The sequence below is a fragment of the Stenotrophomonas sp. CFBP 13725 genome, from assembly GCF_014841935.1.
Lineage (GTDB): Bacteria > Pseudomonadota > Gammaproteobacteria > Xanthomonadales > Xanthomonadaceae > Stenotrophomonas.
Window position 1 is genome coordinate 57,672 of sequence record NZ_JACYUV010000009.1, and the last position, 57,671, is coordinate 115,342.

Annotated in this window: 35 protein-coding genes and 1 pseudogene (1 of these 36 only partly in view); 16 read left to right on the forward strand and 20 right to left on the reverse strand. The window is 66.2% G+C overall.

The window, feature by feature from the left end; translation table 11 throughout:
• On the reverse strand, positions 1-520 hold the 5' portion of the coding sequence (locus tag IFT65_RS14615; protein WP_192082035.1) for a trypsin-like serine protease. The gene continues 290 nt to the left of window position 1, outside the view; 520 of the gene's 810 nt are visible here — the first part of the coding sequence; its start codon is at positions 518-520; its stop codon lies beyond the left edge, outside the window.
• Between the two features lie 531 nt (positions 521-1,051).
• The gene (locus tag IFT65_RS14620) at positions 1,052-1,963 is read right to left on the reverse strand and encodes a type II CAAX endopeptidase family protein (protein WP_192082036.1); all 912 of its coding nucleotides are present in this window, start codon (positions 1,961-1,963) and stop codon (positions 1,052-1,054) included.
• A gap of 214 nt (positions 1,964-2,177) precedes the next feature.
• Between IFT65_RS14620 and IFT65_RS18750 the strand changes: the two are divergent.
• Positions 2,178-2,396, forward strand: a pseudogene (locus tag IFT65_RS18750) (IS30 family transposase); the annotation flags it as partial.
• Between the two features lie 363 nt (positions 2,397-2,759).
• On the opposite strand, the gene IFT65_RS14630 reads toward IFT65_RS18750, so the two are convergent.
• The 4 genes from IFT65_RS14630 to IFT65_RS18920 all read right to left on the reverse strand — a co-directional run bounded on the left by IFT65_RS14630 (position 2,760) and on the right by IFT65_RS18920 (position 5,333).
• Positions 2,760-3,245, reverse strand: a complete 486-nt coding sequence (locus tag IFT65_RS14630; RefSeq protein WP_192082038.1) for a hypothetical protein — start codon at positions 3,243-3,245, stop codon at positions 2,760-2,762.
• A gap of 460 nt (positions 3,246-3,705) precedes the next feature.
• Positions 3,706-4,293 carry a hypothetical protein gene (locus IFT65_RS14635; RefSeq protein ID WP_192082039.1) on the reverse strand — a complete coding sequence of 196 codons (588 nt, stop codon included), beginning with the start codon at positions 4,291-4,293 and terminating at the stop codon, positions 3,706-3,708.
• A 189-nt stretch (positions 4,294-4,482) separates the two neighbouring features.
• On the reverse strand, positions 4,483-4,968 hold the full coding sequence (locus IFT65_RS14640; RefSeq protein WP_192082040.1) for a DUF1254 domain-containing protein: 486 nt from the start codon (positions 4,966-4,968) through the stop codon (positions 4,483-4,485).
• Positions 4,965-5,333, reverse strand: coding sequence for a DUF1254 domain-containing protein (locus tag IFT65_RS18920; RefSeq protein ID WP_342365898.1), 369 nt, complete (start codon positions 5,331-5,333; stop codon positions 4,965-4,967). Before IFT65_RS18920 ends, IFT65_RS14640 begins: the two co-directional genes overlap by 4 nt.
• 497 nt (positions 5,334-5,830) lie before the next feature.
• Here IFT65_RS18920 and aroQ point away from each other — a divergent pair, with 497 nt between their 5' ends.
• The 3 genes from aroQ to accC are packed head-to-tail and all read left to right on the forward strand — an operon-like array spanning position 5,831 to position 8,197.
• Positions 5,831-6,274, forward strand: a complete 444-nt coding sequence (aroQ, locus tag IFT65_RS14650) for a type II 3-dehydroquinate dehydratase (RefSeq protein WP_188325202.1) — start codon at positions 5,831-5,833, stop codon at positions 6,272-6,274.
• A gap of 59 nt (positions 6,275-6,333) precedes the next feature.
• A complete protein-coding gene (accB, locus tag IFT65_RS14655) occupies positions 6,334-6,819 on the forward strand; it encodes an acetyl-CoA carboxylase biotin carboxyl carrier protein (RefSeq protein ID WP_188325203.1) in 486 nt (161 codons plus the stop codon).
• Between the two features lie 10 nt (positions 6,820-6,829).
• Positions 6,830-8,197: an acetyl-CoA carboxylase biotin carboxylase subunit gene (gene accC, locus IFT65_RS14660; RefSeq protein WP_188325204.1), complete on the forward strand. Its 1,368-nt coding sequence runs from the start codon at positions 6,830-6,832 to the stop codon at positions 8,195-8,197.
• A 50-nt stretch (positions 8,198-8,247) separates the two neighbouring features.
• Here the strand turns inward: accC and IFT65_RS14665 are convergent, their stop codons facing one another.
• The gene (locus IFT65_RS14665) at positions 8,248-8,616 is read right to left on the reverse strand and encodes a hypothetical protein (protein WP_192082042.1); all 369 of its coding nucleotides are present in this window, start codon (positions 8,614-8,616) and stop codon (positions 8,248-8,250) included.
• On the reverse strand, positions 8,613-9,584 hold the full coding sequence (locus IFT65_RS14670) for a hypothetical protein (protein ID WP_192082043.1): 972 nt from the start codon (positions 9,582-9,584) through the stop codon (positions 8,613-8,615). Before IFT65_RS14670 ends, IFT65_RS14665 begins: the two co-directional genes overlap by 4 nt.
• 159 nt (positions 9,585-9,743) lie before the next feature.
• On the opposite strand from IFT65_RS14670, the gene prmA reads away from it, so the two are divergent.
• From prmA to purD, 5 genes are all read left to right on the forward strand, one after another.
• Positions 9,744-10,664, forward strand: a complete 921-nt coding sequence (gene prmA, locus IFT65_RS14675; RefSeq protein ID WP_188325207.1) for a 50S ribosomal protein L11 methyltransferase — start codon at positions 9,744-9,746, stop codon at positions 10,662-10,664.
• A 50-nt stretch (positions 10,665-10,714) separates the two neighbouring features.
• A complete protein-coding gene (locus tag IFT65_RS14680) occupies positions 10,715-11,479 on the forward strand; it encodes a DUF3426 domain-containing protein (protein WP_192082044.1) in 765 nt (254 codons plus the stop codon).
• Positions 11,480-11,596: 117 nt separating this feature from the next.
• Positions 11,597-11,872, forward strand: a complete 276-nt coding sequence (gene fis / locus IFT65_RS14685; protein WP_188325209.1) for a DNA-binding transcriptional regulator Fis — start codon at positions 11,597-11,599, stop codon at positions 11,870-11,872.
• 107 nt (positions 11,873-11,979) lie between these two features.
• Positions 11,980-13,563: a bifunctional phosphoribosylaminoimidazolecarboxamide formyltransferase/IMP cyclohydrolase gene (gene purH, locus IFT65_RS14690; protein WP_192082045.1), complete on the forward strand. Its 1,584-nt coding sequence runs from the start codon at positions 11,980-11,982 to the stop codon at positions 13,561-13,563.
• Positions 13,564-13,626: 63 nt separating this feature from the next.
• A complete protein-coding gene (gene purD, locus IFT65_RS14695) occupies positions 13,627-14,910 on the forward strand; it encodes a phosphoribosylamine--glycine ligase (protein ID WP_192082046.1) in 1,284 nt (427 codons plus the stop codon).
• Between the two features lie 193 nt (positions 14,911-15,103).
• On the opposite strand, the gene rpoH is transcribed toward purD, so the two are convergent.
• The 4 genes from rpoH to IFT65_RS18925 all read right to left on the reverse strand — a co-directional run bounded on the left by rpoH (position 15,104) and on the right by IFT65_RS18925 (position 37,279).
• On the reverse strand, positions 15,104-15,979 hold the full coding sequence (gene rpoH, locus IFT65_RS14700; protein WP_192082047.1) for an RNA polymerase sigma factor RpoH: 876 nt from the start codon (positions 15,977-15,979) through the stop codon (positions 15,104-15,106).
• Between the two features lie 284 nt (positions 15,980-16,263).
• Positions 16,264-19,902: a hypothetical protein gene (locus IFT65_RS14705; protein ID WP_192082048.1), complete on the reverse strand. Its 3,639-nt coding sequence runs from the start codon at positions 19,900-19,902 to the stop codon at positions 16,264-16,266.
• A gap of 3 nt (positions 19,903-19,905) precedes the next feature.
• On the reverse strand, positions 19,906-35,016 hold the full coding sequence (locus IFT65_RS14710; RefSeq protein ID WP_192082049.1) for an Ig-like domain-containing protein: 15,111 nt from the start codon (positions 35,014-35,016) through the stop codon (positions 19,906-19,908).
• Positions 35,017-35,131: 115 nt separating this feature from the next.
• Positions 35,132-37,279 (reverse strand): DUF11 domain-containing protein, encoded by a 2,148-nt coding sequence (locus IFT65_RS18925; protein WP_192082050.1) that lies wholly within the window; start codon positions 37,277-37,279, stop codon positions 35,132-35,134.
• Between the two features lie 320 nt (positions 37,280-37,599).
• Between IFT65_RS18925 and IFT65_RS14720 the strand changes: the two genes are divergently transcribed.
• Positions 37,600-37,959 (forward strand): helix-turn-helix transcriptional regulator, encoded by a 360-nt coding sequence (locus IFT65_RS14720; RefSeq protein ID WP_192082051.1) that lies wholly within the window; start codon positions 37,600-37,602, stop codon positions 37,957-37,959.
• Positions 37,960-37,994: 35 nt separating this feature from the next.
• On the opposite strand, the gene ung is transcribed toward IFT65_RS14720, so the two are convergent.
• The 5 genes from ung to rhlB form a co-directional block, all read right to left on the reverse strand.
• On the reverse strand, positions 37,995-38,720 hold the full coding sequence (ung, locus tag IFT65_RS14725; RefSeq protein ID WP_192082052.1) for a uracil-DNA glycosylase: 726 nt from the start codon (positions 38,718-38,720) through the stop codon (positions 37,995-37,997).
• A complete protein-coding gene (locus IFT65_RS14730) occupies positions 38,720-39,559 on the reverse strand; it encodes a response regulator (RefSeq protein ID WP_192082053.1) in 840 nt (279 codons plus the stop codon). The genes ung and IFT65_RS14730 overlap by 1 nt, the downstream gene beginning before the upstream one ends.
• Before the next feature lie 7 nt (positions 39,560-39,566).
• On the reverse strand, positions 39,567-40,541 hold the full coding sequence (gene ftsX / locus IFT65_RS14735; RefSeq protein ID WP_188325220.1) for a permease-like cell division protein FtsX: 975 nt from the start codon (positions 40,539-40,541) through the stop codon (positions 39,567-39,569).
• Positions 40,538-41,224 (reverse strand): cell division ATP-binding protein FtsE, encoded by a 687-nt coding sequence (ftsE, locus tag IFT65_RS14740; RefSeq protein ID WP_188325221.1) that lies wholly within the window; start codon positions 41,222-41,224, stop codon positions 40,538-40,540. The genes ftsX and ftsE overlap by 4 nt, the downstream gene beginning before the upstream one ends.
• Positions 41,225-41,420: 196 nt before the next feature.
• Complete coding sequence (rhlB, locus tag IFT65_RS14745; RefSeq protein ID WP_192082054.1) at positions 41,421-43,160, reverse strand: ATP-dependent RNA helicase RhlB; 1,740 nt, start codon at positions 43,158-43,160, stop codon at positions 41,421-41,423.
• 523 nt (positions 43,161-43,683) lie between these two features.
• Here rhlB and trxA point away from each other — a divergent pair.
• The 6 genes from trxA (at position 43,684) to IFT65_RS14775 (ending at position 54,414) form a co-directional block, all read left to right on the forward strand.
• On the forward strand, positions 43,684-44,013 hold the full coding sequence (trxA, locus tag IFT65_RS14750) for a thioredoxin (RefSeq protein WP_188325223.1): 330 nt from the start codon (positions 43,684-43,686) through the stop codon (positions 44,011-44,013).
• A gap of 225 nt (positions 44,014-44,238) precedes the next feature.
• Positions 44,239-46,011 (forward strand): transcription termination factor Rho, encoded by a 1,773-nt coding sequence (rho, locus tag IFT65_RS14755; protein WP_192082055.1) that lies wholly within the window; start codon positions 44,239-44,241, stop codon positions 46,009-46,011.
• Positions 46,012-46,294: 283 nt separating this feature from the next.
• Complete coding sequence (locus IFT65_RS14760; RefSeq protein WP_192082056.1) at positions 46,295-47,311, forward strand: LacI family DNA-binding transcriptional regulator; 1,017 nt, start codon at positions 46,295-46,297, stop codon at positions 47,309-47,311.
• 1,060 nt (positions 47,312-48,371) lie between these two features.
• Complete coding sequence (locus IFT65_RS14765; RefSeq protein WP_192082057.1) at positions 48,372-51,383, forward strand: TonB-dependent receptor; 3,012 nt, start codon at positions 48,372-48,374, stop codon at positions 51,381-51,383.
• Positions 51,384-51,389: 6 nt separating this feature from the next.
• A complete protein-coding gene (locus IFT65_RS14770) occupies positions 51,390-52,409 on the forward strand; it encodes a cupin-like domain-containing protein (RefSeq protein ID WP_192082058.1) in 1,020 nt (339 codons plus the stop codon).
• Positions 52,410-52,845: 436 nt separating this feature from the next.
• Complete coding sequence (locus IFT65_RS14775; protein ID WP_192082059.1) at positions 52,846-54,414, forward strand: sensor domain-containing diguanylate cyclase; 1,569 nt, start codon at positions 52,846-52,848, stop codon at positions 54,412-54,414.
• Between the two features lie 68 nt (positions 54,415-54,482).
• On the opposite strand, the gene IFT65_RS14780 is transcribed toward IFT65_RS14775, so the two are convergent.
• The 3 genes from IFT65_RS14780 to aceK form a co-directional block, all read right to left on the reverse strand.
• Positions 54,483-55,352, reverse strand: coding sequence for an energy transducer TonB (locus tag IFT65_RS14780; protein WP_192082060.1), 870 nt, complete (start codon positions 55,350-55,352; stop codon positions 54,483-54,485).
• Between the two features lie 77 nt (positions 55,353-55,429).
• Positions 55,430-55,789, reverse strand: coding sequence for a hypothetical protein (locus tag IFT65_RS14785; protein ID WP_192082061.1), 360 nt, complete (start codon positions 55,787-55,789; stop codon positions 55,430-55,432).
• An 86-nt stretch (positions 55,790-55,875) separates the two neighbouring features.
• Positions 55,876-57,606: a bifunctional isocitrate dehydrogenase kinase/phosphatase gene (gene aceK, locus IFT65_RS14790; protein ID WP_192082062.1), complete on the reverse strand. Its 1,731-nt coding sequence runs from the start codon at positions 57,604-57,606 to the stop codon at positions 55,876-55,878.
• Between the last annotated feature and the right edge of the window lie 65 nt (positions 57,607-57,671).

Consider the following 57,671-nt stretch of genomic DNA (forward strand, 5'->3'; position numbering starts at 1 on the left):
GTCGAAGGTCGGTTCGGTTTGGTCCGTGCAAATGGTGCCCCTTCGAACCAACCCCAGTAGCTCCCCGCCCCATGATTCTGACGGTCTCTCCGAGGGCGGATCCCTCGTAGATACGCGCAGGTTCAACATCGTGCACAGGTTCGGTGAGCTGAATCAGCGCGATGTCATCCGATGCTGCAGTGAGGTCGAAGAAGGCCTCCCACTCGCCGGATCTGAGCGCGCTTTCGACCACTTCTTGAGGCACGCTTCTGTAGGCGGGATGGACGAGGACACGACTTACGGCTCGCGGCGTGCCACCAACTACCACTACGTCTAACGACTTCTGCCAGCTTACGGCGTGGGCCGCCGTCACAACCCATTGGTCTGCAATGAGCACGCCATGACCCTCCCCAGGGAGGTCGACCAGTGCGGGAAATTCCGCTGCGGCCATTCGATAATGCAGGTCTGGAACGTCGTCGCGCCCTACGACGGCATTTGCTCCGAAAGGAAGCAACAGAAGAAATATCGCAGCAATGCGCATACGCACAATCCTTCTTTGAGAACGCTCAATTATTCCGCCCGGACTCGGAATTGGCTAGTAGGCCGAATGACTGCTCTGCCTTGAGCTCTGTCCGCTCCCGGCCAGAAGCAGTCGTCGCGAAACGTAAGCCGAAGGTGGGCCTAGTCGAGCTTTGTCGAGGAAGCCAGATCACCCTTTGTTGACACTTCAGCAAAGGCAGTCTCGGTTCCAGCCGGTAGTGGCACTCGCATTGCAAAGCGAGCACCCTCTGCTTCCGGATGAGCTTGCACTCACGCCCTGCGCGCCGCCGAAATCTCGGGGGCGGCGCGCGATGAGTGGAGCGATCTGGCGCGTCCGCCGCAGACGCAAGCCCTTCTCGATTAGCGAGGGCCCGGCCGCGGGTCGGTCGATACCGAGAAACCCCATAGCGGAGCGTCGATCGGCCCACCGAGCGCGAGCAGACGCTCCATTGCTTGGTCGTCGCCGGTACGGCGCGAACCAGCATCCGATCGGCAAGGGCCCGGACGGGGCGATGCCGCCCGGGCAGTGGCGTTACCTGCTGGTCGGCGAGAAGTTCCGAGCTCCGCGCGTCTTTCGCCACTGGATCCACACGATCGCGGCGACGAAGAAGACGCTGCACAGGTAACTGCCTTCCGGCCCTTGCGCGCCACCGGTCAGGGTGTCGAGGCCTTGCGGGCGCAGCGCCACCAGCAGCGCCGGCAAGTGCGCATCGATGCCGGTGACGGGCAGTTCGAAGCCGGTCGCGAGCAACCAGTTCCACCCCGCGTGCCAGCCCATCACGCCCCAGATATTGCCGGTCCGCAGCGCCCAGGCGCAGGCGAACAGCGAGAGCAGGAACGTGCCGAGCATGACCCGAGGCGGCTGGTGCGGACTGAAATGCAGGAAGCAGAAAACGAGCGACACCAGCAGCACTGCCACCGCGACATTGGTCTTGCGCGCCACCACCGACAGCATCCAGCCGCGGAAGATGACTTCCTCCACGCTCGCCTGGAACATGAAACTCAATAGGAGCAGACCGATGTGCAGCAGACTGACGGGCGACCGCCAGGCCTGCCCCAAGCCCGCCGCCTGCATGCCGCCAGCCATCCAGATCGCGACTACGACCAGCGCGATCGTGCCGATTCCAAAGGCCAGTCCGCGCAGGAACGTTTTCAGCGGCGCCGGACCGGTCAGCCCGATACTCGCCAGCGAGCGCCCCTCGACGAAGCATACCCAGGCGAGCACGGCCGCCAGCGTCGGCGCGAAGCCCATCCACAGCAGCGCATACAAGCCAGCGAGGCCGATCGGATCCCCGCGCGGCGTCGACCAATGCTGCGACTGCATCCACCCGTCGAGCGCGATCACCGGTACCGCGTTGAACAGGATCATCAGGATCGGCGTCAGCCAAGCCCAGGGCAGCCAGCCGCGCGCCGGATCGGGCGAATACAGGGCAACGGGGGTCATGCGGGGCTCCATGTCGACGTCATCGCCGCTGCAAGTTGCCATCCGCGCGGGGACGTCGCAACCCGTTTGCGACCAAGCCACAGAAGCCGCCGATGAATCACCCGGATCGCCGACGAAATGGCGCTGAGCCGTCGCCCGTGGTGTCCGCTTTGGGTGGCGGTTTCATATGTTCGATGAAACACAGACAGCTGCCCAAGCAACAGGAGTGTTGCGAATGAAGCGAAGGACAAGGATTCAGTACACCGACAGCCACAAGGCCCTGATGTGGGACCGCTGGCGGCAGGGCGAGTCGTTGCACCAGATTGCGAGGCTGTTCGATCAGCATCACTCGTCCGTGCGAGGGGTTTTCGCCGAGACTGGCGGGATCCGGCCGGCGGTCCGTCGACGATCCACGCGGGCGCTGGTTGCCGGCCATACGATCCGCTTGATCGCATCCCTGTTCCAACTGACTGACGGCGAGCGCCACCGTGGACGTAGCGATGGAGCGCTGGCGCGCGACAGCGGAGAAGCTGCCGGCATCAGCGACATCCAGCAGCAGGAGCAGCGCGTCGATCCTGTCCAGGCCTGTCCTCTCAAGGCCTTCATGGCCCGCCACGCCCAGGTGGGCGGCTGCGCGCAGCGTGTCATCGGTGATCCCCCGTTACTTCGGGCCCTGCTCTGCCGCCGGGCGCAGTAGACGCACAACATTACGAGTGTGCGGCTCAGCATAAGGATCGAGCGCATCGCCCTGCGTGTACAACTCACTTGGCATGAGTCACTGGCGCGAATGACCTCTGCAGGAAAGTTGGCGCCCACTTCAGTCCCCAATAGTTACGCCTTCCAACACACCGAATCTACCCGAATCAACAGGATCCACGCGGGAGTTTCGAACCCCGTCCTCTATTCGATAAAAGAAGCCGGTGACCCGAACAAATCTAGCACTCCCAGACAAACCCGGGAGCAAACGATCCTCAGACCGCACATGCTTCTCCGGATAGATGACCATCGAGCTTGCCGTGTCCCTCAAACCCATCGCATCCTCCGACGGGAAGACAAGTACAACATCGTTTACCTGGTCCACCCACGCTCCAAACGATATCTTCATCCCTTCAAATCGCTCTGGCGCCGCAAGAACGCTTGAAAGTGAAGTCATGCAGGTTGGAGGCGCATCGCCGTTGCCGCGCATCTTGCAGGCTCCAGGCACCCGACCCTGCGCCTGAGTTTCCGAGGGGCGCTCACAGCCGGAAAGCACCGACAGGGCAAACGCCAATACCACCGTGGTTGCACCCAAATTAGCATTCATCCTTGCACCTCGAAAAAGTAGTTCCCCGCGGGTATGTATGCACCTTCATCCGAACCTGCGGCTCTCACCGCCTTGCTCATCCCATGGAAGTCAAACCCCATGACAGAACCACTCGGCGTGGCCACGTAGCGATTTACACCCGCGAATTTCGCTCGCTCAAGAGCGCCTCGGTATAGGCTGCCCTCCCATCGCCCCACCCTAGCAAGATCCACGCTGATCCAGCGCAGGACGCGAGACCTCAGGGCAGTCCAGTTGTTGCTGTGGGCATGCGGAGCGAGGAAGCACCGTGCGATACGGTCGTGGCCTCCGACCGTAGCCGACCATTGCTCGCACCTACGCCGAAGTCGAGCGCTTCGTCGCAGCGTTGAACAAGGCGCATAAGCTTCTGGGTTGACGCATTGGGTTAAGTGGACCGTAGAACGCCGCGGAAAGCCGCGGCGTTCTACATGGTGCGACCCCCTCAGATGGATCCGGTGGCGCCTGAAAAGCATTCGCGAATGCTTTCGGGGATTTCGGCCCCTTGGATTACAACGCTGAACTGTTCTGCGGCGCTATTCCCGTAGCAATCAACGAGGATCACGATCCCAAGGTTCTCCGCAAAAAAAACAACCGAGTCCATGGTGGAGGCTGCAATTGCCACCATCGATGAGGCAGCGAAGTCGCTGATGCAGGCAAAGCCTAGATAGTCCTTTTCATGAAATCCTATTGCGCCCACAAGAGGGCCCACCTTCCGCTCGACGCATCGCATAGTACTAATGGCATCAGACTCAGCCACGTATGCGCGGACGAGTCCCGGGGCATCACGAATGTCTTCAGGCCATTCAAGCGTCAACTCAGGCGAGCGCGATTGAAAGTCTTCTAAACCCAAAGTTTTTGAGGTCGCCGCATTTATCGCACGAACCAGTTGCTCACCGAAGCGATCGCGCATTCGGGCGTGCTCCCGCAGTGTGGCAAGTTGCATCCTCTTCTCGCGAAGCTCACGCACTTTCCCTTCATCCATCATAAATTCACAGCCTCGGATCAAAATCAACTCGAACTTTGGTGTCATTCTGAATTCGCGGGCGTCCGCCTGGATCCTTCGCCTAGCTCGGGCGCTCAACGTGAATTATCGCGCCAGGGACCCGCAAGACCAGCATCAGGTCGCCGATCGTGCCATGAGGTTGGTCGCCGATGACGTTTGCGCAGTCCCATCGCGGGGCGTGAGGGTGTCAGCTGAGTTCAGCCGCATCGCCCTGAGCTACTTGGTGCCCTTGGCGGACAGCTCCACCATGTCGCGCCCTAAGCCGCTCCGAGTGCGCGTCAGCGCACCGCAGAATGACAGCCAGATCGCCGCCTTGAGGGCCGGGTCACGCGCGGCGGCATCGACCAGTGCCAGCGCCTTGCCGTACTGGGCCTGCTCGCCGGGAAGCGGCGTGGTGTCGGCCAATACCGTGGCCAGTTCGTCCCAGAACGTGACCGGATCCACCTTGGGCGCTTCGCTGCCATCCGGTTGCGGCGGCGGCGCGGAGAAGTCCGGCGTACCGCTCCACTCGCGTGTCTTCATGCGCCCATCGAACTGCGACAGCGGGTACATGTCGATCTGGCTCAACAGCACCTGCACCTGTTGGCGATCTTTCGCAGTGTCATCAAGGAATACACGCGGGATGGCGTAGCCACTGAAGGTGGTGCTGCGGAAGACGCGGTTGATCTGTTTGGGTACTTCACCTGCCCAATTCGGGCTCACCAGCGGTAGAAGCCCGGCGGAGTTCCGTACATGCTACCCAGCTCGGCGAGGCTGTCGGTCCGCGTGTCGACCACCTGGTACACCCAGAAGCGGGTGCCGAAATGCGGCACTTGCAGGACGACCGGTTCAATGTCCAACGCCAGTGGGCCGCCGCCATACACTGCGTCCTGATTGGGGCACGCCACCTCACGTTCGCTCGGTGCGACATAGTCGGTCAGCATGCTCAGCTGGTTGGGGGCGCCGCCGACAGGACCCCTCCCAGTCGGCCCGGGCCAGGGAGTGACTGGAAGTTCACCCGACGGTTGTAAATGTTCACCATCGGCCATGTGCCCAGAAGTACACGTCTCGCGCCGCCGATCGGGCATAGGCTTCAGTCAGTCGCGTGCCCGGCATAGGGCCTGCGGATTCATCTGATGCGGCCGTGGGCGAACGGAGCGTTTGGTCTGCCATGGCAGTTCCCGTGCGGTGGGCCGATGCCACGATGCTGGGGTATGTACAGAGCGCCCGCCTCTGGTGTTCTACGCAGGGGAAACCAGTAAAAGTACGGTGTCGCCTGTACCTGATTAACCAGGTTTCGCCGAAAAGCTCATCTTTGGTCACCCAGCTGCCGATATCTCACCCCTAATCTGCCGGGTCCGCTTTCGGCCAATAGCGGCCCTATCTCCACTAACTATGGTGAGCGCGCGTCATAGTTGGTGGGAATTCCCACCAACTATGCCGAGCCGCACACACGAGCAGCGCGCCGCACCCACACAAGCACGCCTGCATTCAAACAATCGCTTGAAACGCGCACAACTTCGCCGAACTGGACATCAACTCCAGCTTCCGCCAGACTGCCGCCCTTTCCTGTTGTTCGGCTCCCATGGCGAAACTGCTGGTCCTGCACGGCCCCAACCTCAACCTGCTCGGTACGCGCGAGCCGGGGGTCTATGGCCACACCACCCTGCCCCAGATCGACCAGGCGCTGCATGCGCAGGGCGCGGCGGCAGGCCACACAGTAGAAAGCCTGCAGTCCAACGCCGAGCACGTGCTGGTGGACCGCATACAGGCCGCGCGTGCCGATGGCACCGCCTTCATCCTGATCAACCCGGCCGCGTTCACCCACACCTCCGTCGCCCTTCGCGATGCGCTGGCAGCCGTGGACGTGCCGTTCATCGAAATCCACCTGTCCAATCCGCATTCGCGTGAGCCCTTCCGCCAGCACAGCTATTTCAGTGACAAGGCGATCGGCGTCATCTGCGGTTTCGGTGCCGACAGCTACCGTTACGCGATGGATGCCGCCGTACAGCGGCTGTCCAGCGTCTGAAATCCGAACGGGCGCCTGCGCCCTTCCCACCCCAGATAATCAAAAACAAAGAGGCCCCCATGGATCTGCGCAAAATCAAGAAACTGATCGACCTGCTGGAAGAGTCCAACCTCGCCGAGATCGAGATCAAGGAAGGCGAAGAATCCGTGCGCCTGTCGCGCGCACCGGTCGGCACCTTCGCGCAGATGGCGGCCACGCCGCCGCAGATGATGATGGCCCCGGCAGCGGCCGCTGCCCCGGCGATGCCGATGCAGTCCCCGACCGAAGCCTCCACCGGCGGCACCGCCAAGCCAGGCAACGCACTGCCGGAAGGCCACGTGCTGCGCTCGCCGATGGTCGGCACGTTCTATACGTCGTCGTCGCCGGAAAAGCCGGCCTTCGTCAGCATCGGCCAGCAGGTCAAGGCAGGCGAGACCCTGGCGATCATCGAAGCGATGAAGATGTTCAACCCGATCGAAGCCGATGCGTCGGGCACGATCGTCGCCATCCTCGGCGAGAACGGCCAGCCGGTGGAATTCGACCAGCCCCTGTTCGTGATCGGCTGAGGGGCAGACCATGCTCGATAAAATCGTCATTGCCAACCGAGGGGAAATCGCGCTGCGCATCCTGCGCGCGTGCCATACCCTCGGCATCCGCACCGTGGCCGTGCACTCCACGGTCGACCGCAACCTCAAGCACGTGGCCATGGCCGATGAGTCGGTCTGCATCGGTCCCGCTGCATCGACGGACAGCTACCTCAACATCCCGGCACTGATCGCCGCGGCGGAAGTCACCGACGCGCAGGCCATCCATCCGGGCTACGGCTTCCTGTCGGAGAACGCGAACTTCGCCGAACGTGTCGAAGAATCCGGCTTCATCTTCATCGGCCCCAAGGCAGACACCATCCGCCTGATGGGCGACAAGGTGGAAGCGATCCGTGCCATGAAGGCTGCCGGCGTGCCGTGCGTGCCGGGCTCGGGTGGTCCGCTGGGCGATGACATCGTCGCCAACACCAAGATCGCCCGCGAGATCGGTTACCCGGTCATCATCAAGGCGTCCGGCGGTGGCGGCGGTCGCGGCATGCGCGTGGTGCATGCCGAAGCATCGTTGAAGACCTCCATCGAAACCACCAAGAGCGAAGCCAAGGCCGCGTTCGGCAACGGTGAGGTCTACATGGAGAAGTACCTGGAGAATCCGCGTCACGTGGAAATCCAGGTGCTCGCCGACGGCCAGGGCAACGCCATCCACCTGGGTGAGCGCGACTGCTCGATGCAGCGTCGCCACCAGAAGGTGGTGGAAGAGGCGCCGGCACCGGGCATCAGTGCCGAAGCCCGCGAGCAGATCGGCAAGGTCTGCGTGGAAGCCTGCGTACGCATCGGCTACCGCGGCGCCGGCACCTTCGAGTTCCTGTACGAAGACGGCAACTTCTACTTCATCGAAATGAACACCCGTATCCAGGTGGAGCATCCGGTCACCGAGATGGTCACCGGTATCGACCTGGTGGTGGAGCAGCTGAAGATCGCCGCGGGCCAGAAGCTGTCGATCAAGCAGAGCGACATCGTGCTGACCGGCCATGCCATCGAATGCCGCATCAACGCGGAAGATTCGGAAACGTTCGTACCGAGTCCGGGCCAGATCACCGCCTTCCATGCACCGGGTGGCCCGGGCGTGCGCGTGGACACCCACATCTATGCGGGTTATCGCGTGCCGTCGAACTATGATTCGATGATCGGCAAGCTGATCGTGCACGGACCGGACCGCGAAACCGCCATTGCCCGCATGCGGGTGGCGCTGAGCGAGATGGTGGTGGATGGCATCAAGACCAACGTGGCCCTGCAGCAGCGCATCATGCGCGACAAGGGCTTCCAGGCCGGTGGGCAGAACATCCATTACCTGGAAAAGCGGTTGAACGAGCGCAAGACGAAGTCGATTGCGCTGACGTAAGCCGATGGCAGCGCCGAGCGGGGCTCGGCGCTGCGTATCACGCCCCCGTCTTACGGACGGGGGTCTGCGGCGATCTGGCTGCCCGGTACCGGACGCACGCCGTTGGGCGAGGTCGGGTCGACGATCATCATCGTCTCGGTCGAGCCATCGGGCCAGACCACCTGGAAGGTGCTGCCGGCCGGCAACGAATTGAACGGCATGCCACTCTGCGCGCGGTACACGGCGGCCACCTGGCTGGCACCGCTGCGGCGCGCATCCGGCGTGGACTGCACCTTGGTCAGTTCCACCGAAGACAATCGTCGATAACGGTCTTCCTGGGTATCGATCATCAGCAGCCCCACCGCACCGGCGGAGTAGGCCACGAACAACGCCACCCAGAACCAGAACTTCGCACCGTGCAGGACTCGACGGTAGTTCATCGCCCTTTCCTCTTTCCAATCAGTTCTTCGACCCATTCGGTCATTTTCTCGGCACCCTGCCGCGATACCGCAGCGTCATAAACAAAATCAGTGAAATCCTGGTCGGTCTGCTGGCTGCAGATGCCGCCGTTGGCGCAGAAGCTGTTCATCAGCACGCTGTCGCTGCCGCAGGCCATGCCCAGTTCGCAGGCGGCAACGCGCCACGCCAGTTCGCTCAACGCCTCGCCTGCCACCAGCCCGGTCATCGCGCGGTCGCCCGATGCGCGGATGCCCATCGCCGGCGCCAGCGCCATGTAGGCCTCTGGATCGTGTGAGTCGCGCACGCGCTGCACCAGCCCGCGGCGATAGTCTTCATCGGTCTGCAGCGGTTGCCCGTCAGCCAGCAGCGATGCCTCGGCGGCAAGGTTGCCGGCCTGGGCGGCCTGACGGCGCTGGGCGAACACCAACGGGTAGCCCAGGCCATCGCTGGCCACGAAACCACCACACCGCGCGGCCACGCGCTGGCGGGCCGATGCCATGGCCGTCGACGCGCGCTCGCCCATGCCGTTCAGCACCGTGTTGTCCAACTGGTACCCGCCCGGATCATTGGCATACTGGCTGCAGTAGTCGTACACGCGGCTGAGCATCCAGCGCGCTTCGACGTTGCCACTGTCGGCCTGCCAGCGCAGCCGCTGCGCATACGCAAACAGATCCGTATCGCCTTCGATGTCCGCGCGGATGTCCAGCGGCAGCCCCGACGGCACGCTGTTGACCGTGGATTCGCTGGCGAGGCGGCGCGCCAATGCGGCGGGCAGCGACGGCGTCGCCTGTGCGGTGTCCTGCTGCGGCGCCGTGCCCTGTTCCATCGCCATGGCCGCCGATCCGTCAGCCTGCTTCAGGTGATCGCCCATGCGCACGCCTGCCGCACCGAGCAATACCACGGCAGGCAGAACGAACAACCAGGTTTTCAGGGCAGGCACGGACGCCATCGGGTTACAAGCCATTGACTCGCAAGGCAAGGTCGCGAGTCTAGCAAGGGGATGCGTGCTTGTCCGGGTACCGCGATTCAGTCTCAGAATCGCAGGAGATTTCGGTGCGCGGGCCGGATCGACTAGCATTCCCTTCTTTGCCGGACTACGCCTGCCACCATGCCGTTCCTGGAACTGACCCTGCGCTGCACCGAAGCCACCCAGCCCCGCTACGAGAACGCGCTGGAGGATGTAGGCGCGCTGGCGGTGACCCTGCTCGATGCGCAGGCCGACACGAGCAACGAGCGGGCCATCCTGGAACCGGGCGTCGGCGAGACCCCGATGTGGGACGCGCTGGTGCTCAGCGCGCTGTTCCCGCACGACGCCGACGGTCTGCTGCTGCTGGCCGCACTGGAAGCCTTCGATGATGGCCTGGACTGGTCGACCGTCAGCTTCGCAGCGGTGGAAGACCAGGACTGGGAACGCGTCTGGCTGGACCAGTTCGCGCCGATGCCGTTCGGCCAGCGTGCATGGATCGTGCCGTGGAACCACGAACTGCCCGAGGCCGCGCAGGCCGCCGATGCAGCCGTGGTGCGGCTGGATCCGGGCCTGGCCTTCGGCTCCGGCACCCACCCCACCACCGCGCTGTGCCTGCGTTGGCTGGATGGCCTGGCGGGCGAAGGCCTGCTGCAGGGCCAGCGGGTGCTCGACTTCGGTTGCGGCTCGGGCATCCTGGCGCTGGCTGCGCTGAAGCTGGGCGCGGCCGAAGCGATCGGCGTGGACAACGACCCGCAGGCGCTGATCGCCACGGCGGACAACGCCGAACGCAATGGCGAGCTGCCGCGCATGCACGTGTACCTGCCGCAGGACGAACCGGTGGCCACCTATCCCATCGTGGTCGCCAACATCCTGGCCTCTGCCCTGGATGCGCTGGCCGACCTGCTGGCGGCGCGTGTTGCCAGCGGCGGTCGCATCGCCCTGTCGGGCATCCTGCATGGCCAGGAGGATGATCTGCTGAAGCGGTACGCCACGTGGTTCGATGACCTGCAGGCGACCCAGGACGGCGATTGGATGCGCATCACCGGCGTACGGCGCGCCTGAGCGCGTCTGGACGTGATTGAATAGCCCTTCGATCCGAGCCGGCACCTCGCATGCCCGAACCGCCCCTGCCCCGCCGCCCGTTGGCCACTTTCCTGCGTCCTGCTGCTGAGCCGCAGCAGGAAGGACCGCCGGTGACCGATGCTGACCCGGCTGCGCGCCACGCGACCGATGAATCGGCGGACAGCGTGCCGGTGACGGACGCTTCGGTGGAAGCGGTCGAGGCGGTCGTTGCGACGTCCGCGGACGACGCAGGCGACAGCATCGCGATGCACGCTGACGCAACTGACACGGTGGCAGCCGCGGCGTCGCCCGTCGAACCGGTTTTCCTGCGCCGCACGTCACCGCTGCACACGCCCCGATGGCAGTGGCTGATCGTGGCCGCACTGACCGTGGTGCTGCTGTTGCAGGTGGCCGTGGCGGACCGGGGCCGGCTTGCCAGCGATGCCAGCACCCGCCCGATGATCAGCCTGGTGTGCAGCGTGCTGCGCTGCAGCCTGCCGACCTGGCGCGAGCCGACGGCGTTCACCATGCTGAGCCGCGACGTGCGTCCGGTGCCCGGTCAGGCCGGTGCGCTGCAGGTACAGGCCAGCGTCCGCAACGACGCACGCTGGGCACAGGATTGGCCGTCGCTGCGTCTGTCCCTGTCCGATGCGGATGGACGCGTGATCGGCACCGGCGTGTTCACGCCGGCCGATTACCTGGCCGCCGACGGCGCGGCCGCGCCCCCGCTGGAGCCCGGACAAAGCACGCAGATCAGCTTCAGGGTCAGGGAGCCTGCGGCGTCCACGGTCGCATTCAACTTCGACTTCCTGTGAGGGTCGTGCCACCTTCCACCCGTGCAGGGGGCTGCTGCTCGCGCTAGACTGGTCGCCACCACCTTCTTCGCCAGCGCCAGCATCCGCTCCGGCGCGGCCTCCAGATCGGGATTCCCATTGAACGCTGTACTCTCTCGTCCTGACACTAGTCGTGGCGCTGCGCGTCCTCCGCTCCGCGAACACGTCGCCCAGTCCGTGCGCCGCTACCTGCGCGACCTGGATGGCTGCGATGCCGACGATGTGTACGAGATCGTGCTGCGTGAGATGGAAATACCGCTGTTCGTGGAAGTACTGAACCATTGCGAAGGCAACCAGAGCCGTGCGGCGTCGATGCTGGGCATCCACCGCGCCACCCTGCGCAAGAAGCTGAAGGAATACGGCATCTCGGCCTGAGGCCGGCCGTGATCGCGTGTTTTTCCGCAGGAACAGGCGCCTGACCCCACCCTGGGGTGCACACGGCCTACAATATCGGCCCCGCCTGCTGCCGTTGCCCTGTCCCCATGAGTGCTGACCTGCTGCCCGTCCGTCGGGCCCTGCTTTCCGTTTCCGACAAGACCGGTTTGATCGAACTGGCGACTGCCCTGGCCGCGCGCGGCGTGGAACTGCTGTCCACCGGCGGTACCGCCAAGGCGATCCGCGATGCGGGCCTGCCGGTGAAGGACGTCGCCGATGTCACCGGCTTCCCGGAGATGATGGACGGCCGGGTCAAGACCCTGCATCCGACAGTGCACGGCGGCCTGCTGGGCCGTGCGGGTATCGACGATGCAGTGATGGCCGAGCATGGCATCGGAGCGATCGACCTGCTGGTGCTGAACCTCTACCCGTTCGAATCGGTCACCGCCAAGGCCGACTGCGCCTTGGACGATGCCGTTGAGAACATCGACATCGGCGGCCCGGCGATGCTGCGCTCGGCAGCGAAGAACTTCGCCCGCGTTGCCGTGGCAACGGATCCGTCGCAGTACGACGAGCTGCTGGCCGAACTGGCGGCGCAGGATGGCCAGCTGTCGGCAGCCAAGCGTTTTGCTTTCTCGGTCGCGGCCTTCAACCGCGTCGCGCAGTACGACGCCGCCATCAGCAACTACCTGTCCGCCGTGGCATCGCGCGATGCCGCCGTGCCGGTGCGCAGCGAGTACCCGGCGCAGATGAACTCCTCCTTCGTGAAGGTGATGGATCTGCGTTACGGCGAGAACCCGCACCAGAGCGGCGCGTTCTACCGCGACCTGTACCCGGTGCCCGGCACGCTGGCCACGTTCCAGCAGCTGCAGGGCAAGGAACTGAGCTTCAACAACCTCGCCGACGCCGATGCGGCGTGGGAATGCGTGCGCCAGTTCGATGCGCCGGCCTGCGTGATCGTCAAGCATGCCAACCCTTGCGGCGTGGCCGTGGGTGCTGGCAACGGCGATGCCTATGAGCTTGCGTACGCGACCGACCCGACCAGTGCCTTCGGCGGCATCATCGCCTTCAACAAGCCGCTGGACCTGGCCACCGCGCAGGTGATCCTGGACCGCCAGTTCGTCGAGGTGCTGATCGCCCCGGATTACGAACCGGCTGCACTGGAGTACGCGACGAAGAAGGCCAACGTGCGCGTGCTGCGTATTCCGCATGGCGATGGCATCAACAATTTCGACAGCAAGCGCGTGGGCTCGGGTCTGCTGCTGCAGTCGTCGGACAACCGCGGCATGACGCGCGACGAGCTGAAAGTGGTGAGCAAGGTGGCCCCGACCGAGGCACAGTTCGCCGACCTGCTGTTCGCGTGGAAGGTGGCCAAGTTCGTGAAGTCCAACGCCATCGTGTATGCCAAGGACAACCGCACCATCGGCGTCGGTGCCGGGCAGATGAGCCGCGTGTATTCGGCGCGCATCGCCGGCATCAAGGCCGCTGATGCGAACCTGGTGGTGGAAGGATCGGTGATGGCGTCCGATGCGTTCTTCCCGTTCCGCGACGGCATCGATGCCGCCGCGGCGGCAGGGATCAAGGCGGTGATCCAGCCGGGTGGCTCGATGCGCGACAGCGAAGTCATTGCCGCCGCCGACGAGGCCGGCCTGGCGATGGTGTTCACCGGCGTGCGCCACTTCCGTCACTGACGCTGACCGGTAGCGCCGAGCCATGCTCGGCGGCCCCCCACCCCGTATCGGAAACCCATCAGCATGAAGATTCTTGTCATCGGCTCCGGCGGCCGCGAACACGCCCTGGCCTGGAAGCTCGCTCATTCCGCGCAGGTCACCGAAGTGCTGGTTGCCCCCGGTAACGCCGGCACCGCCACCGAGGCGAAGTGCCGCAACGTGGACATCAAGGTCACCGACCTGGATGGCCTGTTGGCGCTGGCGCAGTCAGAGAGCGTGGCGGTCACCGTCGTTGGCCCGGAAGTACCGTTGGTGGCCGGCGTGGTGGATCGCTTCCGCGATGCCGAGCTGCGTATCTTCGGGCCCACCGCCGCCGCCGCCCAGCTGGAAGGCAGCAAAGCGTACGCGAAGGATTTCCTCGCCCGCCACAACATCCCGACCGCGTTCTACGCGGTGCACACCGACGTGGACGCGGCGCTGGCGTACCTACGCGAAAAGGGTGCACCGATCGTGGTCAAGGCCGACGGCCTGGCAGCCGGCAAGGGCGTGATCGTGGCGATGACGCTGGACGAAGCCGAATCCGCCGTGCGCGACATGCTGTCCGGCAATGCGTTCGGTGATGCGGGCGCGCGGGTGGTGATTGAAGAGTTCCTGGACGGCGAAGAGGCCAGCTTCATTTCCATGGTCGACGGCGTAACGGCGCTGCCGATGGCGACCTCGCAGGATCACAAGCGGGTGGGTGACGGGGATACTGGTCCGAATACCGGTGGCATGGGCGCCTACTCGCCCGCCCCGGTGGTGACCGATGAGGTGCATGCCCGGGTGATGCGCGAGGTGGTCAATCCGACCGTGCAGGGCATGATCGCCGATGGCATTCCGTTCACCGGCTTCCTCTACGCAGGGCTGATGATCGACGCGGAGGGCGCGCCGAAGGTGATCGAGTTCAACGTGCGGTTCGGCGATCCCGAAACCCAGCCGGTCATGCTGCGCCTGCAGTCGGACCTGCTGGACCTGGTGCAGGCAGCCATCGACGGCACGCTGGACCAGGTGCAGGCGCAGTGGGATCCGCGTCCGTCGCTGGGCGTGGTGCTGGCTGCTGCGCCGTACCCGGAAGCCCCCCTCACCGGCGATGTGATCTCGGGTCTGGATGCTGTGCCGGACACCGCCAAGGTGTTCCATGCAGGCACCGCACTGGATGCGCAGGGCAACGTCGTCAGCGCCGGTGGCCGCGTGCTGTGCGTGGCTGCATTGGGCGACAGCGTGCGCGACGCGCAGGCCAATGCCTATGCGGGCGTGGCCAAGGTGACGTGGGCGAACGAGTTCCACCGCAATGACATCGGCTGGCGCGCGATTGCCCGCGAGAGCTGAGGCGGGTGCAGGGTCGGCCTGCACGACGTGTGGGGACCGGGTGCGGCGCTGATCTGCCGCTGCGCTCGCCGAGCATGGCTCGGCGCTACCGGTAGACGCGTCATCGTGCGGTAGACATGTCGCACGGTGGGCGCGTTGCAATGAAAAACGCCGGGCAGTGCCCGGCGTTTCTGTATGCAGCGACTGTCTCCGCTTACGCGGTGAACAGCGCTTTCATTTTCTTCAGCGCGTTCGCTTCGACCTGGCGGATCCGCTCTGCGGACACGCCGTACTCGTCGGCCAGTTCCTGCAGCGTGACCTTGCTGTCGGCATCCAGCCAGCGGCGGGCGATGATGTCGCGTGAGCGGGCATCCAGTTCGGCCATGCCTTCGCGCAGCAGCTGCAGCTGGTTGTCTTCGCTGTCTGCACGCTCGTAGGCCATCGAAGGATCTTCTTCGTTGGCACGCAGGTACGCGGCCGGCGACGGCGGTGCGTGATCGTCGTCCTCATCGCCGGGCGCATCGAAACCGATATCGCGCCCGGACAGACGGGACTCCATCTCCAGCACTTCGCGCTCGGACACGTTGAGGTCCTTGGCGACCGCCGTGACCTCGGCTGCGTTCATCCAGCCCAGGCGCTTCTTCGACTTGCGCAGGTTGAAGAACAGCTTGCGCTGCGCCTTGGTCGTGGCGACCTTCACGATGCGCCAGTTCTTCAGGATGAACTCGTGCATTTCGGCACGGATCCAATGCACGGCGAAGGACACCAGGCGCACGCCCATGTCCGGGTCGAAGCGCTTGACGGCCTTCATCAGGCCGATGTTGCCTTCCTGGATGAGGTCGCCCAATGCGAGGCCGTAGCCGTTGTAACCGCGGGCCACGTGCACCACGAAGCGCAGGTGCGAATGCACCAGCTCGCGGGCCGCGTCCAGATCGGTCTGATCACGGAAACGACGCGCCAGGTCCTGCTCATCATCGACCGACAGCACCGGGATCTGGTGCACGGCACCGATGTAGGCGTCCAGCGAACCGAGCGCACTGGGAATCGGGAGATTATTTGCCACAAGGGCAGTAGAGGTGTTCTGGCTCATGGGTTCCATCTTAGCAGTCCGATACTTCGACTGCTAAAGGTTGAAAAAGTTCCAGTGTTCCGTTGGCAGAACAATGGCGCTGACTACCCGTCTACCCTACCGCGATTTGGTGACAGTGGCGATAGCCCTATCGATCACGACAAAAACCTTTCAAATCAGTGGGTTGACGGAAGAATACGGGCGAAAAGACGTGCAAACTGGCTGAACGAGCCGCTTTAGCGCCCCATTCAGCCACAAAGGGTTGTCGGGCATTCAGACGCCGACCGTCGGCTGCGCTGGATGCCTCAGTAATACCCGGCCAGATTCAGGAAAAATCCTTTCTGGTCGTAGCGCAGCTCGGTCATGTCGTCACTGAACTCGGTGAAGTTGTAGCCGCCGCCGATCTTGAAGTTCTCGCCCACGCGGCGGTCCACGCCCAGCAGCCAGCCCTTGCGGACGCCGCCGTCGCGCACTTTCAGCCAGCGATGCTCGGCCAGCCCCTCCCACTTCTCGAACAGGCGATAGCGCAGCTGCAGGGCCGCGAAGTCGGCGCGGCTGTCCAGCCAGGATCCTTCGCCGCGACCCGTGCGGTAGTCGCCCCAGCGCGACGCCAGCTTGCCGGCGACTTCCCAGCGCGCGCCCAACTGGCGGATGCCCTCCAGGGAAACGATCTGCGAGCGCTGGTCGTAGAGGTTGCCGCCTTCCTGCCCCAGCGACGCCACGTCATAGAGATAGGTGAACTTGCCAAAAGCAGCCCAACGGGTGTCGTCGTGCGGCCGCCAGGCAAAGCCCATGTTGGTTTCCACCAGCTTGGCGTCCGCTACCGGATTGATACGGTCCTGGGTGTCGGCATAGTTGGCGCGCAGCGCCAGCCGCCAGTCTTCGTTGAGCTTGTACAACAGGCGGTTGGTCGTGACCCATTGCTCGCGCTGCTCGGCACCGGAGTCATGCCGGTATTCCAGCTTGCTGTTCCACTGCGCCACCGCGTCGGTGCGGCCGCCACTGACACTGTAGGCGCGGCGGTCGATCCGCCCGAGGGTGGATTCCAGTTCGCCGTCCATCAGGGTGAAGCCCAGGTTCCAGCCCTGTGCCGGATAGAAGTCCATGCCGAAGGTGTGGACCAGGCCGGCGTTGTCCTGGCGACGGTCCTTGAGGTACTGGCTTTCGTTGTACACATTGACCTGATTGCTCAGCCGCCAGCGCTGGCCCAGGGTCCAGCCCGACTGCAGACCGGTATCGAACAGCGGATCAGTGCCGGTACGGTCGCTGCTGTAGCTGTAGCTGCCATACAGGCTGTGGTCCGGCGCCATGCGGTACTCGGCATCCACTTTCGCACCGTGGCCGCGGCTGCCGCCGCTGACTTCGGCCCCCACGCTGCTGCGGTCGCCAAACAGATACCGCGCCCCCAACGTCAGCAGGTCGTTCTTCTCGTAGGCGCCGCCGTCATCGTCCACCGTGGCCTGGCCGGTGCCGTACAGCTCCCACGATGCACCGAACCGCTGCCGATAGCCGATGGCCGCCAGCAGTGCATCCACGGTCTGCAGGCTCTGCTCTTCGCGTACGCGACGCAGTTCGCCGGTCAGCTGGCCGTCGTTGCCCAGCCGCCATTCGGCAGTCAGCTGGCTCTGCTCAAGCGCCAGCTCGCCCTGCTCCGTGCGCGTGTGGCGGCCGTACAGGCTGAAGTCGTCGGTGAGGTAGCCGAGGAACTCGGCACCGTATTCCTGCACCGCCAACCCGGTGTCCTGGCGAGCGACAGAGAAGCCCGCGTCCACGTCGCGCCACCATGCGCCCATGCTCCAATCCTGCGTGGTCCAGCCCAGCTCGCGCAGGTTGGCGCGCGCCTCTACCGCCGTTGCGCTGCCGGATCGCTGCACTTCGTAAGGATTGCGGCGGATGAAACTGAGGCCGCCGTTGTCCGAGTAGAACACCGGTGCCGCCGTGGCATCGGTCTCGGTGTGCTCCACCTTTACATAGGTGCCACGACCCGCCTGCAAGGTGAGATCCGCCCCTTTCAAGGTGTAGTTCTCACCGCTGCGGTTTTCCTCCACCCAGGTGCCACCCACTGCCACGTGGTCGCCGATCCATTGCCGTCCGCGCGCGCCCATGGTCACGTCATCGCTGCTGAACCCCAGCGGCACGTATTCGTAGTCCACCAGCAGCAGCTGGTCGTAGCCATCCAGCGGCATGTCGCGGGTGATGCTGCGAACGTTCTCGCGGGTCAACATCGCCAGCGGCCGGGTCAGGATCAATCGCCCCTGCAGGTCGTCTATTTCATAATCCACGCCTTCCTGCAGCGTGGCGCGGGTTTCAGTGCGGCCGGTGGTGCGGTCACGCACTTCCAGCACCACCTGTTCCGATCCCGGCAGCACATCGGTGTGGCGCAGGTAGTACAGGCTGCCGCCGGTGCCGAGGAATTCGCTGTGGCCGGGCGCGGACTGCGCTTCAGAGCCGAACACCTTCAACTGCGAGCGCGCCTCGCCCAGCGGGGTTGCTTCCAGCGACCGCCAGTTCAAGGCACCGCCGTACAACGAACGCACATACTGCCCGTATTCGGTGCCGGTGATCCCGGTTGCGTAGTTGCCCCAGATCGCCTGGCTCTGGTCCCAGTCCAGGCGCAGGTACAGCCGCCCCTGCGTGTCGACATCGCGCCAGGTGGTGGAATCATCGCCATACACCGGGTAGTACAGATCCGGATCCAGGCGGCGGAACACGTCGCTCGGATCTGCGTCCCAGAAATCCCGGAACAGGTGTTTCAGTTCGCGGTCCTGGGTGTCGGCCTGCGCCGTCAATAGATACTTGCCGCGCATCTTCCCCTTCAGGTAGAACGCCAGGCGCCCTTCGCTGAGGAAACTGTCGTCATCGCGGTCATCGGCGGCGAGTGGCTGCAGGTTGCCGCTGGCGCTGTTCTTCGACACGGTGACATCGGCGATGGCGACCGCGAACAGATAACGGCCGGTCACCTCCACGTCCAGCTGCCGCTCGGCACTGGGCATGTCCTTGGCCTCCACCTGCACGTCGTAGCGGTGGGCGCCCACCGGTTCGAGGAACTCCGCCGCGAACTTCTGCTCCAGGTCCACCGGGAAGCTCTGCCCGTTGATGGTCACCCGGCTGTTCGGCTCCAGTCCACGCCCGTACACCCGTACGCGCGATCCGTGGATGGGGATGTTCTGCAGGCGCAGCTGGCTCTGTCCGTAGATGCTGTTGCTCACCTGCAGCGCCTGCGCGTTCTCACCGTCCAGTGCCTGGCCGAGTGTCTTCTGCACGTTGTCCCGGGTGACCTGCAGGCCCCGATCGAAGTCGGCCGGGGTGACCAGTTGGATCCGCTGGATCTGCGTTTCATCGAACGCATCGCCGGCACCGTAGGCACGCGCCACGTAGATCAGGTCATCGCCGGTGCGCAGCGTGATCTGCTCGGGCAGTTGAGCGTCCCACTCGGCTTCGGACACGTAGCCCGCCGGCAGGTCGATGCGCGCAAGCGGGGTGACCAGATCGGTGTCGGTGCCGCGGTACAGCGTGACCTCCAGCCTTTCAATGAACGAGGCGTAGTTGTTGTAGCTGTGGAAGCGCAGCGGGCGCACCAGGCGTCCGTTCTCGAACGGCACCGTCGCCGCTGACTGCACGCTCAGGCTGGGCGGCACCATGCTGGGGTCTTCCGTGGCCCATACCACGCCCCCGTTGGGCAGCTCGGACATGAAGTTGCCATCCCGTGCAGCCACCGGTGAGGGTGCCAGCGGCACGCTATCGGCTGCGGGCGGTGATGGCGCGTCGCCGCGGATCCGCAGCAACAGTCCTTCGTCGTTGCGGCAATTGTCGGCGTCACAGCGGATGGCCGGCGGATCAACCGCAGGCAGTACCTGCTGCGCGAGCAACGGCGCCGTGGGGAGCAGCATCGCCAGCAGCAGCAACGAGGTAACGCGGCGTTCGGCTTTCAGGGTCTTCTCCATGGGTCAGCGCCCCTCCCCGCGGGTGCCTGCAGCGGCAGGCGGGTCATCCAGGCGCAGGCTGTGCAGCACCCTCTCGTCACCAGGGCTCACCACGTCGATGCGTGCGGCGGCGGCCACGTCGGTCGCCAGGCGACCGCTGATCGCAGCGCCCAGTACCTGGGCACGTTGCCGTGCCAGTGCCTGCTGGTCCGGCGCAGCCACGATCAGCAGGCGGCCACCGCCGCGTGCCGTGAGCGCCTGCGCGGCTTTTTCCAGCACGGTGGCGGTGCCCGCAGCAAGGCGGGCCGTGCCGCGTTCGAACAGCCCGTCACCCAGTTCAATCACCGCACCGCTGGCGTGCGCCGGTTGCACCGCGATCTCACCGGCAGGCATCACCACACCGAAGTCGAAGCGCACCGGTACCCCGGGCGTGATACGGCGAACCAGCGGATTGGGCGAGGTGAAGCGTGCACCGGCCGGCACTGTGGACGGGTCCACCTTCAGGATGAAGTTGCGACCGCGTGCGCCGCCGCCCTGGATGCCGACGAGGTGATAGCGGCCGAACGCATCGGTCTCCATCAGCAGGCCTTCCACCGCCGCGACACGCACGCCGGGGATGCCGCGCTCGCCAGGCTCCTGGATGCCGTTGCCATTGCGGTCATCGAACACAGTGCCGACGATCAGGCTTTCATCCAGCAATGGATCCGCCGTGATGTCCACGTCCGCCGATGCGATGTTGCCGATGCTGCGGTTCTGCCCGTCGATCGCGGTGATGCGGTTGGTGTGCAGCCCGGTGCCGGTGCCTGCACCCACGCGCAGGTAATACACCACCGTGGCACTCTCGCCGACCGCGATATCGATGCCTTCGATGCGCAGCGGCTGCACGCCACTGGTGCGCGCGGCATTGTCCGCATCACGCACCGAGAAGCCGCCACTGACGAAGCTGAAGCCCGGTGGCAGCGTATCCAGCAGCGTTGCGCCGTTGGCATCCACGTCGCCCACGTTGTCGATGGTGACCGTGTAGCGCACCAGGTCGCCGATCTGCGCACTGCGCTTGGCCGCCGTCTTGGTCAGCCGCAGGGTGGCCTGTTGGCCGGCGACGGTAACCGCCACGTTGGCCTCGGCACACATCGGCGTGGGGATGGACACATCACACAGGCGATAGCGGAAGCTGTCGGTGCCGAAGAAACCGGCCGTTGGCGTATACGTGCAGTTGCCATTGCCGCACCACGCCGTCCCTGCGCTCGGCGCGACCACCATCTGCAGCGACGCCGGATCCAGCACGGCCGTGCGTGCGCTGTCATTGGCCATGACATCGATCGCCATCGGATCGCTGGTTTCAGTGGTGACCACGTCGTCAGCCAGCACCAGCACGTTCTGATCGACCATGACGTTCACCGTGGCATCCGCGCACTGGCTCGCATCCGTCGCTTCGCAGACGCGGTAATCGAAGCTCTGCTGGCCGGCGAAGTTGGCCAGCACCGCGAAGCGGATGCGGGCCCGCGCCATCACCTCGGCGGTGCCGTACGGCGGCGGTGAGGTGATGCTCAGCACCACCGCGTCGGGGGCGATCGGCGTGCCGTCCATGCGATCGTTGCCCAGCACGTCGATCTCCACCACACCGTTCTGTGGCATCTCGATCAGATCATCCTGTGCCACCACGCGGTCGCTGCTGGCAACCACGGTGACACTGACCGTGCCGGTGTCGCAGACCGTGGGCTGGTTGATCAGGCAGATCGTGTAGGTGGTGCTGTAGCTGCCGGGCGACAGCCCCGCCGCCACGTTCAGGCCGCCGTCCGCGGTGAAGCTCAGCGCCGCCGTGGCAACCGGTGCGAACGTGACCTGTGCGGGATCCAGAACCGCGCTGTTGAACGTGTCATTGGCAAGTACGTTCACCAGGTTGGTCGCCCCCTGCCCCGCCGGCAGCGGACCCGCCGTGTCGTCCACCGCCAGCAGCGCACCCACCGGTCCCTGCACCAGTACGGTGATGATCGCCGTCGAGCAGTTGCCCGGCACACCGTTTTCGCACAACTGGTAACTCAGCTGCACCTGGCCCGGCTGCACGCCCGGTGCCACCATCAGCTGGCCCTGGTTGTTCATCGTATAGCCCGGCGTGGCGCCGACCAGGGTGGCGGTGACACTGCCCACCGGCGGCGGCGCTGCGCCGTTCCAGGTGTCGTTCTCCAGGACCGAGCGGGCGATGGTGCCACCCACGGACGGATCCACCGGCGTGCTGCTGAAGTCATCGTTGACCGCCAGCACCACATTGCTGGCCACCGTCATGCTGACCGTCGCCGTCCCGCAGACCGCGCTGTGGGGTGCAGGCAGGCAGACCTGGTAGGTGAAGCCAACCGTGCCGGAGGTGCCCGACGGCGGGGTGTAGCTGAAGCTGCCATCGGCGTTGAACAACAGACCGGGCGGTGCTGCACCGACGAGGCTGAAGCTGGAGCCCGGCGGCACGTTGTCGTTGTTGCCGACATTGCCGCTGGTGGTCTGCCCTGCGGCGGCAGACACGCTGTCGGCCGCCGGTGCCGGCTCCAGCAGCAGCGACACCGTGGCCGAATCACAGTTGCCCGGTGCCGCGGCTTCGCACACCTGATAGGTCAACGCGACCGGCCCGGACAAGGTACCGGTCGGGATGGTGATCGTGCCGTCCGCCGCGATCACATAGCCCGCCGGTGCGCCCACCAGGCTCAGCACCACCGCAGCGGATGCCGGCGGGGAGGTCCCGTTGAGGGTGTCGTTGCCCAGTACGCTGGGGGTGCTGCTGCCCGGCGTCAGCGGGGCGCCAGTGAAATCATCAGCCTGTGCGGACAGCGTGCCGGTATTGATGTTCAACGTCACCGCCGCGGTACCGCATACGGCGGCATTCGGTGCGGGCAGGCATACCTGGTAGGTGAAGCCGATCTGGCCGGTGGTACCTGCCGGCGGTGTATAGGTGAAGCTGCCGTCGGCGTTGAACACCAGGCCCGGCGGCGTGGCGCCGGGAATCGAATACGTGGCGCCCGGCGGCATGCTGTCGTTGCTGCCGACGTTGCCACTGACCGGCTGGCCGGCCGGGGTCGATACCACGTCGGGCAGCGGCACCGGCGTCACCACCAGGCGGATGATCGCGCTGGCACAGTTGCCGGACGCAGCCGCCTCACAGACCTGATAGCTCAGCGTGGTGGCACCGGCGAGCGCGCCCACTGGCACGGTCACGGTGCCATCGGGGTTGATCACGAAGCCCGCAGGCGCACCCACCAGGCTCAGCTGCACGCTGGCCGGAGCCGGCGGCGTCACCCCGTTCAACGCGTCGTTGGCCAGCACGCTGGCGGTGACAGCGCCCGGCAGCAGTGGGCTGGCACTGAAGTCATCGTCCGCGGCCAGCAGGGTGCCGGTGTTGACGTTGATCGTTACCGAGGCGATGCCGCAGGTGGCCGCGTACGGTGCGGGCAGGCAGACCTGGTAACTGAAGCCGAGCGGGCCACTGCTGCCAGCGGGCGGGGTGTAGCTGAAGCTGCCATCGCCATCCAGCACCAGCCCCGGCGGCGTGGCACCCACGATGCTGAAGCTGGAACCCGGCGGCACGTTGTCATTGCTGCCGACGTTGCCGGTCACCGGCTGGCCGACCAGCGTGGATACCACGTCGGCCACCGGCACCGGGGTGAGCACCAGCACGACGTTGGCGGTCGCGCAGTTTGCCGGTGCGGCGGCTTCGCATACCCGATAGGTCAGCGACACCGCGCCGGACGGCGCGGCGAGCGGCGTGCCGATCGTGCCGTCCGCACTGATCACGTAGCCGGCCGGCGCGCCGATCAGGCTCAGCACCACGCTGCTGGCGGGCGGCGGGGTGACACCGTTCAGTGCATCGTTGAGCAGCACGCTGGGCGTGCTGCCGCCAGGCACGAGAGACGCGCTGCTGAAGTCGTCGTTACCGGCAACCACGGTGCCGACGCCGACCGTGATGGTCACCGTCGCCGTGCCGCAGACACTCCCGTTCGGCGCGGGCAGACAGACCTGATACGTGAAGCCGACCGGGCCCGTGGTGCCGGCTGGCGGCGTGTAGCTGTAACTGCCGTCGGCGTTGAGTGCCAGGCCGGCCGGCGGCGTGCCGACCACGCTGAACAGCGATCCAGCCGGCACGTTGTCGTTGCTGCCGACGTTGCCGCTGGTGGTCTGGCCTGCGGCCACCGAGACGCTGTCCGCTGCGGGTGCCGGGGTGAGCAGCAGCGACACCGTCGCGGTATCACAGTTGCTCGGCGCAGCCACCTCGCAGACCTGGTAGGTCAGGGTCACCAGCCCGGACACCGTGCCGCTCGGCGTGACCACGGTGCCGTCCGGATTGATCGCATAACCGGCCGGCGCGCCGACCAGCGACAGCGTGACCGTAGCGGCCGCAGGCGGCGAGACGCCGTTCAAGGTGTCGTTGGCCAGCACACTGGCGGCGGTGGTCGCACCGGGCAGCAGCGGCGTACCGCTGAAGTCATCCGCCTGTGCCGCCAGCGCGCCGTTGTTGACGTTGAGAGTCACCGAGGCGGTGCCGCAGATGCTTGCGTTCGGTGCCGGCAGGCAGACCTGGTAGGTGAAGCTCACCGGACCGGTGGTGCCTGCGGGCGGCGTGAACGTGAAGCTGCCATCGACGTTGAACTGCAGACCGGGCGGCGTGCCACCGATCACCGTGAACTGCGCGCCGACCGGCACGTTGTCATTGGTGCCGACGTTGCCCGCCACCGGCTGGCCCGCCGGCGTGGACAGCACGTCATCGACCGGCGCCGGACGCACCAGCAGCGTCACCAGGGCACTGTCGCAGTTACCGGGCGCAGCCGCTTCGCACAGCTGGTACGTCAGCGTGACCGGGCCGGACAGCGTGCCACCGGGTACGCCGATGGTGCCATCGGCGTTGATCGCATAGCCGGCCGGCGCGCCGACCAGGCTCAGCAACACGGCACTTGCCGCCGGCGGGGTGGTGCCGTTGAGCGTGTCGTTGGCGAGCACGCTGGGGGTGCTTGCACCGGGCGTGACCGGGGTGGCGCTGAAATCATCCGCCAGCGCATCCAGTGCACCGTTGTTGACGTTGATCACCACCGACGCCGTGCCGCATACCGTGGCGTTCGGCGCCGCCAGGCACACCTGGTAGTCAAAGGTGACCGGACTGACGACACCGGCAGGCGGTGTATAGGTGAAGCTGCCATCGGCGTTGAACAGCAGGCCGGCAGGCGCCGTACCCACGACACTGAACAACGAGCCGGCGGGCACATTGTCATTGCTGCCGACAGTACCGGTGGTTGCCTGCCCGGCCAGCGTGGAGACCACATCGGCGGCCGGCACCGGCGTCAGCAGCAGCGACACCGCCGCGGTGACGCAGTTGGTCGGCGCAGCGGACTCGCAGATCCGGTACGTCAGCGCGACCGGGCCCGAAGGCGTGGTAGCCGGAGTGGAGATCGTTCCGTCCGGGTTGATCACATAGCCGGCTGGCGCACCGACCAGGGACAGCACGACGCTCGCCGCAGACGGCGGCGTGGCGCCGTTCAATGCATCGTTGGCCAGCACGCTGGGCGTCGTGGCACCCGGCAGCAGCGGCGCACCGCTGAAGTCATCGTCGCCCGCCTGCAGCGAGCCCGTGCCCAGGGTGATGGTTACGCCCGCGGTGCCACACACCGTGGCGTTCGGTGCGGGCAGGCACACCTGGTAGCTGAAGCTGACCGGCCCGATGGTGCCCACCGGTGGCGTGTAGCTGAAGCTGCCGTCCGCGTTGAAGGACAGGCCAGCGGGCGCGGTGCCCTGCACGCTGAAGGAGGCGCCGACCGGCACGTTGTCGTTGCTGCCGACAGTGCCGGTGGCGGTCTGGCCTGCGGCAACCGACAGGGTATCGCCCACCGGAGCAGGTATCAGCACCAGCGACACCGTCGCCGTGTCGCAGTTGCCGGGTGCGGCGACTTCGCACAGCTGGTACGTCAAGGTGACTGCACCGGACGCGGTGCCGGTGACGAGCGTGCCGTCGGCGTTGATCGCGTATCCGGCAGGCGCACCGAGCAGCGACAACGTCACCGTGCCGGGGGCAGGCGGCGTTGCACCGTTCAAGCTGTCGTTGGCCAGCACGCTGGCCGTGGTGGTCGCACCGGGCAGCAACGGGGTGCCGCTGAAATCATCGGCAACGGCCGACAAGGCGCCGTTGTTGACGTTGATCACCAGGATCGCGTTGCCGCAGACGGCCCCGTTGGGTGCCGGCAGGCACGCCTGGTAACTGATGCTGACCGGTCCGGTGGTGCCGGCCGGCGGACTGTAGCTGAAGCTGCCGTCGGGGTTGAACACCAGCCCCGCAGGCACACTGCCGGTGACCGAGAACACCGCACCCACCGGCACGTTGTCGTTGCTACCGACATTGCCCACCACCGGCTGGCCGGCGGGCGTGGATACCACATCATTGGCCGGATCCGGCGTGACCAGCAGGCTGATCTGCGCACTGTCACAGTTGCCAGGCGCTGCTGCTTCGCACAGCTGATAAATCAAGGTGACCGGCCCGGACAACGTGCCTGCGGGCACGCCGACGGTGCCATCCGGGTTGATGACATAGCCGGCCGGTGCGCCGACCAGACTCAGCAGCACCGAGGCGGCCGCAGGCGGCGTGACCCCGTTGAGCGTGTCGTTGGCGAGCACGCTGGGTGTACTCCCACCCGGCAGCACGGCCACGGCACTGAAGTCATCGGCCAGCGCATCCAACGCGCCGTTGTTGACATTGATGGTGACCGACGCGATACCGCAGGTGGTTGCGTTCGGTGCGGGCAGGCACACCTGGTAGCTGAAGCTGACCGGGCCGGTGATCCCTGCTGGCGGGGTGTAAGTGAAGCTGCCATCGGTGTTGAACAGCAACCCCGTGGGCTGCGTGCCGACCACGCTGAACAACGAGCCAGTGGGCGCGTTGTCGTTGTCGCCAACGCTGCCGCTCACGGCCTGGCCAGCCAACGTGGAGACGACGTCGGCCACCGGCACCGGCGTCAGCAGCAGCGACGCGGTGGCCGTATCGCAGTTGGCCGGCGCGGCGGCTTCGCAGATCTGATAAGTCAGGGTAACGGCGCCGGCCGGCGTACCGCCCTGAGTGGCGATCGTGCCATCCGCATTGATCGCGTAACCGGCCGGTGCACCGACCAGGCTCAGCACGACATCACTGGCCAGCGGCGGACTGACACCGTTCAACGCGTCGTTGGCCAGCACGCTGGCCGTGCTGCCGCCAGGCACCAGCGGCGTGCCGCTGAAGTCATCGTTCGCCGCCGCCAGCGTGCCTGTATTGACGTTGATGGTCACCGATGCAGTGCCGCACACCGCGGCATACGGCGCGGGCAGGCAGACCTGATAGGTGAAGCCGACCGGACTGACCACGCCCACCGGCGGGGTGTAGGTGTAGCTGCCATCGGCGTTGAACACCAGCCCAGCCGGCGTGATGCCGGTGACGCTGAACTGGGCGCCCGCCGGCACGTTGTCATTGCTGCCGACATTGCCGCTGGTGGACTGACCCGCAGCCACCGATACCGTATCGGCGGCAGGCGCAGGCGCGAGCACCAGCGTGACCAGGGCGGTGTCGCAGTTGGCCGGCGCGGCGGCTTCGCACAGCTGGTAGGTCAGGTTGACCGCACCGGATGTCGCGCCAACCGGTGTGCTGATGATGCCGGCCGCATTGATCGCATAGCCGGCCGGCGCATCCACCAGGCTCAGGATCACCGTAGCGGCCGCAGGCGGACTCACCCCGTTCAAGGTGTCATTGACCAGCACGCTGGTGGAGGTGCTGGCACCGGGCAGCAACGCAGTGGCGGTGAAGTCGTCGACGGCGGCGTCCAGGGCCCCGTTGTTGACGTTGATGCTGACCGACGCGGTGCCACACACCGCACCGTTCGGCGCAGGCAGGCAGACCCGGTAATCGAACGTGACCGGACTGGCCACGCCGGTCGGCGGATTGAAGAGGAAACTGCCATCGGCGTTGAACACCAGTCCGGCCGGGGTGGCGCCTACCACGCTGAACACCGAGTCGGCGGGCACGTTGTCGTTGCTGCCGACACTGCCGGCCACGGCCTGCCCTGCCGACGTCGACACCACATCGTTGGACGGCACCGGGGTCAGCAGCAGGCTGACATCGGCGCTGTCGCAGTTGGTCGGCGCCGCGGCTTCGCACACCTGGTAGGTCAAGGTCACCGGCCCGGACAGCGCGCCGCTGGGCACACTGAGAGTGCCATCGGCGTTGATGGCATAGCCCGCCGGTGCGCCGACCAGGCTCAGCACGACCGATGCGGCCGCCGGTGGCGTGACCCCGTTGAGCGTGTCATTGGCCAGCACGCTCGGCGTGCTGCCACCGGGCAGGATCGCTGTGCCGCTGAAGTCGTCCGCCACTGCATCCAGCGCGCCGTTGTTGACATTGATCGTGACCGACGCGGTGCCGCACACGGTGCCGTTCGGCGCGGGCAGGCAGACCTGGTACGTGAAGCTCACCGGGCTGGCAACGCCGAGGGGCGGGGTGTAGGTGAAGCTGCCATCGGCGTTGAACAGCAGGCCGTCCGGCGCAGTGCCCGGCACGGTGAACACGGCATTGGCCGGAACGGTGTCGTTGCCGCCGACGTTGCCGGTCACCGCCTGCCCGGCCAGCGTGGACACCACATCGGCCACCGGGGCCGGCACCACCACCACTGCGACGCTGGCGGTCTGGCAATTGCTCGGCGCGGCGGCTTCGCACAGCTCGTAGTCCAGGCTGACGGCACCGGACGGCGCGGCCAGCGTGATCGCTATCGTGCCGTCGGCGTTGATGGCGAAGCCCGCCGGCGCACCGATCAGGCGCAGGGTGACCTCGTTGGCCGGCGCGGGGCTGACGCCGTTCAAGGCATCGTTGGCCAGCACGCTGGCGGCGCTGGTGGCGCCCGGCAGCAACGGGGCGGTACTGAAGTCATCGTTGGCGGCCAGCAGCGCACCGCTGTTGATCGTCAGGGTCACCGTGGACGTGCCGCAGACAGCGGAATCCGGTGCCGGCAGGCACACGCGGTAATCGAAGCTCACTGCGCCCGTCGTGCCGATCGGCGGTGCGTAGCTGAAGCTGCCATCGGCGTTGAACAGCAGGCCGGCCGGGGCGGTGCCGACGACGCTGAAGACCGCGCCGGGTGGCACGTTGTCATTGCTGCCCGCGTTGCCCAGCACGGTCTGCCCCGCCAGCACGGTCAGGGCGTCGGGCGTGGGTACCGGGGTCAGCAGCAGGCCGACCTGTGCGGTGTCACAGTTGGTCGGCGCGGCGGCCTCGCACACCTGGTACGTCAGGTTCACCACACCGGATACCGCGCCGGTGGGCGTGCTGATCGTGCCGTTGGCGTTGATCGCGTAACCCGCCGGTGCACCGACCAGGCTCAGCACCACAGCGGCCGCCGCAGGCGGCGTGGCACCGTTCAAGGTGTCGTTGGCCAGCACGCTGGTGGCGGTGCTGTCACCGGGCAGCAGCGGGGTGCCACGGAAGTCGTCTGCCACCGCCGACAGCGCGCCGTTGTTGACGTTGATCGTCACCGTGGCCGTGCCGCACACCGTTGCATCCGGCGCGGCCAGGCACACCTGGTAGTCGAAGGTGACCGGGCTCACCACGCCGACCGGCGGGGTGAAGGTGAAGCTGCCATCGGCATTGAACACCAGCCCGGCCGGGGCGGCGCCGACGACGGCGTACGCCGCGCCGGCGGGCACGTTGTCGTTGCTGCCAACGGTGCCGCTGACGGCCTGGCCCACCGGCGTGGACACCACGTCATCCGCCGGCTGCGGGGTCAGCAGCAGTGATACCTGGGCGGTATCGCAGTTGGTGGGGGCGGCGGCTTCGCACACCTGGTACGTCAACAGCACGCGGCCGCTGGCCGTACCGGCGGGAATCCCGATCGTGCCGTCGGCATTGATCACATAGCCGGCCGGCGCGCCGACCAGGGACAGCAGCACGTCAGCCGATGCGGGCGGGGTCACCGCGTTGAGCGTGTCATTGGCCAGCACGCTGCCGGTACTGCTGCCCGGCAGCAGCGCGCTGCCGCTGAAGTCGTCATCCGCTGCGGACAGCGCACCGTTGTTGACGTTGAGGGTGACCGTGGCGCCGGAGCATAGTGCGGCATCCGGTGCCGGCAGGCAGACCTGATAGCCGAACGTGACCGGGCTGACCACGCCGGTCGGCGGGGTGAACACGAAGCTGCCATCCGCATTGAACACCAGGCCAGCCGGACTGGCCGTGGTCAGCACGAACTGCGCGTTTGCTGGACTGTTGTCGTTGGCGCCCACGTTGCCGCTGACCGCCTGTCCGACCTGGGTCGATACCGCGTCGGCCACTGCCTGCGGCGACACGACCAAGCGGATGCTGGCGGTATCGCAGTTGGACGGCAACGCCGCTTCGCACAGCTGGTAGGTAACGGTGAGCGCGCCGGCCGTCGTGCCGGCCGCCACGGTCAGCACGCCGTCATTACCGATGCTGACACCGGCCAAGGCGGCAGGCAGCGTCACCACCACGCTGGCGGGGTCCGGTGGGCTCACACCATCCAGGCTGTCGTTGACCAGCACCGAGGCGGTGTTGCCACCCAGGGTGGGATTGATCGGCGTGGCGCTGAAGTCGTCATCCGCCGCCACCAGCGTGCCGGCGTTGATGTTGATGCTGACGTTGGCGCTGGAACACAGCGTGGCGTACGGCGCCGGCAGGCACACTTCGTAAGTGAAGGACACCGGGCTGGCCACGCCCACCGGCGGGGCATAGGTGAAGGTGCCATTGCCGTTGAACAGCAGCCCGTCCGGCGCTACGCCGGTCACGCGGAACTGCGAACCCGCCGGCGCGTTGTCGTTGTCACCGACGCTTCCATTGAGCAATCGGCCGGCCTGCGTGGACAGCGCATCGTCGCTGGCTTGCGGCGTCACGACCACGGTGATCTGTGCACTGGCGCAGTTGGCCGGCGCAGCCACTTCGCACAGTTGGTAGGTGAGAAGGTTGACGCCGGCGGTGGCCGCTGCCGGCACCTGCAGCAGACCGTCGGTGGTGAGCGCGTAGCCGGCAGGCGCGCCGACCAGTTGCAGCGTCACCGAAGCGGCCGCCGGCGGCGATACGCCGTTCAAGCTGTCATTGGCGAGCACGCTCTGCGCGGTGTTGCCACCGGGCGGCAACGGCGTGGCAGTGAAGTCATCGCCCAGCGCAGCCAGGTTGCCGGCATTGACGCTGATCGTGGCCGATGCCGTGCTGCATCGGGTGCTGTCCGGCGCAGGCAGGCAGACCTGGTAATCGAAGTTCACCGCCCCGGTGAAGTTGACCGGTGGATTGAACAGGAAGCTGCCATCCGGGCTGAACGACAGGCCGGTGGGTTCGATGCCGGTGACGCTGTAGACCGAGCCGACCGGTGCGTTGTCATTGCTGCCGACCGTGCCGGCGAGCAGCTGCCCGACCGGAGTGGAGAACGCATCGGCCAGCGCCTGAGGTGACACCACCAGCGAGATCTGGGCGGTATCGCAGTTGCTGGGCAATGCGGCTTCGCACAGCTGGTAGGTGAGCGTCACGGCACCGGCCACCACACCGGCGGCGAGGTTGACGGTGCCATCGGCGGCCAGCGTGTAACCGGCCGGCGCATTGAGCAGCGCAAGCTGCACGGCGCTGGACGCCGGCGGCGTTGCAGTGTCCAGGCTGTCGTTGACCAGCACGCTGGCGGTGCTGCCGCCCAGCGCAGGATCCACCGGTGTCGCGCGGAAGTCATCGTCGTTGGCGACCAGCGTGCCCGCGTTGACGTTCAGGGTGACCGTCGCGGTGGTGCAGACGGTGGTGTTGGGAGCAGGCAGGCAGACCTGGTAGGCGAATGTCACGGCCCCCTGCGTGCCCGGCGGTGGTGTGTAGATGAAGCTGCCATCGGCATTGAACACCAGGCCTGCCGGTGCGGTGCCGCTGACTTCGTAGGCACTGCCGGCGGGAACGTTGTCGTTGGCGGCAACACTGTTGTTCAGCGCTATCCCCGCCTGGGTGCTGAAGTTGTCGTTGTTCGCAACCGGGCTCAACAGCAGCAGCACGTTGGCCGAGCTGCAGTTGGACGGCAGCGCGACTTCGCACACCTGGTACCCGAAGGTGACCTGGCCTGCCGCAGCGCCCCCGGGCACGGTGACGGTGCCGTTGCTGTTCACCACGTATCCGGCCGGCTCACCCACCAGGGTCAGCTGCACTTCCGACGGATCTGGCGGAATCGCGCCGTTGTGGGTGTCATTGGCCAGCAGGCTGTTGGTTGTACCGCCGGTGTTGGCATCCAGGATCAACGAACGGAAATCATCGTCGTTGGCCTGCAGCGTGCCGGCATTGACGTTGACGGTCACCGTTGCCGTCGCGCAGACCGTGGCCTGCGGTGCCGGCAGGCAGACCTGGTAATCGAACGTGGTCGGGCCGGTGAACAGCGTCGGCGGTGTGTACGTGAAGCTGCCATCGGCCGCGAACACCAGGCCTGCAGGCGCAGGGGCGACCACGTTGAACTGCGAGCCGGCCGGTGCATTGTCGTTGATCGCGACGTTGCCGCTGACGGGACGACCTGCATTGGTCGACAGCACGTCGTCCACCGCACCGGGCGTAATGAGCACCGTGATGGTGGCGGTATCGCAGTTGGTAGTGCCGGGCTCACACAGCTGGTAGGTGAGGTTGACGATGCCCGCTTGGGCGCCCGCCGGCACGCTCAGCTCGCCGGTAGGCTGCAGGGTGAACCCCACCGGTGCAGCACCGGTCAGCGCGAACGCCGCCTGTGCGGGCACCACCGGCGCGGCGTTGATGGTGTCGTTGGTCAGGACGCTGGCGGTCAGTCCGCCTGCCGCCGTCAGCGGCGAGCTCGAGAAGTCGTCATCGTTGGCGGCGATGACGGCAGCCGTCACGACGAAGCTTGCCGTGGCAGTGGCACATATCGCGCTGTTGGGCGCGGGCAGGCAGACCTGGTACTGGAAGCTGTCCGTACCGCTGTAGGCCGGCAACGCGGTGTAACTGAAGCTGCCATCGGGGGCCACTGTCGCGGTGCCGTCCGTCGGCCCGGACAGCAGGTTGTATACCGCGTCGGTTGCGGGGTTGTCGTTGCCGCTCAGCACGCCGGGGAATGCAACGCCGGAGGTGGCGCTGAAGTTCTCGCCCGCGGCCGACGGCGCCACCACCAGCTGCACGGTGGCCGTATCGCAATTGCTCGGCGTGGCCACTTCGCACAGTCGGTAGGTGAGCGTCTGTGCACCGGCCGCTGCGTTTGCGGCGACGACGATCTGGCCGGCTGCGTTCACGCTGTAGTCCGCTGGCGCGCCCTGCAGGGCCACCGTGACCTGTGCCGGCGCGACCCCCACACCGTTCAGCAGATCGTTGGCCAGCACGCTGGTCGTCGTGCCACCGCTGGCAGCCACCAGCATAGTGATCACGTCGTCCACCGCATCGATGGCATTAGCCGCGACCTGCACGTTGACCGTGGCGGTATCGCACACCAACGCGTTCGGTGCGGGCAGGCAGATCTGGTAAACGAATTGGTCGGGACCGGTGTTGCCATTGCCGGGGGTGTAGGTGAATACACCGAAGGCATCCATCACCACCGTGCCGCGCGTCGGCGGCGTGGTCACCGTAAAGGCAGAACCGGCCGCGACGTTGTCGTTGTCCGCGACGTTGCCGCTCACCGGCAGGCCGGCGCCCGGCGTGGTCACGCTGTCATCCACCGCATCCGGACTGATGATCAGGGAGACGTCGGCGGTATCGCAGTTGTTCGGTACGGCGGCTTCGCACAGGCGATACGTCAGCGTGGTAACGCCCGCAGCCGCCGTGGCCGGCACGGTGATTTCGCCGGTCGGCGCGATGCTGAAGCCCGCCGGCGGCGTGGCCAGCGTCAGCACGACCAGCGCCGGTGCAAAGGGGGCCCCGTTGAGCGTGTCATTGCCCAGTACAGACGGCGTGGTGCCGCCCGCGCCGGCAGCGAACGGCGCGGGGAACGCATCGTCGACGGCGAGCAGCTGGTTGGCATCCACCAGCACGCCGGCGCTGGCGAAAGCGCAGACCGCCGCATCGGGCGCAGGCAGGCACACGCGGTATTCGAAGGACACGGGCGACAGGATTCCGCCCGTCGGGGCCAGGGTGAAGCTGCCATCCGCGTTGAACACCAGACCCGCTGGCAGTGCACTCGTGGCGGTATACAGCGCATTCGGCGGGGCATTGTCATTGGTGGCCACGGTACCGCTGAACGACGGCGTGCCGGATGCCACGTTGTAGCTGTCGGACAGCGTCGACGGGGCGACCACGAAGGTGGCGCTGGCGGTGGCGCAGTTGCTCGGCGATACCCGTTCGCAGATCTGGTAATCCAGCGACGTGCGGCCGGCAGGCGCGCCGCCGGGTACGGTGATCCGTCCGTCGCTGTCGATGCTGAATCCTGTCGGCGCCGCCGGCAGCGTGACGATCAGGTCCGCTGCCACGACGGCCACCCCTCCCAGGGTGTCGTTGACCAGCACGCTGGAGGTGGTGCCGCCGGTGCTGGCGATCACGCCGGGAAATACGTCGGCCACGGCCACGATCGCGGCCGGCTGCACACTGATCGCCGGCGTGGTGGCGCTGTTGTCACCCGGCGTTGGATCGGTGGTGCCCGGCGGCAGGATCAGCGAGGCGGTGTTCGCCGGCACGGTTGCCGGGGTGGCAGAAGGCGCCGTGCCACTGACCACCAGCGTCACCGCGTCGCCGACGCCGATGTTCACCTGCACGCTGATGCTGTTGCCGGTGCCGCTGGCGAGCGCGCATGACGAGGCCGGCGAGGCCGCCGTGCAGGTCCAGCTGACGTTGGTCAGCAGGACCGGCACCGCATCGACCACGGTTACGCCCAGCGCGCTGGACGGGCCCTGGTTGTTGACCTGGATCTGGTACTGCACCGGCGCGCCCGCGGTCACGCTGGTCGGGCCGAGGATGCTCTTCGACAGGCTCAGCTGCGCCTGCAGGGCAAGCACGTTGCTGTCGGTGGCGCTGTTGTTGCCCGGCACCAGATCGCCGATGTCGGCAGGCGGCGCCACGTTGGCGGTGTTGCTGAGCGGGCTCGGGTAGGACTGGGCGAACAACGTGGCCGGCAGCAGCATGGCGAGCAGGCACGCACCCCACCCTTTACGGGCAAGCGATACGGCGCGTTGCATGCGGTGCTCGACTGCCTTGGACATGCCCTGTTCCTCGCCTGCTGCGGGTCGCATCACGGCGATGCGTTCCCGTCGTTCCGTCGTCAGTGCCGGCAGCACGCGATGGGCTGCGCGCCGGTCGGGGTAAGGCCCCCGCGCGTCAGTACGCGGCGGGGTTGCTGCTGAAGATCACCGGGACGTTGATCGTGGCCTGCCCGCCATCGATCAGATCGACACCGACGCTGATGCTGTTGCCGCCTACTGCCCCGCCACTCGCCACGGCGCAGGCGCTGCCCGCACTGGCGCTGCAGGTCCAGGCGGCGCTCAAGGTCGCTCCGTTGGGCAGGGTGTCGTTGACCACCGCAGCGGTCACTGCATCGGGGCCGCCGTTGGTCACCACCAGGGTGTACGTCGCGGTGCCACCAGGCGTGTACGTGCCACTGCCGTCGGTCTTGGTGATCGATAGATCCGCTCGGCGCGTGCGGTTGACGATGCGGCATACCAGCGCGACGGGCACGGCGCTCACGGCCGGCGCCTGCAGGTTGAAGCTGTTGCCGGTGCCCGAGCTGACGACCGTGCCGTCCTGGTTGGCGCACTGCCACGTGCTGGCATAGCGCTCCAGGGTGGTGCCCGCCGCTGCGGTTTCCGCCATTGCGTAGGTGCCGCCCGGCACGGTCACCACCGCAGCGGTGGCCCCGTTGTTGCCAACGTTGTTCGCCGCGCCCACCGTGCCGCCGTTGTAGGTGATGGCCAGGTTGAAGCGGCCGGTGTCACTGGTGGGCTGCAGTTCCTTCACCAGCTGCAGCGTGGCGGCGCAAGCCTGCGTCACCCCTTCCACGGTGAACACGGCCTGGCCGATGCGGATACCGAGCAGGCCCAGCAGGTTGTCGACCAGTCCACCCAGCAGGGTCGTCAACACCGGCGTCACCAGCGTGTTCACCGCCGTACGGATCGGCTGCAGCAGGGTGCTGACCAGCGTGTTGACCAGATCGTTGATCGGCAACGGCAACGGCAGCGCACCCAGTAATGTCACCACCGGGGTGCCGCTGGTGACCTGGATGTTGAGCGAGTTGACCAGGGTGGACACCATCGTTGCCGCGCTGACGGTACCGGCTGCGAGCGTGCGCGTCTGTGGGTACGGGCCGGTGAAACTTGCCGCCTGCAGGCCGGGCGTGGCCGTGGCGAAGCCGCGGATGCTGACGGCCAGCGGCACCGATACGTCGGCGACGGGAATGTTGAGCAGCGTGGTGATGCGCACCGTGACATTGAGCGAGGTAAGCGTCGCTGGCGTCAGGGCGCTTTCGGTCAGCACGGTCGATCGGTTGAAGAACGTGGCATCGCTGATCTGCCCCACGTACAGGTTCACCAGTCCCGGGCGCGCCTGCAGCGTCACCGCATTGGCCACCAGGTTGACCGCTGAGATGCTGCCCTCGGCGCGGGCGATGTCGGCGTATACCTGCAGGTGCAGCACGCTGGCACTGATGTTGGCGTTGGATACTTTGACCAGGCCCAGCACGTTGAGGTTGTTGAGCAGCCCCGTCAGCGCCGCCGTGTTCAGACCCTGCGCCAGGTCGAGGTCCAGCTTCACCCGGATCGCCGCACTGTGGAACGCGCTGCCCAGTGGGCCGCAGGTATAGACCGGGCGCTCCACCACCTGCAGCCACAGGCGTACGTTGGCCAGGCCGGTGAGCCCCAGCGCCGCGGTGTTCACCGTGATCGGCGTCGGCGTGGTCAACACGTTGCTGAAGTTGTACAGCTGTAAGCTGCCGGTCAGCAGGTCGAGCACGTTGAGCCTGACCGTGGTCAGCGAACCGGTGGGGAGTGCGATCTCCAGCAGATCCCCCAGCCGGATCGTGCCGGTGGCACCGGCTACGCCGAGTGGCAACGCGTTGAGGATATTGGCGGCCAGCGCCTGGTTGTCGGCCTGCAGCACGGCCACCATCGCGGCGCGCAACGTACCGAGGCTGATCGCAGTGTTCAGCACCTGGCTGGGGTCGCTGACGACCACGCCGCCGTTGAGCTGGGTGATCAGCGCATTGAGGTTGATGTTGGCACCGGCCAGGCTGTTCCAGTCGGCGGCGGTCAGGTTGAGGGTGGTGCCCGGCAGCAGCGCGCCGAACAGCAGGTTGAGGATCGGGCTCTGGGTTGAATCCACCGATGCCAACCGCGGGCCGGCGCTGACGCAGGCACCGGCGGTACAGGCCGTGGTCGCTTGGGCATGGGCGCGGCCCAGGCAACCCAGCACCATCAACACCGTCAGCAACACCAGCGCGTGCCAGCGTAATGACGGTGGTTTCACTGCCTTCACATTAACCATTCCCTTGCCCCCCGCATTGCTTCAGGCAGTACCTGATCGTGGCGGCGGAATTACTCCGTCACCTGAACTGATTCACTGCTGTCCGGTTTTCCCCGGGATTACGTTTAGGCCCGGTTCGGAGTGATTAATGCGGGGCGCGGCGAAACCGTCAAACGGGAGGATGTGAAAGTAGAGGGCAGTAACGCTGACCTGCAGTCCAAGGGAAGGTCGGCACGGTTGCTACATAAACGCCCGACAGCGTTTCTGTACAGCCGAAAAAAGAATCACTTCCCGGTAAGCTGTGCTTACCACGACATGGAGAGGGGTGGGAAATGAAGGATATGTGCGACAGGATCCGGCGCTCACGACTTACTGCCGGGCTATCCCAATCACAGTTGGCGCAGGAAACCGGCGTCCGCCGGAGCGCCGTCGCGCAGTGGGAACGTGAGGGCGGAACCTGCCCAAGTGTGACCCATTTGGCACAAATTGCAATTGTGACGCAGGTCTATTTTGAATGGTTGGCAACGGGGCGCGGACCGGGTAGACCACAGGATGGAAACGATTTGCCCATTCCGGAGATAACACCCGCCGAGCGCAATCCGCACGAGGCCGAGATTCTCTGCCTGTTACGGAAAATGACGCCGCGGAAACGTAAAGTGGCACGCGCGATAATCGAAATGCTGGAGGACTGATCGTCCGCGTGACGACTCACGGTCGTCACTCACCTTCATTCCCCAACCGCTGCGCTCATCGTGCTGGCCGATGGTAGCGACCAGTCGATCGGCGCCTGTCCCCGGCGCTGCAGATAGTCGTTGGCAGCGGAAAAATGCCCGCAGCCGATGAAGCCGCGGTGCGCCGACAGCGGCGAGGGATGCGGCGCTTTCAGGACGCGGTGACGGGCCGTGTCGATTACCTTGCCCTTCTGCTGCGCATAGCTGCCCCAGAGCATGAACACCAGACCGTCGCGCTCCCGGTTCAAGGTCTCCACCACATGGTCGGTAAAACCTTCCCAGCCACGCTTCTGATGCGCACCGGCACTGCCCTCTTCCACCGTCAACACCGCATTGAGCAGCAGCACGCCCTGGCGGGCCCACGGCAGCAGGCAGCCATGGTCCGGCCGCGGCAGTCCCAGGTCACGCTCGATCTCCTTGTAGATGTTGAGCAGCGAGGGCGGCACCGGCACGCCGGGCTGCACCGAGAAGCTCAGGCCATGCGCCTGGCCACGGCCGTGGTACGGGTCCTGGCCGAGCATCACCACCTTGGTCGCATCGAAGGGCGTGGCGTCGAAGGCGGCAAAGATCTGCGGGCCCGGCGGAAAGACCGCGGCGCCTGCCGCCTTGCGCTGGCGCAGGAAGGCGGACAGTTCGCGCATCTGCGGCTGCAGCAACCAATCGCCCACGTGCGCTTTCCAGCTCGCTTCCAGCTGGATGGAGGGGAGTACGACGTCGTTCATTACATTACCGATCGGGGGTTCAGTCGGGACAGCCGCAACTGGAACAATACCTTCGTCACCAGCAGGCGTTCTTCGATGGGCTTAAGCACCAGGTCGTTCGCACCGGCCTGCAGCAGCACGGTCTGGTTGAGTGGATTGCCATCCCCGGTCATCACCAGCACCGGCAGCCGGCGCTTGCTGTAACCGAAATCCACGCGCACGCGCTCCACCAGGTCGCGGCCACTGAGCTCGCCCTTCAAGGTGACATCGGTCAGCACCAGATCGATCCGGTGCTGGTTGCGGCCGAGGGATTCGGCGGTCAGCAGGGTGACCGCTTCTTCGGCGGTCATCACGTGCAGCACGTTGAGCTGCTGCCTTTCCAGCATGCGCTTGGTGGCCTCGGCCACCACCCGGCTGTCTTCCACGTACAACAGCGTGGCGCCGGGAATGATCGCCGGTTGCACATAGCCGCGGATGAAGGCGGCCAGCGCCTCGTGGCCCAGCGACTTGTCGAAATAATCGGTGATGTAGTCGGTGAAACGGCGCTGCTCCAGGTGTACCTGTGCTTCGCCGGAGACCACGATCACCGGCACGTACGCCTGGCCGGCGGATTCGCGCACCATCTTCGCCAGCGCCAAGCCATCGCCATCGGGCAGCGACAAGGACGTGGTGACCAGGTTGACTGGTCCCTCCAGCAGGGCCCGGCGGGCGTCTTCGATGCCGGCACAGCCCACCACCTGCACGCCGGGCAGGTCGCGCTGCAGCACGTCACCGATCAGCTTGCGGACCAGCCGCGATCCGTCGACCACCATGACCCGGGTGGCATCGTCGTGCAGGTGTTTGAGGGCGTGCTTGAGCATGCCGGTCTCAGGTTTCAGTGGGGCGCGTCTGGCGCAGGAAATGTCCGGTGACCAGCCATGCCCCCAGCCAGCCGACCAGCACGATGGCCAGCAGCACCACCGAGGAATGCAGCAGGTCCAGCCCCTTCAGCGCGAACGGGCTGGCATAACTCTGCGACAGCTGGGACAGCGGGCCGGACAGTGCCGCGCCGGCACCGGCGATCAGGCCCAGTGCGACCAGACCCGCCCCCAGCCCGTACCAGGCACCCAGATACAGGAAGGGGCGGCGGATGAAGCCATCACTGGCGCCGAGCAGTTGCAGCACGCCGATTTCCTCGCGCCGCGCCTGGATGTCCAACCGCACCGTGTTGCCGACCACCAGCACCGCACCAAGTCCGAGCACCAGGGACAACACCTGCACCAGCCGCGCGCCGAAGGCCAGCCAGGCATCCAGGCGCGTGCGCCAGAGCGCGTCATGCTGCACCAGGTCGGCCTGCGGCAGCGTGCCCAACGCACGCGCCAGGCGGGCATCGTCCGTCGCCGCTGCCGGCGTCACCACCAGCAGGCTGGGCAAAGGGTTGGACTGCAGCGCATCGATCGCTTCGCCGAGCCCCGCGTTCTCGCGCAGTTCTTCCAGCCCCTCGTCCGGCGTACGCAACTGCACCGCCTGCACGTCATCGCGGGCACGCAGTTCCGTGGCCAGCGCCTCGGCCGTCGCACCGTCCAGCTCGGCTTTCAGGAACAAATTGATGTCGCGCGATTGCTGCACGCTGCCGGTGAAGTGCTTGAGGTTGTCCAGGGCGATGGACAGGCCGAGCGGCAGGGCCAGCGCCAGCGCCATCACCATTACGGTGAGCAGCGTCGACCACGGCTTGCGGAAGGCGCGGCCCAGGCTGAAGACGATGCTGTGCATGTGGTGCTGCCACCAGATGCCGACGCGCGAGGGAGCGGCCGCCGGCGCATTGGCCTTGCGCTCGGTCGAGGGGGATGTATCGGTGCTCATTCGGCCAGGTCCTGCGGCGAGATGTCGTCGACCAGCCTGCCGTGGTCCAGGATCAGCACACGCTTGCGCATACGCCGCAGCAGGGCCAGGTCATGGCTGACCACCAGCACACTGGTGCCCCGCGAGGGCAGCTCGGCGAACAGCGCCATGATCTCTGCCGCCAGCGTCGGGTCCAGGTTGCCGGTGGGCTCGTCGGCCACCAACAGGCGCGGCTCACCGACGATGGCACGGGCGATGCCCACGCGCTGCTGCTCGCCTGCCGACAGCTGCGACGGCAGGGCTTTTTCACGATGGCCCAGGCCCATCCGCTCCAGCACCGAGCGCACGCGCTTGCCGATGTCGGCACGGCGCGTGCCGCGCAGGATCAGCGGCAGGGCGACATTCTCGGAAATGCTGCGGTCCATCAGCAGCCGGTGGTCCTGGTAGACCGCGCCGACCTCACGACGGTGCCGGGGCACGTCGCCACCGCGCACCTTCAGCAGGTTGCGCTCATTGAACACCACCGCGCCACGGCTGGGCCGTTCGTCCAGGTGGATCAGCTTCAACAGGGTGCTCTTGCCGGCACCGGAATGGCCGGTGACGAACACCATCTCGCCCGGCGCCACGTCGAAGCTGACATCCGTCAGCGCCTCGTGCCCACCGGCGTACTGTTTGCTTACATTGTCAAAACGCAGGACGCTCATCCCCTGATTATGCAGGACAGGCGCCACGGCGTGGAGACATCGCGTCAGGGCCTGTGCCCGCGGCGGGGCAGACCGGTGAGACCGCTGCCCCCTGAGCCTGGGGCAGCGCCGCAGGCCCGGGGGTGTAGGTGCTTTAGAAACACGGCCGCGATCCGCCCAGCGGACCGCGAGCGCGACAGCGCGAACGCGATGCCGCTTAGGTGCCTGCCAGCATGCGGCGGATCTTGCGGCCGATGCGGGTAAGGAACGAGTCGCTGGGATCGACGCCACGGACCGGCTTGGCCATCACCTGCACCGGCGATACCGGCGTGGTCGACGTACCGCTCTCGGTGCCGGCCTCGGCGCCTTCGACCGGACGGCCGTTGCGACGACGACGACGCTTGCGCGGCTTGCGCTCGCCATCGGCCAGGGCAGGATCCTGCGCGACATCTTCGGCCTGCGGCGGGCGCGGGGCCTGCACGCTGTCCAGGGTAGCCGGCGCAACGGCGCCTTCCACAGCACTGGCGGCGACGGCGGTTTCTGCACCGGCCACGACCTCGCCTTCCACCCGCGGCTTGCGCGGCGGACGCGGACGGCGCTCACCGCTGCGTTCGCCAGTGCGTTCGCCACGACCCGCCGACGGCTTGCCGCCACGGCCGCCACCACGACGCTCCTCTTCGGCAGCGCGTGCTTCGCGTGCTTCACGGAAGATCTGGCTGACGCTCTCGTTCTCGTCGCCTTCTTCGCCCGGCGCAGCCGGTGCGCGTTCCGGACGCGGCAGCGAGGTCAGCAGCTCGGCGGTCACTGCTTCGACCGGGATCTTCTGATCAATGTAGGCCTCGATATCCGGCAGGCCCATCGCATAGCGTTCGCAGGCGAAGCTGATCGCATCGCCTTCCTCGCCCAGGCGGGCGGTGCGGCCGATACGATGCACGTAATCTTCGGCGTCGAACGGCAGGTCGTAGTTGTAGACGTACTTGATGCCGTCGATGTGCAGGCCACGGGCAGCCACGTCGGTGACCACCAGGATCTCCAGCTGGCCCTTCTGGAAGCGGTTGAGCAGGCTCTCGCGCTTCTTCTGCGGCACGTCGCCGGACAGCACGCCGACACGGTAGCCGGCACGTTCCAGCGAACGCGCCACGCGCTCGACGAACACCTTGGTGTTGACGAACACCATCGTGCGCGCGCCTTCGCTGCGTGACAGCAGGCCCAGCAGCAGCGGGATCTTCTCTTCGTCGGCGGGGAAGTACATGCGCTGGCGCACGCGTGCGGCGGTGATGGATTCGCTCTCCACCACCATCTTCTGCGGCTCGTTCATGTGGTCATACGCCAGCTCCAGCACGCGATGGCTGAGCGTGGCGCTGAACAGCAGGGTCTGCCGCGTGGTGCGCTCGGGCATGCGGCGCAGCAGGAAGCGGATGTCCTTGATGAAGCCGAGATCGAACATGCGATCGGCTTCGTCCAGCACGCAGATCTCGCAGGCATGCAGCGACACCACCTTGTGCTGCTTGACGTAGTCGATCAGGCGGCCCGGGGTGGCGATGATCACGTCCACGCCCTGCTGCAGCAGTTCACGCTGCTTGTCGTAGTCCACCCCGCCATAGACCAGCGCGAAGCGCAGGCCCAGGTCCGAACCCAGCTTCACCGCGTCCTTGTGGATCTGGATGGCAAGCTCGCGGGTCGGTGCGAGGATCAGCGCGCGCGGGTCTTCCGGCTTGCGGTCAGCCAACGCCGGGCGGGTAAGCAGGCGATTCACCACGGCCACCAGGAAGGCCAGCGTCTTGCCGGTGCCGGTCTGTGCCTGGCCTGCGACATCGCCACCGGCGAGTGCGACCGGCAGCGTCAGCGCCTGGATCGGGGTGCAGCGGGTGAATCCGGCTCCTTCAAGACCGGCGTGCAACGCCGGATGCAGATCGAAGGAGGAAAAGGTCAAATCGGTCAGCGGTTTGTCGCTCATGTGTCCGTCTTGGTCTGGCCGCCACCTGCAATCGGGCGGCTCGGCATCATCTGGGGGCTCCGTCGCAAACTGCGGCCCCTGCGGCGGGTCGGCGGGCGCTGGACCTGTCGGGTCCCTTGCCGCTCAACGGTGAAGTTTAGCGTACTCGGGGCGCCAAACCGGGCCCAAGCGTCTCATAGCTATTAGAGACGACTCGTTTCGCCGTCTTCATCTGCCGCTCCACGGCCTGAATCCAGCCCCTTCTGCCTCTTGTGGCAATCGGCTCGCGCCCCTAGGTGATAGGTAGTGACAGTGGAATCCGGCACATTTCCCGGATGCCTTCGATCACGATACGCTGGGTTCCAGCCGGCCTCTGTCCCCTCGCGCGGATAGGCGTAAACTGCCGGCCGTGAGCGTCCAGGCATCCGCCCAACGCACCGTGGGCACGCTCCACGAGGCAACGACACGGGTCGCGCCACACTGGCGTGGCCCAGTTCACCCACCTCCGGCCACCGCCGGGTGCATCACCAGACGAGAGACCAAGATGAGCGACAAGGTTGTACACGTCAGCACCGCTGACTTCGAAAGCACTGTGTTGGGTTCCAAGGAACCGGTGCTGGTCGATTTCTGGGCCGAATGGTGTGGCCCGTGCAAGATGATCGCCCCCGCCCTCGATGAGCTGGCCGATGCCTTCCAGGGACGCGCGAAGATCGTCAAGGTCAATGTCGACCAGGAACGCGATCTGGCCGTGAAGTATCACGTGCGCTCGATTCCGTACCTGGTCGTCTTCAAGGACGGCGAAAAGGTAGCGGAGCAGATCGGTGCGGTGGGCAAGGCTCAGCTGGCCGGCCTGCTGGACAAGGCGCTCGCCTGACCCTGCAGGCACTGGCAGCCGGTGACCCCGGCTGCCGCAGGGCCTCCTCTGCATGAACGTCTGCCACAAGCGGCCCTTGCAAGCCGCTGCACGCCGGTGATAGTGTCGGCACATCCGGCCCGCGTTCGCGTGCCGCACCCTCTGGACGCAGTTCACTCCAGACCCCTTTCCCTTCGTTCGCCGCCCCAGCCGGGCGCTCGCACCTTCAAGCGAGGAATAACGCTCTTGTCCGATACCACTTCCGAAACCGGCAGCGCTGATGCGCCCGCCGAAAAGCGTGTGCGCAAGCCCCGCGTCAGCAAGGCCGTCGCACCGTCCGGTGCCGAGACCAGCGCACCGGCGGCCCATCAGCCGGCGTTGCCGTTGACGCAGGCACCGCAACCGCCGTCGGCACCCGCCGCGGCTACGCCTCCCTCTTCTCCTGCAGCGCCGAGCGCGCCGGCTTCCGAATCGTCCGCTTCCAGCGGCGGTGACGGTGGCGAAGGCCGCGAATCCGGCCAGCCGCGCCAGCAGAACAACGCCGGTGGCCAGAACCAGGGCCCTTACCAGGGCAACAATGCGCAGGGCAACGCGCAGGGCAACCAGCAGGGCCAGGGCAACCGCCGCGATCGCTTCCGCAATCGCCGTGACCGTCCTGCCCGTGGTGGCCGCGACGATGGCCTGCCGCAGGACAACAACGAACAGCAGCAGCCGTTCGTGCGTACCCAGCAGCCCAACGTGCCGGAGGGTTTCCCGGTCTATTCGCTGAGCGATCTCAAGCGCATGCCGGCGCAGAAGCTGTTGGAAATCGCCGAGCAGCTGCAGATTTCCGAAGGCGTGGCCCGTGCCCGCAAGCAGGACGTGATCTTCGCCCTGCTGAAGGTGCTGACCCGCCATGGCGACGGCGTCGCGGCTGACGGCGTGCTGGAAATCCTGCCGGACGGCTTCGGCTTCCTGCGCGCTGCAGAAGCCAGCTACCTGGCCGGTCCGGACGATACGTATATCTCGCCCAGCCAGATCCGCCGCTTCAACCTGCGCACCGGCGACCACCTGTCCGGTCGCATCCGCTTCCCGAAGGATGGCGAGCGCTACTTCGCGCTGTCCATCGTGGACACCATCAACGGTGAGCCGCTGGAAGCGTCCAAGAACAAGGTGCTGTTCGAGAACCTGACCGCCCTGTTCCCGCGCAAGCGCTTCACCCTGGAACGCGGCAACGGCTCGTCCGAAGACATCACCGGCCGCATCCTCGATCTGATGGCACCGCAGGGCAAGGGTCAGCGTTCGCTGATCGTGTCCCAGCCCAAGGCCGGCAAGACGATGATGATGCAGCAGGTGGCCACGGCCATCACCACCAACCATCCTGACGTGCACCTGATCGTGCTGCTGATCGATGAGCGTCCGGAAGAAGTGACCGAAATGCAGCGCACCGTGCGCGGCGAGGTCATCAGCTCGACGTTCGACGAGCCGGCCGCGCGCCACGTGCAGGTTGCGGAAATGGTGATCGAGCGGGCCAAGCGCCTGGTCGAGCACAAGAAGGACGTGGTGATCCTGCTCGACTCGATCACCCGCCTGGCCCGTGCCTACAACAACGTGGTGCCGAGCTCGGGCAAGGTGCTGACCGGTGGTGTGGATGCCAACGCGCTGCACCGTCCGAAGCGCTTCTTCGGTGCGGCCCGCAACGTGGAAGAAGGCGGCAGCCTGACCATCATCGCCACCGCGCTGGTCGACACCGGCAGCAAGATGGACGAGGTGATCTACGAAGAGTTCAAGGGCACCGGCAACAGCGAAGTGCACCTGAGCCGCCGTATCTCCGAAAAGCGTGTGTTCCCGGCGATCGACATCAACCGCTCGGGCACCCGTCGCGAAGACCTGTTGATCGAGCCGGAACTGCTGCAGAAGATCTGGATCCTGCGCAAGCTGTTGCATCCGATGGATGAAATGGCCGCGATGGAGTTCCTGCTCGACAAGATGAAGAACACCAAGTCCAACGACGAGTTCTTCGGTTCCATGAAGCGCTGATTTTCCGGCGCTGATGGAAGTACGACGAGGCCCCGCACTGCGGGGCCTTTGTCGTTTGCGGGGTGCGAACATCCGCCAGGGGCTCCCTCCACCAGACGGGCTACGGTCATCGGTAGCGCCGACCCATGGTCGGCGAGCGCAGCGGCGCCGGGATCCGCAGGCACCGGCAACAGGCATCCACCGGCCGTCCGTGCTGCGCCGCACCGTGGCAATATCAGGCCGACGTAGCACCATCGCCGGGCGCGCCTCGCGCGCCGCTGCCCCACGGAGGAAGGTCTGCACCATGGCTGGACGAATCGAGGATGTCGCTGCGGCGGCCGGGGTGTCGATCAAGACCGTGTCGCGGGTGCTCAACAACGAGCCCAATGTGCGCCAGCAGACCCAGCAGCGCGTGCGTGATGCCGTGGCGAGGCTCGGTTACAAGCCCAACCCGTCGGCGCGCAGCCTGGCCGGCCAGCGTTCGTATGCGTTGGCACTGGCCTACAACAATCCATCACGCAACTACCTGATGGAAATACAGAGCGGCATGCTCGATGCGTGCCACGGCAACCACTACAACCTGCTGCTGGGTCCGGTGGGCATCGGGCAGCACGCGCTGCCTGACCTGCGTGCCCTGTTTGAGAATTCACGGCCGGATGGCGTGGTGCTGATCCCGCCCCTCACCGATGATCCGGTGGTGCTGGCTTACCTCCGCACGCACGGCATTCCGTTTGCCAGCATTGCCCCGCGCGATCCGTCGACGGGTATCGGCGTGCGCATGGATGAAACCACGGCGGTGGTCGAGCTGATGCGGCACCTCCTTGCGCTTGGCCATCGGCGCATCGGGCATATCAAAGGACCCCGCACCCACGGTGCCTGCCAGTGGCGCCATGCCGGCTACCGCGCGGCCTTGCGCGAGGCGGGGATCGCCTACGACCCGTCGCTGGTGGTGAGCGGGCAATTTTCTTTCGAGTCCGGCCTCCCCGCCGCGCATCGGCTGCTGGACCTCGCCGACCCGCCCACGGCCATCTTCGCAGCCAACGATGACATGGCGGCCGCGGTGTACCGCGTCGCCGGCGGCCGCGGGCTGCGCATACCGCACGACCTGTCCGTCTGCGGCTTTGATGATACGCCGCTCGCCAGCCACATCTTCCCCGCGCTGACCACCGTGCGACAGCCGACCGCTGACATGGGCCGGCTGGCCAGCCAACAGTTGATCGACCGCATCCGCGCCCCTGCCGCCGGCGCCATGATCACCCTGGAGCACACCGTACTGGTGCGCGAGTCGACCGCCGCACCGGGGCGGCGCGCCGGCGCGTAGCGCCGAGCCACGCTCGGCGGGATCCTGCCGCCCACGGCCCGCTGCGCTCGCCGACCATGGGTCGGCGCTATCTATCTCGGACGCTCGGCGGGATCCTGCCGCCCGCGGCCAGCTGCGCACGCTCTGGTAGCGCCGAGCCACGCTCGGCGGGATCCTGCCGCCCACGGCCCGCTGCGCTCGCCGACCATGGGTCGGCGCTACCTATCTCGGACGGAATCATCCCGCGGCCCGCTGCGCACGCTCTGGTAGCGCCGAGCCACGCTCGGCGGGATCCTGCCGCTCACAGCCCGCTGCGCTCGCCGACCATGGGTCGGCGCTACCGATGTCCGACGCTCGGCGGGATCCTGCCGCCTACGGCCCGCTGCGCTCGCCGACCATGGGTCGGCGCTACCTATCTCGGACGGAATCATCCGCGGCCCGTTGCACATGCTCTGGTAGCGCCGAGCCACGCTCGGCGGGATCCTGCCGCTCACGGACCGCTGCGCTCGCCGACCATGGATCGGCGCTACCTATCTCGGACGGAATCATCCCGCGGCCAGCTGCGCACGCCCTGGTAGCGCCGAGCCACGCTCGGCGGAATCCTGCCGCTCACAGCCCGCTACGCTCGCCGGCCATGGGTCGGCGTTACCTATCTCGGACGCTCGGCGGGATCCTGCCGCTCACGGCCCGCTGCGTTCGCCGACCCGCGTCTTCCACGGCGCGCCAGGCTTGCTTGGCCGGGAGGTGAAGCGCTTGCGTGCGAATTGTCGAGCGCTGTCAGTCGGCGGTGATTTATCTGCGCAGAACTGTTGCGCAACGCAGCACGCCGCTGAGCAGGGCACGCGCGCTTCCACCGATGCGTCCTGCGCGCGTGGACACAGGCAGGACAACACTTTGCCGTATGTGGCCTCCCATCGTCATGCCATTCAGCTGGCAGCAGGCCGCGCTGCCTGCGGGGGCGGTCAATGTCAGTTTGTTGACAACGCTGTCAACGCAACCCCAAATCGCTCCCGTCAAGCAGTTGCCGCGTTTCAGCCGAACTTAAACCCGCTGTTTCCGCACTCCCTGGGGAGGGATCGCAATGAGGATGTACAAGGCCGTACCCCGCAAGACGATGCTCGCTTCCGCCCTGATGCTTGCCGTGGCTGCGCCCGGCTGGGCACAGGCACCCGTTGATCGCCTGTCCGCCACTACGCCGTCGCCGGATGTGGATCCTTCCACGTTGGACACCGTGCAGGTCACCGGTATCCGCGGCAGTCTGACATCGTCGATGAACCTCAAACGCGACAGTCAGGGCGTGGTGGATGGCATCGTCGCCGAGGACATCGGCAAGTTCCCAGATACCAACCTCGCCGAGTCACTGCAGCGCATCAGCGGCGTCTCAATCGACCGCACCTCCAGCGGCGAAGGCTCCAAGGTCACCGTGCGCGGCATCGGCCCGGACTACAACCTGGTACTGCTCAACGGCCGTCAGATGCCGGCCTCCAACCTGGGCAACGGCGGCGGTGGACTGTCCGGCTCGCGCTCGTTCGATTTCGCCAACATCGCCTCCGAGTCGATCTCCGCAGTGGAGGTCTACAAGACCACCCGCGCCGACAACCCGACCGGTGGCATCGGTGCGACGATCAACATCAAGACGCTGCGCCCGCTCGAAGCCGCACCGGTGGTCAGCCTGGGCATGAAGGCGGTGCACGACACCTCCAACGACAACGTGCCGCGCACGCTGCAGGGATCCAATGTCACCGGCGAACTGTCCGGCATCTTCAGCCAGGTCTACGCCGATGGACGCTTCGGCGTGGCGCTGAGTGCCAGCCACCAGGAACGTGATTCTGGCTTCAACCAGGCCACCGTGGCGGAAGGCTGGGCGACACTGCGCGGCGACGATACCAGCGACTGGCGCGCACTGCCTCAGCCGGGCACCGGCTATTCGGACCGCATCACCAACCGTCCCGGTGCGGAGGACATCTACGGCCGCCCGCAGAACACCGCGTACAACGTCAACGCCGTGCAGCGCCAGCGCACCAACGGCCAGGCCACGCTGCAGTGGAAGCCGCTGGACAACGTCACCACCACGCTGGACTACACCTATGTCGAGAACAAGGTGCAGCAGCAGCGCAGCGAACTGTCGGTGTGGTTCAACTACGGCCCCGGTGACAGCACCTGGACCGATGGTCCGATCGCCGCACCCATCGTGTACAGCGAGGACGTGGTCAACGGAGACGTGGCCATGGGCGGCATGAAGCTGGCCACGAAGAACAGCATGGAATCGCTGGGGTTCAACGTCGAGTGGGAAGTCAACGACGCGCTCGACATGTCGTTCGATTACCACCGTGCCAGCGCCGAATCGCAGCCGGATGGCCCCTATGGATCGGCCGGCGTGCTCGGCGTGGCGGCCTATGTGCGCGGCACGACCACCGTGGATTACAGCGGCGACCTGCCGATCATCAACATCGCACTGCCGCCGGGCGGCGTGCAGGCCGCCGATGCGCTGGTCACCGGTTCGGTGTTCCAGAACAGTTACAACAAGTCCGAAGTGGAGCAGTTGCAGGCCAAGGGCGTGTTCCGTTTCGCCGACTACTCGGCGCTCGATTTCGGCGTGGGCCACACCCAGGTGGACAACGGCTCGGCAGCTGCGATCCAGCAACGTGACAGCTGGGGCGGCGTCGGCACGCCGGCCGACTACGATGACAGCATATGGTACGCCGATGACATGGGGAAATACTTCAAGGCGTTCTCCGGCCATGACGATCCGCGCCTGACCGGTCAGTTCCTTGTGTTCGATTTTGATCGCCTGCGTGACCGTGCGGCGCAGGTGGCCAACGGCGCCGAGCCCGCGTGCCCGACGTGCTATCTCGCCCCGACCGAGTACTCCGAAGACATCCGTACCAGCGAAAAATCCAAGAGCGCCTACCTGCAGTACCGCACCACTTTCGACTGGAACATGCCGCTGCACATCGCAGCCGGCGTGCGCTATGAACAGACCGAAGTGGAATCGTTGGCGCTGGTCCGCGTGCCCACCTCGATCAGCTGGAACTCACTCAACGAGTTCAACATCACCTATGCCGACGACGGCGCGTTCATCGGCGGCCAGGGCAAGTACGATTACGTACTGCCCAACGTCGACCTCAAGCTGGACATCAACGAGTCGCTGGCGCTGCGCGGCAGCTACAGCCGCAGTCTGGGCCGTCCGGGCTGGACGCAGATCGAAAGCGGGCAGCGCCTGGACAACATCGTGCGCACGCAGGGGGGCACCGGTTCGCGCGGCAACCCGGCGCTGGAGCCGCTGCTGTCGGACAACTTCGACCTTTCCCTGGAGTGGTACTACGGCGACGCCAGCTACGCCTCGGTCGGGTTCTTCCGCAAGAACATCAAGAACTTCATCAGCAATACCATCGCCCGCGAAGATGCCGGCAGCCTGCACACGCCGGTCGGCGGGGCGTACTGGAACGAAGCGCTGGCGTCGGGCTGCGTCACCACCGACACGGTGTGCATCCGTAATTACATCTTCACCAACCACGCCGGTGACCCGGGCGTTGTGTCTACCGGCGTCAACTCGGCCGGCCAGCAGACCGGCAGCATCGTCGGCCAGCCGGGTGACCCGATCGCAGGGTTCGACATCACCCTGCCAGCCAACCAGCGTTCGGATCATCTGCAAGGCTGGGAGGTGGCGGTGCAGCACCTGTTCGGCGAGTCCGGCTTCGGCGTGGCGGCGAACTACACCAAGGTGAAATCCGGACTGACGTTCGACAACCTGAGCCTGGGCGATCAGTATCCGATGGTGGGCCTGAGCGATTCGGCCAATGCGGTACTGTTCTATGACAAGCACGCGTGGCAGATCCGCGCGGCCTACAACTGGCGCGACAAGTTCCTCAACGGCATCGGTGGCCAAGGGCCGAACCCGAACTACACCGAAGCGTATGGCCAGCTCGATCTGAACATCAGCTACGCGGTGACCGAGCAGCTGACGCTGAGCGTGGAAGCGATCAACCTGACCGACGAAACGATGCGCACCTACGCCCGCCACAGCAACATGCTGCGCTATGCCACCCAGACCGGCCCTCGCTACATGTTCGGCGTGCGCTACAAGTTCTAAGCAGCCATGAGCCTGCCCCCGCCCCGCCCCATCGAAGAAGTCCCGCTCGCGGATCCTGCGGCACTGCCTGCCGCACTACTGAGCTGGACCACACCGAAGGTGGTGCGGGGGCTTGCCGGCGCGTGGCCGCTGGTCCAGGCGGGGCAGCGCTCCGACACGGCGGCGGCGGACTACCTCAAGCGGTTCGACCACGGTGGCATGCCGGTCACCGCCACCACTGCGGCGCCCAGCGCGAAGGGCCGGGTGTTCTACAACGAAGACCTGAGTGGCTTCAATTTCCGCCGCGAACAGGTGCCGCTGCGCGTGGTGCTGGACACCCTGCTCAAGTACCGCAGCGATCCGGACGCACCGACCATCTATGTGGCATCCACTACGCTGGATACTTACCTGCCCGGACTGCGGGAGGAGAATCCGCTGGCGCTGGGACAGGCCGATGCACTGGCCAGCATCTGGATCGGCAACCGCTCGCGGATCGCGGCGCACTACGACGCGCCGGACAACCTGGCCTGCGTGGCCGCCGGGCGTCGACGCGTCATGCTGTTCCCACCGGAGCAGGTAGGTAACCTCTACGTGGGTCCGCTCGACTTCACCCCCGCCGGTCAGGCGATCAGCTTGGTCGACTTCGCCGCACCGGACCTGCAGCGTTTTCCGCGATTTGCCGAGGCGATGGCGCATGCGCAGGTGGCTGAGCTGGAGCCTGGCGATGCGGTGTTCATTCCCTCGCTGTGGTGGCACCACATGGAAGGGCTGGCCCCCTTCAACGTGCTGGTGAACTACTGGTGGCGCCCGGTGCCGGCATGGGCCGATTCGCCGATGAACGCCATGATGCTGTCCCTGCTGGCGATACGCGACCTGCCGGCAACCCAGCGCGCAGCGTGGAAGGCGATGTTCGATCATTACGTGTTCGAGGCAGGCGACCACACCGCCGCCCACATCCCGGCACCCGTACGGGGAGTGCTGGGGGCGTTGGATGAAACATCGGCCGCCACCCTGCGCACCACCCTGCGGCAGCGGCTGGACCGCTGACGCCGTGCCCTGTGCGGCGGACCATCGCCGCCCGCAGTGCGCCCATCTGTAGCGCCGAGCCATGCTCGGCGGAATGTGTCCGGCACCGCCACGCCTGACCTGCGCCGCGCACCTCGCTCGCCGTAGCGCCGAGCCATGCTCGGCGGAGTGTGCCCGGCACCGCCACGCCTGACCTGCGCCGCGCACCCAGCTCGCCGTAGCGCCGAGCCATGCTCGGCGGAGTGTGTCCGGCACCGCCACGCCTGACACAGGCCGCGCTGCGCGCTCGCCGAGCATGGCTCGGCGCTACCCCCATCGCCTTGTCGCTTTCGGCGATAATGGCACCGCCATCCCCATCGAACCGTGCGCAGCCTGATGCGTGCGGGCGTTGTCCCGCGCTGTCGCTCAACCCGTTCCCCTCGGTTGGGCCAGCATCAGACAGGCCCGATCTGCCCGCATGCGCATCATCTCAAAACGCCTGAACCTGGGCTCGCTCATTCTTGCCCTGGCCCTGCTCAGCGCAGTGGTCGCGCTGGCCAATACCTTGATGGCCAGCTACCGCGTTCAGCGTGACCAGCTGATCAGCAATACCCTGGAAGCCAACCGGGTATACGCCAACAAGCTGGCCGAGACCACGCAGAATTTCATCCTCTCCTCGCAGCAGCAGCTGGCCTATACGGCCATGCTGCTCGGCCGGGCCGACATGGAGGCCCACCGTGCACAGGATGAGGCCAGTCGCCTGCAACTGCAGACCAACAGCTTCAACTCGGTACTGATCGTCAACGAAACCGGACTGGTGCTGGCAACCTCACCGCAGACGCTGCACCTGAAGGGCGACACCCTGCACAGCGTGGGCAACCAGATAGCGCTGGAGCGGCGCCAGCCGATGGTCAGTGATCCTTACGACTCCACCACCGGCAAGCTGCTGGTGGCCATGTCGCATCCGGTGTTCGATGCGAAGGGCACGTACCGGGGCTACGTCAGCGGCACGATCTACCTGCGCCAGCGCAGCATCCTGCAGAGCCTGCTGGGCACCCATTACTACCGCGATGGCTCCTATCTTTACGTGGTCGACCGTACCGGCCGCCTGCTGTATCACATCGACCCCGAACGCGTCGGCACTTACGCCCCCGGTAATCCGGTCATCGAGGCGGTATCGCGCGGGCAACGCGGTTCGGCGCAGATCCGCAACAGCCGGGGCGTGTCGATGCTGGCCGGCTATGCGCCGGTACCCGCCACCGGCTGGGGCGTGGTCGCGCAGCGTCCAACGGCAGCGACATTGCAGCCGCTGTCACAGCTGATGTCGGCGGTGATCTGGCGCGCCATCCCGCTGGGCGTGCTGTCGCTGCTGGTCACCTGGTGGTTCGCGCGGCGCATCTCGCTGCCCCTGTGGCAATTGGCGCGCAACGTGCAGGAAGGCGATACGCGCCTTGCAATCAGTGACGTCGGCAGCATCCGCGCATGGTACTTCGAAGTGGCTCAGTTGAAGCAGGCCGTGCTGTACAGCATCAACACGCTGCAGGACCGCATCGGCACGCTGAACCGCGCAAGCCGGACCGATCCCTTGACGGGCCTCTTGAACCGTCGCGGACTACAGCAGTCGCTGGAAAGCTGGAAGGTGCAGGGGCAGTCATTCGCGATCCTTGCCCTCGACATCGATCGGTTCAAGGCCATCAACGACAAGCACGGGCATGCCGTCGGCGACCAGGTCATCGGCCACATCGCCGAACAGATGCGACGCTACTCACGCGATGGCGACGTGCTGTGCCGCAACGGCGGCGAAGAGTTCCTGATGCTGCTGCCCACCACCGACGCCGAGCACGCCCTGGCGATCGCCGAGCGGCTGCGCCAGCAGATCGCCGCGACGGCGGTGGAAGCCGTCGGCCACGTCAGCGTGTCGGTCGGCGTCGCGCACTACCCGACCTTTGACGCTGATGCCGAGCAGGCCCTGCGCATGGCCGACAAGGCGCTGTACATGGCCAAGGAGCAGGGTCGCAACCGCAGCGTGGTCTACCCGTACCGGTAGCTGGGCGCGGTGCGGATCGATTCCGCACCGCTGCATGATCCGACACCAGGCCATCTGGACCGTGCGGCTCAGCCCAGCGGGGTCAACAAGCGGGGGCCTTTGTCTTCCCCACCCACCTTGTACACGCCACCGGCGACGAGCGTATCGGTCGCATCCGTCTCGCCTTCGCCTGCGGACAGCCACGGCGCCCGCGACTTCGGACCCGGTATGAAGGCCTGCCACTGGCCGTAACGCGCGGACGATCCCTCGATGGAGTACTGCACTGGCACGCGCACGGTCCAGTAATCTTCCTGTACGTCGCTACCCGTGGTCGGTGGGCGGAACGTCCACTTGCGCGCCGCCAGCAGGGCGTTACGCTCCATCAGCGCGCGCAGGCTCTGCAACTGCCGCTCCGATCCCACCACGTGCATGTTCACCTGCTCCGCCACCACATCGGCCACCGTGCCATCGCGTGCCACACGCAGCAGCAGATTCACCACGCCGGCACCCCGCGCATTGAAAAGTGCCTGCGGATAGGCCGGCGGGTTCATGCGCAGAAAAGTTACCGTGTCAGTCGCCTCCGGGTCGTACTCTTCGAAGCTGGCGCTTTTCAGCACCACATTCATGCGCTGCTCGTCGGCACGCTCTGCCGCCAGGCGCAGGCTGACCGGGCTCTTGGCGCGAACCGCTTTTCCATCACGCAGCACCGGCTCGAAACGCCACTGAACGACCGTGCGTTTGACCAGATCCCTTATGTCCGCATCGACCTTGTCCTCATGGTCCAGCGTGAAGCCGTCTACCGAGCCGTCGGTCGCGATGCCGACGGTGCCAGTGAGGATCATGCTGCCTTCGATCTGCGCGCGCGCCGCGCGGGCGGACTGCGCCGGCGCCGTGTCGGGTACCAGCATGCCGCCGGTGCCGAGGGCCAATGCCATGCCAAGCAAAAGATTCGTACGCATCCTGACTGCTCCGTGTCGATGAGCGCAGAGGATAGCAAAGTGGTGCAGGCAAGCGAGTGACCCGAACCTCCACCCTTCTATGCGAGCTTTGCCACGTGATTCTCAACGGGCCTGTCGACCTTGAGGTGGCTGCAATGCTTGGCGCGATACGCCTGCTTGGACGCGATCTCGAGGTCCTGCTCGTAGTGCCGCAGCATCGGATCCCTCGCCTGCGCTGCGCGCTCGGCGGTTCCTGCCTGTTTGATCTTGTCAGACGGCTTTCCATCAGGCAGTTGGCAGAATGAGGTCTCTCCATTGCTGACCTGATGTGGCAGCACGGCGTTGGAAGCGGAGACCGGTCCACCCGAATCAACGCTGTGGATTTGGGCTGCGATGCCGCGGCTCATCGGCGCCGGAGCACGCTGTGGGATGTTCTGTGCAATGGGATACAGGTTCACGCAGATCTCCGGTTCTGGATACAGGCTCGTATCGTGCCCTGCGCCAGCACGCGACGCTTGCAGCTTCCGGTCGTCTGATCGTGCTCTCAGGCCAAACGATGCGAGCTGCCATAGGGCGGCGTGTCGGGCAGCACACCGTCAGCAAACTGCTGCTGCAGGTCACGCCACCACGCCGGATCGAACAGGTGCCCGAAGTGCTCGCGCACCGCGGTCAACTCCAGGGCCGGCAGCCCCATGAAGGGCCCGAAACGCTGTGGAAACACATCCCGCGGTCCCACATGAAACCACGGCTCGTCGGACATCGCGTCTTCATCGTTGCGCGGCGTCGGCCAGTCGCGGAAAACGCAGTCGCTCACCAAGCACAGTTCGTCATAGTCGTAGAACACGGCACGACCGTGCCGTGATACGCCGAAGTTCTTCGGCAGCATGTCGCCGGGGAAGATATTGTTGCGCGCCATGTCGGTGATCGCCTGGGCATAGTCCAGCGCCGCTGCCCGGACACCGGTCGGCCCCTGTTCGCGCAGGTACAGGTTCAGCGGACGGAATCGCCGCTGCACATAACACAGCGCGATCTCCACCGTTTCATCATCCACCTGCACGCTCAATGCGCACTGTTCGCGCAGCTCCTGCAGCAGTGCCGGGGCGAAGCGCCTCGTCGGAAAGCGCAGGTGCCGATACGGCTGTGCGTCCAGCAGTCGGCCTACCCGGTCCAGGTTGAACACGAGTGCATACTTGTCTTCCACCTGCTGCCGCGACATGGCCTTCGGCCAGGCGAACCGGTCGCGGATCAGTTTGAACACCAACGGATAACTGGGCAGGGTGAACACGGCCATGACCATGCCAGGCGTGCCCTCGGCATGTACCAGCTGCTCGTTGGCCTGCTCCTGGAAATGACGGAAGAAGGTGCGGTAGCGCTCGGTCTTGCCCTGCTTGGCGCGTCCCAGCACCGTGTAGATCTCATCGATGGGCTTGCCGGGCAGCAGGCTGCGCAGGAACACCACCGCATCGCCCACCGTGGAGAGGTTGGCGTGGAAGTAGCTGCGCGATACCCCGAACAGATGGGCCACGTCGGCACGCCGGGTCAGTACGGCGTCTGCGCGCAGGCCTTGGCCATCGTTCACCAGCGCGATGATGCAGGGGGAGAAACGGTGCTCGCCGAAGACGCGGCCAACCAGATAGGCACGTCGTTCGCGGTAGAACACGGTATCCAGCAGTTCGATCCCGCGCACGGGATGCGTCCCCCAATGTGCCAGGTCGTCCTGCAGCCGTATCGATACAGCAGCAGCGCAGCGTAGCTGGTGGACATACGGCACACCGAAACGATAGTCGCCCAGCACGCGCATCAAGGCATCGGCCGGGCGATGTGCCGACACGGCATAGACGTGCCGCGCGACCGGATGGGTGATCGCATCGGAAGGTTCGACGTCGAGCGCGAGGAACTCCACCTGCCCATCCACGCCGCGTGTTGCAAACAGCCGGCGTGCGAGGGTGTTGTAGAAGGTTTTATACAGCTCGGCGTCGATCAGGGTGCTCAGCAACGACGTGTACCGCGCGTGCACCTGCAGCCACAGCGCGCGCTCGCCGATGGCATCGCCTGCCAGCAGACGCAGGGTCCCCATGCATGAGGCAATGCAGCGGTCATACAGCCCGATGCGCTCGACCGCGTCCTGCTGCGCGGCTTCCCACTGCCGCTGTTCGAAACGTCCTTTCGCGCGCGCCGTGATCGCAGCGAAGCCTGCGTGGTAGTCCTCGAAGCCATCACGGATGGCCGATGCCATGCGCTGGGCCAGCTCGGCGTCGATGTCGATCGGGGACATGGCAGGCTCGGTACCGGAGACGTGCCCACCTTACCCGGTCGCCGCTACCGGTGCCCGGATGCAGA

Excerpts from the sequence above, each read along its gene's own strand:
- IFT65_RS14665 (WP_192082042.1), bottom strand. The coding sequence starts at position 8,616 with ATGAACTACCGTCGAGTCCTGCACGGTGCGAAGTTCTGGTTCTGGGTG.
- aceK (WP_192082062.1), bottom strand. The coding sequence starts at position 57,606 with ATGTCCCCGATCGACATCGACGCCGAGCTGGCCCAGCGCATGGCATCG.
- IFT65_RS14730 (WP_192082053.1), bottom strand. The coding sequence starts at position 39,559 with ATGCTCAAGCACGCCCTCAAACACCTGCACGACGATGCCACCCGGGTC.
- IFT65_RS14720 (WP_192082051.1), top strand. The coding sequence starts at position 37,600 with ATGAAGGATATGTGCGACAGGATCCGGCGCTCACGACTTACTGCCGGG.
- IFT65_RS14770 (WP_192082058.1), top strand. The coding sequence starts at position 51,390 with ATGAGCCTGCCCCCGCCCCGCCCCATCGAAGAAGTCCCGCTCGCGGAT.
- ftsX (WP_188325220.1), bottom strand. The coding sequence starts at position 40,541 with ATGAGCACCGATACATCCCCCTCGACCGAGCGCAAGGCCAATGCGCCG.
- rpoH (WP_192082047.1), bottom strand. The coding sequence starts at position 15,979 with ATGAGCCAGAACACCTCTACTGCCCTTGTGGCAAATAATCTCCCGATT.
- purD (WP_192082046.1), top strand. The coding sequence starts at position 13,627 with ATGAAGATTCTTGTCATCGGCTCCGGCGGCCGCGAACACGCCCTGGCC.
- IFT65_RS14680 (WP_192082044.1), top strand. The coding sequence starts at position 10,715 with ATGCCCGAACCGCCCCTGCCCCGCCGCCCGTTGGCCACTTTCCTGCGT.
- prmA (WP_188325207.1), top strand. The coding sequence starts at position 9,744 with ATGCCGTTCCTGGAACTGACCCTGCGCTGCACCGAAGCCACCCAGCCC.
- IFT65_RS14710 (WP_192082049.1), bottom strand. The coding sequence starts at position 35,016 with ATGTCCAAGGCAGTCGAGCACCGCATGCAACGCGCCGTATCGCTTGCC.
- IFT65_RS14630 (WP_192082038.1), bottom strand. The coding sequence starts at position 3,245 with ATGAATGCTAATTTGGGTGCAACCACGGTGGTATTGGCGTTTGCCCTG.
- IFT65_RS14705 (WP_192082048.1), bottom strand. The coding sequence starts at position 19,902 with ATGGAGAAGACCCTGAAAGCCGAACGCCGCGTTACCTCGTTGCTGCTG.
- IFT65_RS14765 (WP_192082057.1), top strand. The coding sequence starts at position 48,372 with ATGAGGATGTACAAGGCCGTACCCCGCAAGACGATGCTCGCTTCCGCC.
- IFT65_RS14635 (WP_192082039.1), bottom strand. The coding sequence starts at position 4,293 with ATGACACCAAAGTTCGAGTTGATTTTGATCCGAGGCTGTGAATTTATG.
- IFT65_RS14775 (WP_192082059.1), top strand. The coding sequence starts at position 52,846 with ATGCGCATCATCTCAAAACGCCTGAACCTGGGCTCGCTCATTCTTGCC.
- accC (WP_188325204.1), top strand. The coding sequence starts at position 6,830 with ATGCTCGATAAAATCGTCATTGCCAACCGAGGGGAAATCGCGCTGCGC.
- purH (WP_192082045.1), top strand. The coding sequence starts at position 11,980 with ATGAGTGCTGACCTGCTGCCCGTCCGTCGGGCCCTGCTTTCCGTTTCC.
- IFT65_RS14620 (WP_192082036.1), bottom strand. The coding sequence starts at position 1,963 with ATGACCCCCGTTGCCCTGTATTCGCCCGATCCGGCGCGCGGCTGGCTG.
- ftsE (WP_188325221.1), bottom strand. The coding sequence starts at position 41,224 with ATGAGCGTCCTGCGTTTTGACAATGTAAGCAAACAGTACGCCGGTGGG.
- trxA (WP_188325223.1), top strand. The coding sequence starts at position 43,684 with ATGAGCGACAAGGTTGTACACGTCAGCACCGCTGACTTCGAAAGCACT.
- IFT65_RS14670 (WP_192082043.1), bottom strand. The coding sequence starts at position 9,584 with ATGGCGTCCGTGCCTGCCCTGAAAACCTGGTTGTTCGTTCTGCCTGCC.
- IFT65_RS18920 (WP_342365898.1), bottom strand. The coding sequence starts at position 5,333 with ATGCCCGATCGGCGGCGCGAGACGTGTACTTCTGGGCACATGGCCGAT.
- IFT65_RS14780 (WP_192082060.1), bottom strand. The coding sequence starts at position 55,352 with ATGCGTACGAATCTTTTGCTTGGCATGGCATTGGCCCTCGGCACCGGC.
- aroQ (WP_188325202.1), top strand. The coding sequence starts at position 5,831 with ATGGCGAAACTGCTGGTCCTGCACGGCCCCAACCTCAACCTGCTCGGT.
- ung (WP_192082052.1), bottom strand. The coding sequence starts at position 38,720 with ATGAACGACGTCGTACTCCCCTCCATCCAGCTGGAAGCGAGCTGGAAA.
- rhlB (WP_192082054.1), bottom strand. The coding sequence starts at position 43,160 with ATGAGCGACAAACCGCTGACCGATTTGACCTTTTCCTCCTTCGATCTG.
- IFT65_RS14760 (WP_192082056.1), top strand. The coding sequence starts at position 46,295 with ATGGCTGGACGAATCGAGGATGTCGCTGCGGCGGCCGGGGTGTCGATC.
- accB (WP_188325203.1), top strand. The coding sequence starts at position 6,334 with ATGGATCTGCGCAAAATCAAGAAACTGATCGACCTGCTGGAAGAGTCC.